The following is a 50,399-nucleotide window of genomic DNA, read 5'->3' on the forward strand; positions in this document are numbered from 1 at the left end:
AATAAAGATTTTCCGATTGTTCGATTCTGTTTTCCTTCATAACAAGTCATTTTGATAGAATGCAGCGGGCGCTCTACTGGATGTAAAACAAAGTTTCAACTTATATAGTCAAATGGGGGGATGAATGAATGGAAACGACATGGGCAGCCGGCAAGATGGCGCCGTTTCGCCAAGGGGTGCAAGCAGGAGCAGCGATTGCCATCGGCTACATGCCGATCGCGCTGGCGTTTGGGCTGCTCGCCAAGACAACCGGACTGACGTTCGCCGAGACCGTGCTCATGAGCATCGTCGTCTTCGCCGGCGCCTCGCAATATATCTCATTAAGTCTGCTTGCCGCTGGCACCGGGGTGTTTGAAATCGTGTTGACGACATTCGTATTGAACATTCGCCATTTTTTAATGTCGGCGTCCCTTAATGAAAAGGCTGAGCCGGACGCACTTTGGAAAAAAGCGCTGTACGCCTTTGGCATTACCGATGAGACGTTTTCGGTGGCGGCGATGAAAGAAGGAACGATCAACGCCTCGTATATGTTTGGGCTCATTGCCATGGCGTATGGCAGCTGGGTCGTCAACTCGGGCATTGGTTATGCCGCTGGGTCCGGTTTGCCGGAAAGTTTGCAAGAAAGTATGTCCATTGCCTTGTATGCCATGTTTATCGGCTTGCTCGTTCCAGCGTTGAAAAAGCAGCGGAAAATCGTCTGGCTGGCGGGGCTGTCGGCTTTATTCAACTCGATCGGCACGTTTGCCCTTCACTTGTCGAAAGGCTGGTCGATCGTGTTGGCTACATTGTTGTCGGCCATCATCGTTCAATGGCTGACGAAGGAAGGGGGAAACGGCGGTGAATAGCGCGATCGTATGGATGATCATCGGCATGGGGATCGTGACGTATTTGCCGCGCCTGTTGCCGTTTGTGTTGCTCGGCGGCGTCGAGCTGCCGTCGTTTTGGCAAGGAGTGCTGAAAAATGTGCCGTATGCGGTGCTTGGGGCGCTCATTATTCCGGACGTTTTTTTCATCCAAGATGATCTTTCGTTCGGTGTCATCGGTTTTGTAGCGGCCGTCATCACAGCCTGGCTTGGGGCCAATGTCATGATCGTCGTGCTTGCGGCGGTTGCGGCGCTCAGCTGTATTCGTTATTTGTTTAAAAAGGGAAGCGGACATCGCTTCCTCTTTTCCTTTTGCGACAGGTATGCAAACTTACTGCATGGTTATGACAATTCCTCCATAATCGCCTCGTATACCTCATCGACATGAAATCGAGATGTCCCCATGCCGATTTGTTTGACGACACGCCCGTTGCGGCCAAGCAAGTAGGCGAGCGTCGTGTGTACGATCATGCCGTTGCCCGGGTCGCGGTATTGAAAGTGGAAGGCGTCCGCTACTTTTTTCGTGTCTGCTTCGCTGCCGCGCAAAAACTCCCAACCTTGTCCGTCGCTCATGACTCCAAACGCATTGGCATATGTCTGCAGCTTTTCATTCGTATCGCGCGCCGGGTCGATCGTGATCGTGATGAATTCCACCTTGCTCCCAAATACCCCGGCTTTTTTTTAGGCGATCGCGCAGTTTTGCCATTTGTGCTGTCGTATTCGGACAAAGATCCGGACAGTTTGTATAAATAAACTCGACAAGCCGCACTTTCGGCGGAAGGTCGCCAAACTCGTATGATTTTCCCCATGCTGTTTCCATCGTCACGTCATTTGGAAGCCGCATCGTCGATGGCTGGTAGACAGCAAAGTACAGGATGCCGACGCTGATGCCGATGATGACAAGAGAGGCAGCTAACGTATACCATTTTTTCACTATTCATCACTCCTCAATATGATCATATCAAAAAGATTAGCGAAAAAATCGCGATGTTTATGAACAATATGCGACTATTTTCCCAATTAAAAAAAGTTTCAAAAAAAGGCTTGCACTTTTGTTTTTCTGTTATATAATAAAATCGTAAATATAAACAATGTAATATAACAATAGAGAGATGGGGGAAGGAAAAATGGCGTCATTTGCTGAACGTGTCCGGCAATTAGAAGAAAGTTGGAAAAATGAGGAGCGCTGGAAAGGGATCGTCCGTCCGTACAGCGCGGAGGATGTCATTAAACTGCGCGGCTCGCTTGACATCGAGTATACGCTCGCTCGACGCGGGGCGGAAAAATTATGGAAGCTGCTTCATACAGAGGATTACGTCGCGGCCCTTGGCGCGCTGACCGGAAATCAGGCGGTGCAGCAAGTGAAAGCAGGCTTGAAGGCGATTTATTTAAGCGGCTGGCAAGTGGCGGCCGACGCCAACCTCGCTGGACAGATGTATCCGGACCAAAGCCTGTATCCGTCCAACAGCGTTCCGCATGTCGTCAAGCGAATCAATCAAGCGTTGCAGCGCGCGGATCAAATTCAATACTTAGAAGGCAGCGGGGACGTGGACTACTTTGTGCCGATCGTCGCTGACGCTGAGGCGGGGTTCGGCGGCCAACTGAACGTCTTTGAGCTCATGAAGGCAATGATTGAAGCCGGAGCGGCTGGCGTCCATTTTGAAGACCAGCTGTCATCGGAGAAAAAATGCGGCCATTTAGGCGGCAAAGTGCTTTTGCCGACGCAAACGGCGATTCGCAACTTGATTGCGGCGCGGTTGGCCGCCGATGTCATGGGGGTTCCGACGGTGCTCATCGCACGCACCGACGCGAACGCTGCTGACTTGATCACAAGCGACATCGACCCGCGCGATCAAGCGTTTATCACTGGAGAACGGACACCGGAAGGATTCTATCGCACAAGAGCCGGTTTGGATCAAGCGATCGCCCGCGGGCTTGCCTATGCGCCGTATGCCGACCTCATTTGGTGTGAGACGAGCGAGCCGAATTTGGATGAGGCGCGCCGGTTTGCCGAAGCGATTCATGAAAAATTCCCAGGCAAGCTGCTGGCGTACAACTGCTCGCCGTCGTTCAACTGGAAGAAAAAATTGGACGACGAAACGATCGCCAAATTCCAGCAAGAGCTCGGCAAAATGGGATACAAGTTCCAATTTGTCACTTTGGCTGGCTTCCATGCGCTCAACTACAGCATGTTCGAACTGGCGCGCGGCTACAAAGAGCGAGGCATGGCGGCGTATGCCGAGCTGCAGCAAGCGGAATTTGCCGCCGAGAAGTACGGCTACACGGCGACGCGCCATCAGCGCGAAGTCGGCACGGGCTATTTCGACGAAGTCGCCCAAGTGATCTCTGGCGGCCAATCGTCAACAGTCGCTTTGAAAGGATCGACCGAAGAAGAACAGTTTACGACAGCTTAATGCAAACCGATCACAAACGAAGACGAAAGCCCGGCGTGGCCGGGCTTTTTTCGTGTATAAAAAGGAAAAAGATGGAGCATCCTATAAGACATAGGGAGGCGATGTGATGGAAAAGAATCAAGGCGACCTGCCGGAGCTGATGCCCGCTGAGTTTCGCGTCAGCACGGATCTTCATGTTGAGCAATGGTTGATGGATGAAGAGACGTATGCTGGCGACTCGGTCGGCGAGCATACCGCGTTGGAACAGGCGAATGAATATTTAGCGTCCAAAGAAATCGGTCAAACGTTTGAAAACTCTTAGAACACCCATGACGATTGTCATGGGTTTTTTTAATAGATTTTTTGCAAAATATAGAAAAATATAACTTCTGATGGTATGATAGGAGTAGTGGGTGAGTTGATTAAGAGAGGAGACGAACGGATGAAAGTCAATGAATTCATTGTCTTGGAGCAATTCATCGTAAGCCGTTATACGATGGCGATTCTCCCATACTTTTTAAACAGCGATGTGTATGCGAAAGTCATTGAGGAGGACGGCGAATATATCATCAAACAAACGCCGATGGACATTATTAAACATAGTTGCGATTACTATGGAAGCAGCTTTCAAGGGAGAAAAGAAGGAACAAAAGCCGTCATTGGCATCACCCATAAAGCGCCGATCGCCATTGAACCAGCCAATGAAATTTACGTATTTCCAACCGCCTCTCCGCGTGACTCCCGCTGCGTTTGGCTCTCGCACATGCACGTTTATCGGTATGAGCCTGCCAAATATGAGCGGACCATCGTTTATTTCCGCAACGGAAAAAGCATATCCCTCGATGTTTCCTGCAAATCGTTCATCAACCAGTTATACCGAACGGCTCAACTGCGGACAAAATTATCCGAGCGGATGGAAGCGAGGGAGCGCAAACTCCAATACATATTTCGCATGCAGCAAGAAAAACAGAGTTAGCTGAATAAATTGATAAAAATGGTTTTTCCTAAAGATGAGTTCAAATTAGGCGCCTGGACGTGTAAAATAAAGATATAAACGGCATTTGAATGGGGAATAGACATGGATATGGAAACAATCAAACAATGGTTCACGCTCGACAGCATCCTTTCCCTGCTCGAACAATACCGCTCTTTCGGCGTGCTTCCCGGCATCGCAGCGACGTTGCTTGAGTCGTTTTTTCCCATTTTGCCCATGTTCGTCTTCGTGATGGCGAACGCAGCGGCGTTTGGACTATGGAAAGGGTTTCTGATCTCTTGGCTAGGCGCTTCACTTGGCTCGCTCATCGTGTTTTGGCTGACGCGGAAAGTGGGCAGAAGCGTTTTTTTCACTTTGTCCGCCGCCACCCGAAAGTGCGGCAGTTTATGCATTGGATTGAGCGACACGGATTTGGTCCGCTGTTTTTGTTGTATTGCTTTCCGTTCACCCCATCGGCGCTTGTCAATATTGTTGCCGGACTGTCGCGCATCAGCCGCCAGCAGTTTGTATTGGCGGTGCTGCTAGGAAAGATGATCATGGTGTTTACCATCAGTTTTATCGGCTATGACTTGAAGGCGCTCATCCGTCAGCCGCTGCGCACGGCGATGATCGCCGCAGTCGTTCTGTTGCTTTGGTACGCCGGAAAACGGGTGGAAGCGCGATTTTCGTTGACGGAAGAACAAGGCGGCGAGGAGGGCGGGGAGTGACCAAGCAAAAAGAAAAACGAGGCCGCCGATGGCCATGGTTTGTTGCCGTTTGTGTTGTCGCCACGCTTCGGTTGTTCGTGTTCAGCAATTACGTGGTGGAAGGAAAATCGATGATGCCGACGCTAGAGAGCGGCAATTTGCTGATCGTCAATAAGCTTTCCTACGACATCGGGCCTATTCGCCGGTTCGACATTATCGTTTTTCACGCCAACAAAAAGGAAGATTACGTCAAGCGGGTTATCGGCCTGCCTGGCGATCGGATCGCGTACAAAAATGACATCTTGTATGTCAACGGAAAAAAAGTTGACGAACCGTATTTGCGCCCGTATAAGCAAAAGCTGCTTGACGGCAGGCTGACCGGGGATTTTACGCTTGAGGAGGTGACCGGGAAAACACGGGTGCCTCCCGGCTGCATTTTCGTTCTTGGCGACAACCGGCTTAGCAGCTGGGACAGCCGCCATTTTGGGTTTGTCAAAATCAACCAAATTGTCGGCAAGGTGGACTTTCGCTACTGGCCGTTTAAACAGTTCGCCTTTCAATTTTAACCTTAATCTCGAAAGAAGTCTTCCGCTTCTATAACGAAGTGAAGCTTCAGAGACCAATAAATGGATCCTTCGAAGCGAGGTTGTTCAGTCGTCCGACAGTCGCTGACATGTCGGCTGGATCCACAAAAAGAAACAAACGTTAACGTTTCAGATTGCCTCTATATAACCCGCGGCCGGAAGGGCGTTTTTTTCTTCCCAAAAGCGAACATACGTGCTAAAATAAAACAAATAAAGGAAACGAATGGTGGTGGATACAATGTCGCTGCGGTTTTTGCTCGGACGGTCAGGAAGTGGGAAAACGGCTGTCTGCCTCGAAGAAATTCGCCGCCAGTTGCAAGAGGATCCAAAAGGAAGGGCGATCGTCTATCTCGTTCCGGAGCAAATGACATTTCAATGCGAATACGCGTTGATACATACCGAGGGAGTGGACGGGATGATTCGCGCCCAAGTGTTCAGCTTCACCCGTCTCGCTTGGCGCGTGCTGCAGGAAACAGGCGGCATGACCCGGTACCACATTCATGATGTTGGCGTGCAGATGATGATCCGCAAAATTATTGAGCAACGCAAACAAGAGCTGAAACTGTTTGGCCGCGCGGCGGACAAACATGGGTTTATCGAGCAGCTGAACGAAATGATCACCGAATGCAAACGGTATTGCCTGACGCCGGGCGAACTCCGCCGACATGCTGAGGCGTTCGAGGATGGGCCTGATCAACCGGGCCGCCGCTTGCTCGCTGACAAGTTGAGCGATGTCGCGCTTGTGTATGAGGAACTTGAGAAAAGTCTTTCCGGCCACTATCTTGATTCGGAAGATTATTTGCGCTTGCTCGCTGAGCATATTCCGCGCTCAAGTTATTTGCGGGATGCCGATATTTACATCGACGGCTTTCATCATTTCGCGCCGCAAGAATATATGATCATCGAACAGCTTCTTCGCCATTGCCGGCGCGTCACCGTTTGTTTGACGATCGACCGCCCGTATGACGACGGAATGCCGGACGAACTTCATCTCTTTTATTTGCCGGCGCAAACGTACCGCCAGCTGAGGGAGTTGGCGCTAAGCAATGACATTGCGATCGAAGAGCCGATCGTGCTTTCGGCCAACCGACGCATGAAGACAGGGCGCTCGTTCATCTTGAGGCGCAATTTCACCGACGCCCGTTGCTTCCATATGGTGCAAAGACCGATGCCGTCCATCTTTATGAGGCGTCCAATCGCCGAGCGGAAATCGAAGCGGTCGCACGCGAAATCATCCGCCTTGTCCGCGATGAAGGGGCGCGCTATCGCGACATTGCGCTGATCATCCGCCAGACGGAGGCGTACCGCGATCTGGTAAAAACGGTGTTTTTTGATTTTGGGATCCCGTATTTTATGGATGAAAAAGAACCGATGCACCACCACCCGCTCATTGAACTCGTGCGCGCTGCCTTAGAGACGGTCGTGACGCGTTGGCGATATGAAGCGGTGTTTCGGGCGGTGAAAACGGATTTGCTTTTTCCAACGGACGGCGATCTGCACATGTGGCGCGAGGCGGCCGACAAGCTCGAAAACTATGTGCTTGCTTACGGAATCAAAGGGGATAAGTGGACAAACAATGAGCGCTGGGCGTATCGGCGCTATCAGGCGCTTGACGGTTTGAACGTACCACAAACGGATGAAGAGCGGCAGTTTGAGGACATGCTCAATGAATGGCGCGAGGCGTTGGCCGCTCCGCTTCGCCGGTTGGAGCGCCGTCTGCGCCGGGCGGAGGACGGACGCGGGTTTTGTATGGCATTATATCTGTTTTTGGAAGAATTGCAGATTCCAAAAAAACTAGAGAAAATGAGCGCGCAAGCGGAAGCGGACGGCCGCCTCGTTGAAGCGCGCCAGCATGAACAGGCGTGGAACGCCGTCGTCGATTTGCTTGACCAATATGTAGAAATGCTCGGGACAGAATCACTGCCGCTCGCTGAGTTTGTCAAGATTATCGAGGCTGGGCTCGATCGGTTGGAGTTCTCCCTTGTGCCGCCGGCGATGGACCAGGTGATCGTCGCTCAGCTTGATCGCTCTCGTTTAATTGACATCAAGTATGCGTTCGTCATCGGCGCCAACGATGGCGTTATTCCAGCGAAAGTGAAGGAAGACGGGCTGATGGCGGAAGTGGAGCGCGAGCAGCTGCGTGAGTTGGGGGTGGCGCTCGCCCCAGGGGGACGGGAGCAGCTGTTTTATGACCCGTTTTTTGTCTACTTGGCACTTGTTTGTCCGAGCCGGCGGCTGTATGTTACATATCCGCTTGCTGATGGAGAAGGGAAAGCGTTGATGCCGTCGCCGCTCATCAAGCAGCTTACGGAACTGTTTCCGCATGCGCCGGTGCATCTGTGCGGCAACGACCCGTTCGACGCCCCGGCAGAAAAAGCAGAGGCGTTCGTGACCGCGCCGCGGGCGACGCAAACGTATTTGATCAGCCAGCTCCGAGCATGGAAGCGCAACTACGGCATCGATCCGCTTTGGTGGGATGTGTATAACACGTTCATCGGCCATCGGGACTGGAAGGAGCAGGTGCGGCATGCCGTCTCCGCGCTCTTTTATACAAACGGAGCGACGCCGCTCAAAAAACAGTGGAGCCAGCGGCTGTACGGCAAAAAAATTCAGGCGAGCGTCTCGCGCATGGAGCAGTTTCAAAAATGCCCGTACGCCCATTTCGCATCGCATGGGCTGCGGTTGAAAGAGCGCAACGTTTTCCGACTTGAGGCGCCGGATGTTGGGCAATTGTTCCATGCCGCCATCAAGCAAATCGCCGACCGGCTGCGCGAACAGCATCTTGATTGGCGCGAACTGTCAAGACCAGACTGTGAACGGCTGTCGGCCGAAGCGGTCGAGCGAATCGCCCCGCTCATCCAGCAGCAAGTGCTCTCAAGCTCTCATCGCTATGAATATATGAAACGAAAATTGAAACACGTCGTTGCCCGTACAACCCATGTGTTAAGTGAGCATGCGCGGGCGAGCGGTTTCGTTCCGATCGGACTTGAGCTGTCATTCGGCCCCAATGGCGACCTGCCGCCGCTTCGGTTTCGGCTGCCCGACGGAACAGTGATGGAGCTTGTTGGGCGGATCGACCGCGTCGATAAGGCGGAAAGCAGCCAAGGAGTGCTTCTGCGCATTATCGATTACAAATCGAGCGCGAAAACGCTCGATTTGACGGAAGTATATTACGGCCTGGCGCTGCAAATGTTCACCTACCTGGACATCGTGCTGACATATGCCGAACAGCTCGTCGGCCAGCCGGCCTTGCCAGCCGGGGTGCTTTATTTTCACATCCACAATCCGATCGTTCAAGCGAAGCAATGGGTGGATGATGAGGTGGAAATGGCGAAAAAGTTGCTTGAACCGTTTCGGATGCGCGGACTGTTGCTCGCTGACGTCGAGGCGATCCGGTTGATGGACAACCGAACGGAAGACGGACAATGGTCGCTGATTGTGCCCGCTCAGCTTACGAAAAGCGGATCGATCCATTCGCGTTCGTCGGTGGCGAGTCCATCCGACTTTGCCGCGCTCCGCCAGCATGTCCGCCGTTTGTTCATCGACATCGGCGGGCAAATCGCCGACGGCGTCGTGTCGATCGCCCCGTACAAGTTGAAAGATAAAACAGCGTGCGAGTTTTGCGTCTTCAAACCGGTCTGCCAATTTGATGAGGCACTCTCCGGCAACGAATACCGGAAGCTTGCCCCGCAAACGAAGGAAGCGGTCATCGAAAAACTAGCGGAAGGGAAGGAAGGATAAATGAACGCCACGATTCGCCCGAAGCCGGCTGGGAGCCGATGGACGGATGAACAATGGAAGGCGATCGCCGCGGGCGGCCGAGACATTCTTGTCGCCGCGGCGGCCGGATCCGGGAAAACGGCCGTTCTTGTCGAGCGGATCATTCAAAAAGTGACGGCGGAAGAAGGAGCGGTCGATATCGACCGGCTGCTTGTCGTTACCTTTACCAATGCGGCAGCCGCGGAGATGAAAGCAAGAATCGGTGAGGCGCTCGAGCGGGAATTGGCCAAGCGTCCGCATTCGCTCCATTTGCGGCGCCAGCTCAGCCTGCTTCCCCGCGCCGCGATCTCGACGCTCCATTCCTTTTGCTTGGATGTCATTCGCAAATATTACTATTTGCTCGATTTGGATCCGTCGTTTCGCATCGCGGATGAAACGGAAATCGAGCTGTTGAAAGAGGATGTCCTTGAAGAGCTGCTTGAGGAGGAATACGGAAAGCCGGACAACGAGCGGTTTTTCGCCGTCGTGGATGCCTATACGGGCGACCGGAGCGACGCCGAGCTGCAGGAGATGATTGTCGCCCTTTATGAATTTTCCCGCTCCCATCCGGAACCAGATGAATGGTTGGCCGGTTTGGCCTCGATGTATGACGTCGATGAACGGACGGATATCAAGACGCTGCCAGCAGCCCGCTATATCGCGCAACATGCCGCGATGGAGCTGGCGGCGGCCAAACGGCTGATCCGAAGGGCGCTTGAGCTCGCCGAAGAACCGAGCGGGCCGCGGCCGTATGCCGAGCGGCTGCGCGAAGATCTGGAGATGATCGTCAAGTTAGAGGCGCAACTTTCCGGGCCGTGGGCCGAGCTGCATCGCGCGCTAAAGGCGCTGTCGTTTGGGCGGCTGCCGGCCTGCCGCGGCAAGGACTATGACGAGCGGCTGATCGACGAAGCCAAATCGCTGCGCGATCAGGCGAAAAAGAAAGTGGAGGCGCTGCGCGACAATGTGTTTTCGCTCGATCCATCCGTTTGGCTCCGCCATATGAGGGAAATGAAGCCGATCGTTGAAACGATCGCTAACCTTGTCCGCCGTTTTGCCGTCATGTTCCAAGCGGCGAAACGGGAAAAAGGAATCGTTGATTTTTCTGACTTGGAACATTATTGTTTGCATATTTTGCGGCGGCGCGATCCGGAAACGGGCGAATGGCAGCCTTCCTCCGCCGCCTTGGAATACCAGGCGCAGTTTGATGAAGTGCTTGTTGACGAGTATCAAGATACGAACCTCGTTCAAGAAGCGATTTTGCGGATGGTAAAAAAAGGAAGTGAACGAACAGGCAATTTGTTTATGGTCGGCGACGTGAAACAGTCGATTTACCGATTCCGCCTTGCCGAGCCGATGCTGTTTTTGGACAAATACAAACGATTCACCGCCGACGGGGAAGAAGGGGGGATGAAAATCGACCTCGCGAGCAACTTCCGCAGCCGCCGCGAAGTGCTTGACGGGACGAATTTTCTGTTTGCGCAACTCATGGGGGAAACCGTCGGCGAAATGGTTTACGACGAAGCGGCGCAGCTGAAATACGGCGCCGATTACCCGGAAGGGGAGGATGCGGCGCCGGAAGTCATGATCATCAACCGGCAGCGTGCGGCGGAAGAGGACGAAGAGGAAGCGGCTGAATGGGAAGCGGCGGAGCTCGAGGCGCGGCTGATGGCGAAAAAAATCAAAGAGATCGTTTCCGCTCCGTTTTATGTATACGATCGTTCGAGCGGGCAGCCGCGGCGCGCCATGTACCGTGACATCGTCATCCTTGTCCGCTCGATGACGAATGCGCCGGAGATGATCGAGCAGTTGCAGGCGCAAGGCATCCCGGCGGCCGCGGATTTGTCATCCGGCTATTTTCAGGCGACGGAAATTTCGATCATGCTCTCACTGTTAAAAGTGATCGACAACCCGCACCAAGACATTCCGCTCGCCGCGGTGCTCCGGTCGCCGCTCTTTCGTTTTGACGAGAATGAGCTCGCCATGATTCGCCTCGCCGATCCAAAGGGCACGTTTTATGAAGCGCTCTGTTCGTTTCGGCAAAAGCCGGCGGAAACAAAAGAGGAGGCCAACGCCCAAAGGAAAGCGGCGGCTTTCTTAGAGCGGCTCGAGGGCTGGCGTACGATGGCGCGCCGCCGCTCATTAGCTGATCTCATTTGGCAGCTGTACCGCGATACGCAATTTTACGATTTTGTCGGCGCACTGCCGGGCGGCAGGCAACGGCAGGCGAACTTGCGCGCTTTGTACGACCGCGCGCGGCAGTACGAGTCGACGTCGTTTCGCGGCTTGTTTCGCTTTCTTCGCTTCATCGAGCGGCTGCAAGAGCGCGGCGACGATTTAGGGGCGGCCCGGCCGCTCGGCGAGCAGGAAGACGTCGTGCGCATCATGACGATTCACAGCAGCAAAGGATTGGAATTTCCGATCGTGTTTCTCGCTGGGCTGGCTCGTCCGTTTCATACACGTGATTTGCACCACCCATATTTGCTCGATAAAGAGCTGGGCTTTGCCGCCCGCTTTGTCCACCCGCGGCTGCGCATCAGTTATCCGACGCTGCCGCTGTTGGCCATCCAAACGAAAAAGCGGCTTGAACTGCTCGCGGAGGAGATGCGCATTTTGTATGTCGCGCTCACAAGGGCAAAAGAGAAGCTGTATTTGTTGGCGTCGGTCAACGATGCGGCCAAGGAGATTGAAAAATGGAAAAGCGCTGCTTCGGAACGCGGCTGGCTTCTCCCCGACGATGTGCGGGCTTCGGCCCGCTCCTACTTGGATTGGATCGGCCGGGCGCTCATCCGTCATCGGGATGGGGGGGCGCTTGCGGGAACGAAGGCGCCTGAAGAGGTCGCCTCTCACCCGTCTGTATGGCGTGTCGCCATCGTGCCGGCCGCCGATTTGCGCGGCGCAGAGGCTGCGAGGGAGGAGATGGATGGCGGCGTGCTTCTTGCCCTCGAACAAGGCCGACCCGTTCCCGTAGAAGGAGGGTGGCAGAAGGAGGTCAAACGCCGCTTGTTGTGGCGGTATTCGTATGAGAAAGAAACGGCCGTGCGCGCCAAGCAATCGGTGTCAGAACTCAAAGAACAGCGCGCGCTCTTTGGCGAGCAAGCGGACGAATGGCGGCCGCGCCAAGGGACGGCTCCGGTGTTTTCCCGGCCGCGTTTTATGCAGGAGAAAACGTTGACGCCGGCCGAAAAAGGGACGGCGCTCCATGTCGTCATGCGCCATCTCGATTTGCAAGCGCCGCTTGATGAATCGTGGATCCGCAGTCAGATCGTCCGCCTTGTCGAAAAAGAGCTGCTGTCGGCAGAACAAGCAGAGGCGGTCGATCCAGCGGCCATCGCTGCCTTTTTCACTGCAGATCTTGGCCGCCGCCTTTGCGCCGCCCGCGAAGTGCACCGTGAAGTGCCGTTCAGCTTGGGGCTTAAAGCGGCTGAACTGTACGGCGGCGAAGGGACGGAAAGCGGCCGGCGCGTCCTCGTGCAAGGGGTGATCGACTGCGTGTTTGCCGACGAATGCGGCTATGTGATGATTGACTATAAAACGGATGAAGTCGTCCACCGTTTTGCTGGGCAAAAGGAAGAAGCGGCTCGTTTTCTGCTCGGCCGCTACGGGACGCAAATGCGCTTGTACCGGCGGGCCATCGAGCAAATTTGGCGTGCGCCGGTGGCGGAATGCTATTTGTATTCGTTTGACGGCGGGTTTGTTGTGGCTGTTGAGTGATGCAAGGGGGGAAAGAGAGAATGCGGATTTTGCATACCGCGGACTGGCATTTTGGGAGAACGCTCGAGGGGCGGAGTCGGATGGCCGAGCAAGAGGCATTTGTTGATGAGCTTGTGGAGATTGTCAAGAAAGAACAAATCGACATCATCCTTGTGGCCGGCGATGTATTCGACTCCGTCAATCCGCCGGCGGCTGCGGAACAACTGTTTTATGAAAGCCTCGCCCGCCTGTCCGACAAAGGACGCCGCCCGGTGGCAGTCATCAGCGGCAACCACGACCACCCCGACCGGATCAGCGCTGCCCGGACGTTGATGTGTGCGCACAACATTTTTCTTTTCGGCCGCCCGCAAGCGGCTGTTTGCCGGATTGACGTTCCATCGTGCGGCGAAACGATGATGCTTGCTCCGTTGGCCTATCCGTCCGAATCGCGCCTCGCCGAGCTGTTGTCATCCGACTGTAAAGAGACGACGATGCGCGATCGGTACGATGACCGCATCCGCGCCCTATTAGCGGCGATGGCCGCCTCGTTCACGGCGGAGACCGTCAATATCGCGATGAGCCATCTTTACGTTGCCGGCGGACGTACGTCCGATTCCGAGCGGCCGATTGAAGTCGGCGGCGCTTATACGGTGGCGGCTGAGAGCTTGCCGAAAGCCGCGCAATATGTGGCGCTTGGCCATCTGCACCGGCCGCAGGATGTCAAGCAGGCAAAGACGGCGGCGCGCTATTCCGGCTCGCCGTTGGCGTACAGCTTTTCCGAAGCCGGTCAAGCCAAATCGGTCACGGTCGTTGACGTGCATCCAGGCAGGAAGGCCAAGGTGGCGGAGATACCGCTCGTTGCCGGCAAACCGCTCATCCGTTGGAAGGCGACAGAGGGGCTCGCTCAAGTATACCGCTGGTGTGAGGAAGGAAGAGACCGATCAAGCTGGATCGATTTGGAGATTCATGTGACCGAGTCGTTGACAATGGAAGAAATTGATCGGCTGCGTAAGCTTCATCCCGGATTTGTCCACATTCGCCCGGTGCTTCCCAATCGGGTGGAAGAGATGATGGAAATGAGCCGCGAGCCGCTTTCACTTGAAGAAATGTTTCACCGCTTTTACGAACGGCAGACTGGGGGACAAACGCCGGATGAAGAGCTCGTCCGCCTCTTTTTGGAGCTGGCGGCGGAAGAAGAGAAGGAAGGGGAGGGAGAATGAAGCCGATCTCGCTGACGATCGCCGGGCTTCATAGCTTTCGTGAAAAGCAGACGATCGATTTCACCGCACTGTGTGAGGGCGGTGTGTTCGGCATTTTCGGGCCGACTGGAAGCGGCAAATCAACGATTTTAGACGCCATGACGCTCGCCTTGTTCGGCAGCGTCGAGCGGGCGGCCAACCGCACGCAGGCGATCATCAACCACGCGGAGCAAGAGTTGTTTGTCTCGTTTACGTTTGAGCTGGAAAATGCGGCAGGAGCGAAACGGTATACAGTCGAACGAAGCTTAAAAAAAAGTGGACGAATGGCGGACGCGCAGCGCCGTTTGCCGCCTAATCGAGCATCGGTCCGAGCCGGTCGTGCTCGCCGATAAACTGTCGGAGGTGGACAAGGCGATCGAGCAATTGCTCGGCTTGACGATGGAGGATTTCACCCGGGCGGTCGTCTTGCCGCAAGGAAAATTTGCCGAATTTTTATCGCTCAAAGGGTCGGAGCGGCGGCAAATGCTGCAGCGCCTCTTCCATCTTGAGCGGTATGGCGATCAGTTGAATAAAAAGTTGAAAGACCGGCTTGCCGCCGCTCGGCAAGAATGGGAAAAAATCGAAGCGGAAAAAGCGGGGCTTGGCGATGCTTCAAAAGCAGCGCTCGAGCAGGCAGAGGCGGATGTGCGGGAGCTCGCGGGGCTGTTTGCCAAGCGAAAAAAAGAGCTTGAGGAAGTCGAAGCAGATGTGGAACGAACAAAACAACGATGGGCGTGGCAGCAAGAAAAAGAAGCGGTCGAACAAGAGCTCGCCGCGCTGCGCCAACATGAATCCGCCATCCGCGAGCTTGAGGCGAAAAAGGAGCGCGCCGAGCAAGCAGAGCGCATCTGGCCGTATTGGGAGCAGTGCGAGCAGGCATGTCGCTTGCGGGCAGAGGCGTTTCGTCGGTATGAAGGACTGGCGCGTCGGTTAGAAGAAGCCCAATTGAGCTATGAAGAAGCGGCGCGGCGTTATGAACGGGCGCGCCAAGAAAAGGCGCAGCGCGAACCGGAATTGCTCGTCCAGATGGAACGGCTGCGGCAGGCGGCGCAGCTTGAGCAGCAAATGGAAGTGCTTGGACAGGAGCTCGCAGCTCTTCGTGAAGAGAGGAAGCGACTCATTGCCCAGGAGAAGGCAGCTGCACGCCGGTTTGAAGAGGCGTCGGTCTGGTATGAGCGCGGCGCGAAGCGGCAGCGGGAGTTGAAAGAAGAACTGAAACAGCATGAAGAGGCGCTGGATGGAAAAGATGAGGCAGAGCGGGCGTACAGGCAGAAGCAGCATATTGAGCAAGCGGCGTCAGCCATCGCTCGCGTCGATGCCCAACTTCAGCAAAAGGAGGCCGTTTGGCGTCGGGCGAAAGAGGAAAAGTTGGAGCGGGAACGCCGATCAGCCGCTGTCGGCTCCCGGCTTCAAGAGCTGTTCCGGCGTGTGGAGCGGACGTATCGTTTCGTCTGCTGGCGGCAGCAGGACGCTGAAAAACAATTGTATACGTTGCAGAAAACCATGGAGGCGGAGCGACAGCGAGCCGAAGAAGCGCGGACGGCGCAACTCGCCTCCGCCTTGGCTGAGCGGCTCCGTCCCGGCGAGCCGTGTCCAGTGTGCGGATCGCGCGAGCATCCGCATCCGGCCGCCGCACCGCACGATGTCCAACTTGAGCGTCTGTCCGAGCTTGAGGCAGAGCGGCAGCGGTATGAACAAGATTGGCAAATGATCATTTCGTTCAAGGCGCAGCTCGAGCAGCTTGCCGAGCTGGCGGCAGGCCATGAAGCGCCGCCTGTGTTTGCCGAAAGCCGATCGGTGGAGGAGGTCGTCGACCTCACTGTGGAAGTGCGGGCGCTTGCGCAAGATGTCATTGAATTGAAAGAAGCGGCCTACCGGGTGCTTGCCCAATGGAATGAAGCCGAGTCAGCGCGGCGCGAAGCGGAGAAAGCGTGCCAATGGATAGCGGCGGACATCGAAGCGCTGCAAGTTGAAAAGCAGCGGCTGGAGGAAGAGCGGCGGCAACTTGAACAGCAATGGCGGCAGATGTATCCTTTCCATTCGCTTGAGACGATCGATGCGGTGTATGAACAGCTGTGTGAACTGGAAAACGTGCGGCGCGACGTGCAAAAACGGCTGGAGGACAGCGTGCTGTTTTTAGAGGAAAAACAGCGGGCGAAAGAGGAAGCGGCCAAAGAGCGGAGCCGGCTTGAGACGGAGCGGGTGCGTCTTGACTCGCTGATTAGTGCCAAACAGCAGCAATGGAACGAATATGAGCGGCAACGGGGCGAGAAGGCGGGGGAAGGTCCTGCGGCCGTGCAGCTTCAGAAGGCGGAGGACGAATGGCGCCAGCTGCAAAACGGCGAGCAACAGGCGTATGAGGCCTGGCAGCGAGCCCAGCGGGAATATCAAATGCTTGAAAGCGAAACAAAAGCAGCCAAGCAGGCGTGGGAAGAAGGCGTCCGCCGCGAAGAAGAGGCGCTCGCTCGCTGGCGCGGCGCGCTTTTGGACACCATGTTTGCCGATGCCGAACAAGTCAAGCAAGCAAAGGCGGAAAAAGCGCAGCGAGATGAATGGGATGAGGCAATCCGCCGCTATTGGCGCCAAATCGGGCAAGCCGAACATCGCCTCGCCCAGCTGGCCGCCGCCATCGGGGGGGGCGGCGGTGAGCGCTGAACAATGGGAGACGATGCAGCGTGTATACGCCGAGTTGAAGGGGCAAGTGGAGGCGATGACGCAGCAGCTTGGGGCGGCTCAAGCGAAGGTGGAAGAGTTGAGAAAAAAACATAGCCGCTTTGTTGAACTGGAGGAGAAGCAGACGGAGCTCAGCCGGCGCATCGAGCGGTATAAACAGCTGCAGGCGCTGCTTCGCGGCAACAGCTTTGTCGAATTTATGGCTGAAGAGCAGCTCGAGCAAGTCACCGCCATGGCTTCGGAACGGCTGCAGCGGCTGACACGGCACCGGTATTCGCTCGAATTGGATTCGCAAGGCGGGTTTCTGATCCGTGATGATGCCAATGGCGGCGTCAGACGGCCGGTATCGACGCTCTCGGGTGGGGAGACATTTTTGACGTCACTGTCGTTGGCGTTGGCGTTATCGGCGCAAATTCAGCTGCGCGGCGAGTATCCGCTCCGCTTTTTCTTCTTGGACGAAGGGTTTGGCACCCTCGATGCTGAGCTGCTTGAGACGGTCATTTCCGCCTTGGAAAAGCTGCATACCGAGCGGCTGGCGGTCGGCGTCATCAGTCATGTACAAGAAATTCGCCACCGTCTGCCGCGACGGCTCATCGTCGAACCGGCTGAACCGTCCGGACGCGGCACGCACGTCTGGCTGGAAATGATGTGAATGGCTCGCCCGTTGAGCTGAACGGGCTTTAGGGGAATAATGGAGAGATGCGGTCGCAAAAGGTTGGTTTCCTTTCGATCAAGCACAATGTATGGTTTTTTAGATATAGAGGTAAATAAGCAAAGGTGTCCGGATCCTTTTGGGACACCTTCTCTTTTTGGTTTCGGCAGCGTTCGGCTGATAAGGTTGATGTTGGCAAATGAAAGGTGAGGGGATTCGTTTTCTGCAACGTTCAGTTGTTGGCGGCCACGTTTTGGTCGGATACATCCGGATCAAACGCGTTTGTAAAGCTGATCGCGTTGTTCGTCATCACAAAATCGCCGGTGTTGAACCCGCCGGATCCGGCTTGCGTTTTCGTGGCGACTTTCGGCGCGATGTACAGACAGTCGCCCATTTGGACGACAGCTCCGCTGCTGACGTTGTTGATTTTAATCGGGCCGACAAACGAAGGCATTATAAATCCCTCCCTCTTGTTGGCGCGCTCGACTCAGAGCCGGCCAGCTGGCGGATATGTTTAATTCTTGCCTCTGCCTCCGCTGTCGAGGTCGAGCCGATATGGACGATGGCGGACGAAGAAATGGCGAGCACGCGCACAGACTGAACGGAAATGACCGGGGACTCATGGAGCGTTTGGCGTGCAGCTACCGGCGATGGAGAAGTCCAGCGCGGAATCGGCTTCGTCAAAACAGGGAATATTTGTTCTCCTTCTGGACCAAAAAACAGTTCATATTGCCGCTGAACGGCAAAGGCGCGCGTGCGGGCGGAAATTCGCTCTGAGTCGCCGATTTGCAGGACAGAGCTAATGATAAGCGTTTCAGCATGGAACGTTTGCACAACTGACGTTCGTTTCACGGTGCTTCCCCTCGCGTCGGTACAAGTGGGACAAACGGACCGATGATGAGCGATTCAGGCGGTGTGTCAAACGCGGATGACAAGTGAATCGCATCGGCGTCGCCGATTAAAAACAGCGAGGCACTGGCGACGGCCACGAGGCGGATGTCGCCAACATGCAGATGACGATTGATCACTGTATAATTCACGTCTATCCCTCCTTTGAAGGCAAATGTTTCAAAAACGCATCGAGCGATTGTTCGATATCGGCTTTCACTTTTTGAAAAATTTCATTTTCGACTGCTTCATCGCGGTCGCTGGACGGAACGTAGCCATGGTTGGCTTTCTCTTGCAAATAGAAGCGGATGCGTTCGTCTGTTTGCCGGGCGATGTCTTGCAAAATGAACTGGCGGTACGTATCGTCGAGGCGGCGGCCGTATTGCTGCTCAAGGCGTTTTAACGTTTCCGACGCTTCCCCGTTGAGATAGGCGGCTACTTTTTCTTGAATCGGGCGCATCAGCACCGGTTCCGGCTTTGGAATTACGGTTTTGACCGGTTCGACGGCAAAGTCTTCAATTGTACCGCCGGCTCCGGACGGAGCGATCCCGATGTTTAGCGTTCCTTCGAGCGTTTCCACTTTGAGCTGGTCAAATTTATATTCAATTCGTTCGATCGATGTGCGCGGCTGAGCCTCCATTTCCCGAAGCCGGGCTTCGAGTGCGTGGAGACGGCGTTCCAGAGCCCGTATTTTTTTTGTTTGCCATAATAAATAGCGGTGCAGCTTGACGAAATACTCGTAAATGCTCATTGTGCACCATCATCCTCTCCAAAGAGCCCTCTTACTTCAATATATGGACGGCCTTTCGCTCTCATCACTTTTTTTCGCTGAATTTAGCGGGTGGCTGAATGGAGAGGAACGAGAGGAGCGGATGCACCGGGCGGCACGGTCGCCTGTGGGGCCGAACCGGTGAATCCGCCGGTGTTGGCAAGCGTTGAGAGCGCTTGAATGCTTCCGGCGCTGCCGATTTGCAAAACGGATGAATTGGTGACCGAGCCGATCCGCAACTGGTGGATGCAGATGCTTTGGCTGATGTAAACGTGCACCCTCCTTCTCCTCCTTCAAACGTTTCCGACGACATTTTCATCGGCGACATCGGCGTCATTCGTATTGGTATTGCTGTAATAGTTATAGATATGAAGCCCGTCGCCGGTGTTAAACGAACCGGCGCCAGCGAACGTTTTCGTCACGCTTTGCGGGGAAATCGCAAACACATCGCCAATATGGAACACGCCGCTGCTTCCGATGCTGTTCAGTTTGACGACTCCGACAAAAGCCGGCATGTGGGCATGCTCCCTTCCATGTTTTCTTCGTTGATACTAGTGTATGGGCGCAAGCTGCGAAACGTTCGCTTTAATTGTTGGCGGCATTATTTGAGTCGAACACATCCGGATCGCCGTTGTTTGTAAAGCTGACGAACGTATTCGTCTGCAGGAAGTCCCCGTTGTTGCCGCCGCCTGAGCCGGTATTGGATTTCAACGTGCTCTTTGGTGTGATTTGCAAGACGTCGCCGAAATTCACCGTGCCGTCGCCGCTGACATGGGTGATTTTAATTGGACCGCTGATAAATGAAGGCATGAAGAGCCCCCTCCTTTTTCGTCGTGTCGCTATCGTTATTGTATGAAAACGGAGAAAAAACGGTTCAATGCGGGGCGAGAGTCCAATTGAGGAAAGCAGCTCCCGCGTATGATAAAGAAAGGGAACGGGCAGAAAGGAAGGGGAAAGGGGATGCCAGCAATCGTCATTGGTGGGCTCAAAGTGACGAACGTAAGCGGCAATGGCACTGTCAACATGGGCGATGTGCTGCAAATCGCTCCGAAAAGCACCACGAAGTCAAACTCAGGTGCCGGCGGCGGCAATACTGGCGATTTCTTGCAAACGAATACGTTTTGCAGCGTCACGAATACGGTCGATCCGGACGTCTCCGACGCGGGGTGAAAGGAAATAACTAGCGGTTGTCGAGACGATTCGCCTAGCATTCGTTTTTGGGAAAAAAGAAGAAACTGGGTTCTTTTTTGGCGCAATGGAGCGGACTAGCCAAGAAAGAGGGCTGGCTTCAAAAGTCATTTTACGACTTTTGGGATGGCCCTCTTTTTCTTTATGCCATCTTTGTTATATAATACAATTGTGAATTTTCTAAAACATAAAACAGGGGGATGGGAGAATGAATGCGCCGCTCGTGCTCCATCACTTTTTCGATCGCGCCGTGGCTCTCTATGGGGACAAGACAGCCATGATTTGTTCGGGGCGGACGGTGACGTATCGTGAGCTTGGCGAACGGGTGTCGAGACTCGCCAACGGGCTGCGGGGGCTTGGCGTTCGCAAAGGCGACCGTGTGGCGTACTTGGCGCCCAACACGCTCGAGATGCTCGAAGGGTTTTACGGTGTGTTTGAAGTGGGAGGGGTGATGGTGCCGCTGAATACGCGGCTGAAACCGGATGATTACGTTTTTATTTTGAATCACAGCGAAACGAAAGTGTTGTTTGTGGATCAGGAGCTGTATGGGCTGATTGCACCAGTCAAAAACAAGCTTGAAACGGTCGAGGAGATCATTGTCCACCATAAAACAGAGGCGGCGATTGATGAAACCGCTTACGATGAATGGCTCGCCGCCCAGTCGTCAGCGCCGGTTCCGCGCCCGATGATCGATGAGAATGATATATGCAGCTTGCTATATACAAGCGGGACGACAGGCAACCCAAAAGGAGTCATGCTGACGCATCGGAACAACTATTTGCATGCGCTTGTGACGATGCACCATTTGCGTGTGTCCGACCGCGATACGTATTTGCATGTGTTGCCGATGTTCCACGTCAACGGCTGGGGGGCTCCGTTTTATTACACCGCCAACGGGGCAACGCAAATCGGTTTGCGTAAAGTCGATCCGAAAGTCATTTTTGATCTTGTCAAGGAACATCAGGTGACGGTTATGCATATGGCTCCGACTGTGCTCAATATGTTGCTGCAATATTATGAGCAATATCAACCAGATGTCCCGGAAGGCGTGCGGGTCGTCATCGCCGGTTCTGCGCCGCCGCCGGCATTTGTCGCACGCGTTGAGGAAAAGCTCGGCTGGGAGTTTATCCAGGTGTACGGCATGACCGAATCATCTCCGCTCAGCACGATTTCGCTCATTCGTCCGCAGCTTGACGGACTGCCTGTGGAGCAAAAGCAGCGGATCAAGCAAAAGCCGGCTATCCGATGATCGGCTGTGAAGTGAAAGTGGTCGATGAAAACGGCGACGAAGTGCCTCATAATGGCCGGACGATCGGCGAGGTGATCGTCCGCAGCCATGGCGTCATGAAAGGATATTGGAAAAACGAAGAAGCAACCGCCGCAACGATCCGCGACGGCTGGCTGTATACCGGCGATATGGCGACCGTCGATGAATACGGGCATATTGATATCGTTGACCGGAAAAAGGATATTATTATTAGCGGAGGGGAAAATATTTCGTCGATTGAAGTCGAAGGTGCGCTTTATGAACACCCTGCTGTGCTTGAGGCAGCCGTCATTGCCGCGCCGCACGAAAAATGGGGAGAAACGCCGCATGCGTTTGTCGTCGTCCGCCCAGGGCACAATGTGACAGAGGAAGAGCTGATCGCCTTTTCTCGGGAAAAACTGGCTCATTTCAAAGCCATTACAGGCGTTACGTTTGTCGATGAGCTGCCGAAAACAGCCTCCGGAAAAATTCAGAAAGTACACTTGCGCCGCCAATATTGGGATGCAATTGGAAAATCGGGCCGCTATGTCAACTGATGATACAGGCATGCGCCTTCAGACGGACAGAGGAGAGCGCGTCGAATGAAATGGATAAGGCGGCGGGCGTGCCGGCAAGGCGGTAAAGCGTCGCCGATTGCGCAGACGGCTAGGCGGTAGAAAGAAGGGAGAAAGCGATGATCAGATCGCCCGAGCGAATCGCCGCGGCCGATGTGCTGCGTGGATTCGCTTTGCTTGGCATTTTGCTTGTCAACATGCGTTATGTTTCCTCGCCGGCGTTATACGACGACGGCGTCAAGGGCAGTGATTTTGACCGAGTTTTCGTTGCCGTCGTGGATGTGTTGTTTGAAGCGAGCGCGTATCCGCTGTTTGCCTTTTTATTCGGCTTTGGCGCCGTGATGATGTTCCGCCGGCTCCAAAGCCGCGGGGAGCGGCCGATTCCGATTCTGTTGCGCCGCTTCTTTCTTTTGCTTGGGATTGGCATTGCTCATGCGTTTGGCCTTTGGTTTGGCGATATTTTAATCCCCTACGCCCTCGCCGGGTTCATCATGCTTTTCTTTTTCGCCGCCCCGCCTCGTTGGTGGCGGACGGCGGCTGTTGCCGTCTTTTTTCTTTTTCACGGCCTCATGGCGCTGTTGTTAACTCTCAATGTGTTGACCGGAGAAATGGAGACAGCCGGCGGCCACGAGACCGCGGCGGCCGCGGCGGTTCGCCATTATCGAAACGGAACGTTTCGTGACGTGTTTTGGCAACGGTGGAACGACTGGATGTATATCAACGGCGATGGAGGGCTTTTGCTTACGGTGTTGACCGTGCTGCCGTTTTGTTTGCTTGGCGGCTATGCCGCCGACCAACGTTGGCTTGAAGCCGACCGTCACTCGCCTGCGAAGCTGCGCCGCCTGATGAGGTGGGCGCTATGTTTTGGTTTAGCACTGAAAACCATTCCGTATTGGGCTGCGGCCAACGACTTGACCATGTACATCCAAGACAGCTTCGGAGGCGCCGCTTTGGCGGTGTTTTACGCGGCGGCTGCCGTGTTTGTCTGCCGGAAACCAAGTTGGCAGCGCGCTTGGCGGTGGTGGCAAGACGTCGGGAAAATGTCGCTCACCCATTACCTCGCGCAATCGCTCGTTTGCACGTCGCTGTTTTATGGTTATGGGCTTGGGTGGTATGGACGCACAAGCGCATGGCAGGAGATGTTGATTGCGTTTGCCTTGTATGCAACTCAAGTGTGGATAAGCCGCTTTTGGTTTGCGCGTTTTCATTATGGCCCGATTGAGTGGATGTGGAGGTGGGGAACATACGGAACGCGGCCGCCGTTTCGCCGCCGGCCGGGGCAATAAAAACCCCCGCTTACTGAACGGACGGGGAAGGCGATTCCAACATCCTTGTTTGCTGCAAATATTGATTGATCAATTGGTCAAGCTCTTGGCTGCATTCGATCGTCTCTTTGGCCGTGAACCCATACGTGAGCGCCAATTCGATCATTTGTTGTCGTTTTTCTTCAATTTGCAACAGAACCATTTCCTTCACCATCAATTCGTTTGAAATGTTGGTTGAGGCATGCCGCGTCGATGCAAGACGTTTGTTGCATGACGAAAGTCGCAATCGACGCCCTAGTGGAAACTAAACATTATTATACATATCACGACGAAAAAAGGAAGCGATTCGGGAAAATAAGTGATAAATTTCCTAATTTAGACAAAATTCTACAAAAGCAGGACTTTTTCGCCTCGATGGCGAATACCATCCTCAACGCGCCAAAATGGCGAAGACGGGTGGAAGAGAAGAGTTCACGAAGCGTCCGCTGCATAACAAAGAAAGGGAGAGAGGCACGATGAAACTGATCACCGCACTTTTCGATGGAGAAACGTTTGTTGGAGCCGTGCCGCAAGGAGACGACCGGGCGGTTCATTTGCGCCGCGCCGAACGGGCGATGGATGGAACGGAGACGATGCCGACGACGATGGTTGAAGCGATTGCCCAAGGGGAGGAGTTTCTCGTACGGGCGCAAAAAGTGATTGACTGGGCGCTAGGCCATCCGACGCGGGAGTACGTTTATCGCCTCAACGATGTCCGTCTTTTGGCCCCGATCCCACGGCCGGCGAAAAACATTTTTTGCATTGGAAAAAACTATGTTGATCACGCGCTGGAGCTCGGCGGCGCCGATGTGCCGGAGCATTTGATCGTCTTCACGAAAGCGCCGACAACGGTCATCGGTCATGAGGAAACGATTTTGCGCCATGCCGATGTCACGGATGAAATGGACTATGAAGGGGAGCTGGCGGTGGTCATTGGCAAACAAGGGCGGGCGATCCGCCGCGAAGACGCGCTTGATTACGTATTTGGATACACGATCATCAACGATGTGACAGCAAGAGATTTGCAGGAGCGGCACCAACAATATTTTCTCGGCAAAAGCTTGGATACATTTTGCCCGATGGGGCCATGGATCGTGCCAAGCAAATTTGTGCCAAATCCAAACGATTTGCGCATCGAGACACGGGTCAACGGCGAAGTGCGCCAGCAAGCGAACACGAAACAATTGATTTTTTCCATTGAATCGATCATCGAGACGATCTCCAAAGGCATTACGCTTGAGCCGGGCGACATCATTGCGACAGGAACTCCGGCTGGAGTCGGCAAAGGGATGAACCCGCCGCGTTTTTTGCAGACGGGTGATGTCATTGAGGTGACGGTGGAAGGCATCGGCATGTTGCGCAACAAAGTGGGAGAGTAAACGGCGAAAGTGAGGAAGCTCCCATTGATGCTCAAAAGGCGTCCTCTTGAAAAGAAAGGGCGTCTTTCGTTTTCGTGAAGTTTGTCAACCGTAAGCCCGCCGTGCTATGATGGGAAGGAACAAGGAATGGTTGGAGGGATGGATGTTGACGCATGCCCATATTACGAGCTGGCTCATCACGATTGTTTTGTTTTTCCTTGCGGTGTCGATGGAGCGGCAAGGGGCGGGCAAAGCAAGATCGTGCAAATGGTGTTGCGGCTGTTTTACATTCTCACGATCGTGACGGGCCTGCTTTTGCTGCATAGCATTGCTTCGATATCTGCGCTTTATTGGCTAAAGGCGCTTGCCGGGCTGTGGGTGATCGGAGCGATGGAAATGGTTTTAGCAGCTGAAAAAAAAGGGAAAAGCGCGGCGGCAAGATGGACGCAATGGGTCATTGCCCTTGCGGTGACGCTGTTCCTTGGTTTGCTGCTGCCGCTTGGTTTTGACTTATTCTAAAGCGAAGCGGCAGCCTTCTATTGGTTGCCGCTTTTGTTGAAGATGAAAATATGGTATGGTAAAAGAAATGTCATTTTTTGAATTTTCTGACCCGATTGGTCAGCGGAGGGGGGCATGATCGTTTATGCGTTGGTTCTGCTGCCGCCGCGCCGAGGAGCTGGATCATTTGCTCAGGGAGCATAGTTCTTCCTTGGATGAGCCGTTGTTTGTCCAAATCGCGGGCAATGATGAGGAAGCAGTGCGCCATGCGGCCGCCGCGTTAGCCCGTCGTTGGCCGCACGCCCATATGGTTGGGATGGCAGGGCCGCTGCCAATGGCCGGGGAGGCGAATCTCGCTGTTGGCGTCGCGTCGATGACGTCTTCAACCGTTTCGTCGTTGGCGCTGCCAGCTGATGAGTTTGACCGCCCGGATGGATTGGCGGCGTTGATCGCGGAGGCGGTCGTTCGTCACGATACGACGTTGCTTTTGTTGTTTACGAATCACCGCTCGGCTTTGCCGCCTTTGCTTCGCCATTTGCCGCTTGCAAACGAACGAATGGTTATCATCGGCTGCGCGCTTCCCGAGGACAGCGTGTTATTTTCGCCCGACGGTCGGCTTGAGCGCGGAGGAATCGCCGTCTCTTTCAGTGGAACAGCGCTTCGCGGCCACTGTGCCGCACCGTTTTTATGGGAGCCGATTGGCTTGGCGTTTTCCATCACGAAAAGCCGCGATCAACAGATTGACGAGCTAAACGGACAAAAAGCGTCGAGCTATTTGGAACGGTATTTAGGAAGAGAGTTTGTCGAACGCCTTCCGTTTTCTGGGGTGGAATTTCCGTTTCTTATCGAACGGAACGGACGCGATGTCTGTCTGCCGATTGTCGCTGTCAACCAGGATGGCTCGGTTGCAGTAAGGGGACATGTCCATAACGGAGAAAAGGTGCGATTTGCTTATATTCATGCCGCGTCCCTTTACTGGAGCGCGCGTGATGTGGCGATGCAAACGGCCAAGCAACCAGCAGAAGGAATGCTGCTTTACTACAGTGCGGCGCTCGGTGGGTATACGCGCCCGCTGTTTGACGGCGTGGCTGCGGCGTTTGGACAGGCAGCGCTGTTTCCGGCCGTCGAGGTGTTGGTGAAAGATGCGTATACGGCGGTGCGGCCGGCCGCATTTGCGGCCATTTCGCTGGCGGAAACAGCGGCCTCGGCGGAGAGCGGCCTACTGTCACCGTGGTCATCGCCGCCAGAAGGGATGATGACATTGGCGCAGCTCATGTCAACATCATCCCGCGACATGGAGCGGCTGCACGTCCGCCTGCAAATGTCGGAGCAACGCTACAAATCGTTGTTTGAGCATAACACGGACATTGTCTATTCCACAGATTTGCACGGCCGTTTGACAAGCGTCAACCCCGCTTTTGAGCAAGTGCTCGGTTACAAGAAAGAAGAGATTTTGTATACGAATTCGCTCAAGTATATTCATCCGAATGATATTCCCCGCGTCACTCGCTATTTTTACCGAGCGCTGCAGGGGAATATCCAAACGTATAACTTGGAAATTCCGACGAAATCGGGAGAACGGCTTTTGTTTCAAATGAAAAACATTCCCATCATTGTGGATGGCAAAAAGGTCGGCATTTACGGAATCGGACGCAACATTACCGAGCAAAAAAAGGCGGAAGAGAAAATCTCTTATTTAGCATATTACGACATCGATACGAACTTGCCCAACCGGACAAAGTGGATGGAATTGTTTTCCGAACAGCTGGATAAAGCCAAGCAGAAGCGACGAAAGATGGCGGTTGCTTTGATCGATTTGGACCGGTTTAAATGGATTAACGACAGCGTCGGCCATTACGCCGGAGATGACATTTTGCGCCAGCTTGTCGAGCGCATTCGCCGCGCCTTGCCGCCTAGTGCGGAGCTTGGCCGATTTCATGGCGACAAGTTTTGCTTGCTTTTTCCGCTCAAAACAGAGGCCCAGGCGGCGACGGAAGCGGCGCTCCGCATCGTGCGCGAAGTGGCGCGGCCGATTGTGTACGACGGAAAGGAATTTTTCGTTACAGCAAGCGTTGGTCTAGCGATGTTTCCAGATGACGGAGAGGACGAACATGCGCTCCTTAGGCACGCCGATATGGCGGTCAATATGGCGAAAAAAGGCGGCGGCAACCGGGTGGAGCGCTACTGCGCGCAAATGAACGAAGAAGCAATGCACCGATTGGAAATGGGCGGACATTTGCGCAGGGCGATCGAAGAGAATGAATTATTTCTTTGCTACCAACCAATTGTCGACGTACATACGGGTGCGGTGAAGGCGACGGAGGCGCTGATTCGCTGGCGCCATCCGAAGCTTGGGCTTGTGCGGCCGGATGAATTCATCCCTTTGGCGGAAGAGACCGGGTTGATTCATGAGATTGGGCGCTGGGTGCTGAAAACCGCCTGCAGACAGACGAAACAATGGCAGGAAATTACAGGAAATAACCGGCTTTCCATTTTTGTTAACGTCTCCCCTGTCCAGTTTCAACACGAGCGGTTTGTAGACAATGTAAAACAAGCGCTTAAGCAGTCACGCTTGTCTCCGTCCTGTTTGCATCTCGAATTGACCGAACATTCGATGCTCCGTTATCTGTCCAGCACGATGCGGACAATGGACGAGTTGAGGAAGCTTGGCGTCGGCATCGCCGTCGATGATTTCGGCAGCGGATATTCCTCGTTCCATTATTTAAAGCGGTTGCCAGCGACAATATTGAAAATTGACCGTGCCTTTATTGAACAATTGCATGCCAACGCTTCCGATGAGGCCATTGTCAAGGCGATGATTACGATGGGACACGGGTTGGGGCTTGAGACGATCGCCGAAGGGGTGGAAACGCCGGAACAGCTCAACCGGCTTCGCGATTTGCAATGCACGTATGCGCAAGGATACGTGTTTTGTCCGCCGCTTCTCGCTGAAGAAGTGATGCGGTATGTGACGGAAAAGCAAAAGTGATCCCCCGCCCGCGTCGGTTGACAGCTGTCGTCCGTCGGCACTCCGCCTGAAGCAAAACGGCTGCTAGGCTTCGCTTCGGGCGGAAGGATGGCCGGTAAAAAAACATTGACAGATCACCGTTGGACTTCGACGACGTGAGGATCAACAGGCGATTCAGCCGATTTGGGCGCAAATGGCTCGCTCACCGCTGTTTAATGTGATTTCAAAACGGTCGCTTGACGCCCGTCCGCGCTCGTAATAATGGTGGATGCTGCCAATTTGTTCGGTGTTGTCGTAAATGATGAAATTCACGCCAGACGATTTGGCAAACAATAGGCCGTTGTAGCAATATAAGCAGTCATACAGCGAAAATCCGAGGCTGTTCAGCCATTGAACAAACTGGAAAAAGGTTGAATCCGAAAGCGCGGCGAGCCATTGTTGATAGGCATAAGTCAGCCGTTTGCGGAAACGGATGCGATCTCCGTTTTCGAGGGGAAAGACGCCAAGATCCGTGGCGACCGCGCCCTGATCCTGCCATTGCCCGGACAGCCAATGCCCGCAGTGAAACCATTCGATGCCTTGCTCGGCAATTTCTTCTACTAAAGAGGCTTCCTCTTCTTCTTCGTCGAAGAAGATCCATTCATCGTTGACGAACTCCACTGTTCCATACACATAAGCCCGCGGCTGTTCCACAATGCATTGCAGTCGTTCCTCGATGTTCAATGTCTCTCATCCTCCTTGTACTCCTCTGTTTTTCCATTTTTTTGCTGATTTATTCGTGCGGCGACCGACGTCGGACAATTCATCGAAATGACGGGGGGTGCATAAAATGGAATCATGCCGACGTGGAGAACCATCGTGAATCAAAGGAGCGATCGCTGGAAACGATCGTGAAAAAGAACGGACGAAATGATGGAAACGGGTGAGAACTTGCCATCTTTGATAAAAAGAAAGGATTGGTTTGTATGTGTGGCATTACTGGCTGGGTCCATTTCGGGCGCAATTTGCGCCGCGAGCGGACGGTCATTGACAGCATGACAGAGACGCTCGCCAAACGTGGACCGGATGATACAAATACGTGGCTGGACACTCATGTCGCCTTCGGCCATAAACGGCTTGTCGTCGTGGATCCGGCTGGCGGCAAACAACCGATGGTCCGGCAAAAAAACGGACATCGTTATACGATCGTCTATAACGGCGAGCTGTATAATACGGAAGACATTCGCAAGGAACTGTTGCGCCAAGGCTATCGATTTGATGGTCATTCCGATACAGAAGTGTTGCTTGCCGCATATATGGAATGGAAGGAGAAATGCGTCGATTGGCTCAACGGCATTTTTGCCTTCGCCGTTTGGGACGAGGAGCGCGAGCTGTTATTTATGGCGCGCGACCGGCTCGGAGTAAAACCTTTGTTTTATCGAGAAGATGGCGAGGGGCTGCTGTTCGGCTCGGAAGTGAAAGCCATTTTGGCCCATCCCGATGTAAAGGCAGAAGTCAATTATGAAGGACTCGCCGAAGTGTTCGGCCTCGGACCGTCGCGCACACCGGGGCACGGCGTGTTTTGTGGTGTTCAGGAGCTGCGTCCAGCGCACGCGTTGACTTTCTCTCGCAGCGGGCTTCGCATTTGGCGGTATTGGAATGTCGAAAGCGACGTCCATCGCGATTCATTCGAGGAAACGGTCGAAAAGCTGCGCTTTCTATTGACGGATGCGGTCACGCGCCAACTCGTTTCCGATGTACCGGTTTGCACCTTCCTTTCTGGTGGGGTCGACTCGAGCGCCATTACGGCGATTGCTGCCAATGCCTTCGCGGCAGCTGGAAAAGGGCCGCTGCACACCTACTCGATCGATTATGAAGGGAACGACCAGTATTTCAAAGCCAACGATTTTCAACCAAACACGGATGCGGCCTTTATCGAACAGGTGTCAAACCAATTTCAAACGGTTCATCATCGCTGTGTGATCACGCAAGAGGAACTGTTCCGCCATTTGCATGAAGCCGTCATCGTCCGCGACGTTCCGGGCATGGCCGATGTCGATTCTTCGCTTCTTTGGTTTTGCAAACAAATTCGCGAACGGTTTGTCGTCAGCTTATCAGGGGAGTGCGCCGATGAAATTTTCGGCGGCTATCCATGGTTTCATCGGCCGGACGATTTGGCGCGGAAAGGATTCCCATGGATGCGCTCGATTGAGGCGCGCATCGGGTTGTTAAAGGAAGAATGGCGGCAAAAGCTTCGCCTTGACGACTATGTGCAAATGCGTTATGAACAAACGCTTGCTGAAGTGCCGCGTCTCGAGGGGGAAAGCGCCGAGGAGGCGAAGCGGCGTGAGCTGTTTTACTTAAATATGATTTGGTTTATGACGACACTGCTTAACCGAAAAGACCGGATGAGCATGGGAGCAAGCTTGGAAGTGCGTGTGCCGTTCGCTGACCATCGCATTGTCGAATACGTTTGGAACATTCCGTGGGATATGAAAATGTATGGAGGACGAGAAAAAGGCCTTTTGCGAAAAGCGCTCGAGGGATTGCTTCCCGAAGAGGTGCTCTACCGGAAAAAAAGCCCCTATCCGAAAACGCACCATCCTCTATATACGAAACTTGTCAAGCAATGGCTTGAGCAGTTGCTCCATGACCGCTCTTCGGTTTTGCACGAGTTTTTCGACCGGGAAAAATTGTTGGCGCTCATTGAAACAGAAGGGAAGTCGTTCCAAGTGCCGTGGTTTGGGCAGCTCATGACCGGTCCGCAGCTGCTCGCTTACCTTGGCCAAGTGCACGTTTGGTTTGATCATTACGGCATTCGCATTAAAGAATAAGAGCTGCGCCTACGCGCAGCTCTTATTCGATTTGGCGGCGCTACGCCATTTTTGCTTGTGGCACCATCGTTTTTTTCATCCAGACGCGCGACCGCCAGCGCCAAAGCATCAACAGTCCGCGCAGCCATTCGTCGGCGATGAACGACAGCCAAATGCCGACGAGGCCAAATCCGAGGGCGATGCCAAATACGTAAGCAATGGTCACGCCGACGCCCCACATCGACAAAATGCCCATATAGACAGGGAATTGCACATCGCCAGCGGCACGAAGCGAGCTGATAATCACTAAATTAAATGAGCGCCCCGGTTCAAGGATAATCGTTAACAGCAACAGTTTGCGGCCAAGAACAATCATTGAGCGGTCATCGGTAAAGAGCGACAGCAACGGCTCGGCAAACCAATAGGCGGCTGCGGCCAGCAACACTGAGATGGCGATGGCGCTGTACAAACTTTTCAAGCAGCGGGCGTAGGCTTCCTCGTATCGCCCGGCCCCGACGAAGTGGCCGACGAGAATTTGCGTTCCTTGGCTGACGGCGATGCCGAATAAAAACACAAACATCATAATGTTTTGCGTGTATACACGGACGGTCAATGCCTCAGCGCCAAGCCATGTAATGAAATACGTAATGACCATTTGCGCCGTATTGTACGAAAGATGTTCCCCGGCTGCCGGAACACCGATTTTCAGCAGTGAGCGCAAATAGTGAAACGGAAGGCGGCGAAACGCCCTTGGTGCGAGCGGAATGTTTGTTCGTTTGCGCAACAAAGCAAGAAGTGCGAGAAAGGCCATGCCACGGCTGGCGGCGGTCGATATAGCAGCCCCTTGGATGCCGAGGGCGGGCAGGCCAAACAAGCCAAAAATGAGGACCGCGTTGCTGATGACGTGCAAAACGTTCATGCCAACCGCCACATACATCGTGTCACGGGTGAAGCCATAGCTTTTCAAAATGGCGCCGACCGTCATCATCAGCGCTTGGATGAACAAAAATCCACCGACAATCGCCAAATAATGGGTTCCTTCATCGAGCAGCTCGGCGGGCAAATCCATCATTCGCAAAATCGGCTCGCTGAATGCGGCGAGAATGGCGCTTAACAACAATCCGAACAACAAATTGGCCACGAGGGATACAAGCGATACGTCAACGGCTTCTTGCTCTCGGCGGGCGCCTAAATATTGAGCAACAAGCACTGCTGTCGCTAAAGCGACGAAGTTGAACAGCACGATCGTTAAAGCGATGATTTGGTTCGCCACCCCGACGGCAGCAACCGCGTGATCTGAATACTGGCTGAGCATCAGTGTATCGGCGTTGCCCATCACCATATAGAGCAGCGTTTCAATAAAAATTGGCCACGTCAAGGAAAACAGTGACCGCGTTTTGGCCTCATGGCGCATGTTGAGACAACTCCTTTTTCTTATTCCGACTTGAACGATATATTCAGTTTAGCTAGTTTGTTGCATAATGGAAAGAGAAAGAAGCGATTTTGCTTGCACATTTCCGACAAAAGAGGGGAGAGGCCGATGGATACGGTCACATTTTCCATGCCGCCGCTGCCGGTGTTCATCAAAGGGGCGGAAAGTGTATTTCTGGAAGGAAAGAAGCATTTCCGCCGCACATTTTCCGTCTTTGATTTGCTTTACGTGAAACGAGGCTGTTTGTATATGACAGAAAACGGGCGCGAGTTTGCGGTTGGCAGTGGACACTATTTGTTGTTGATTCCGGGAAGGGAACATTACGGACACCGCCCATGCGAAGAACGGACGGAGCTGGTTTGGCTTCATTTTTTGCTGCCAGACTTTGCGGTCGTTTCCGATTGCGGTGTCAGCCGGCAGATCGTGATCGAAAAGGAGGCGACATACACCGAGCCGATCCAATACCGGCTCTCCATCCGTCAATATGGCGAAGTCAAGCAGCGCGAGCGGGTGGAACAGCTGCTAAGTCAAATCGTGGAACAAAACATTCGGCGGGATATCGATCAGCCACTCCGGCAGCTGCTGTTGTTCATCGAATTCCTTTGGCACTTGCAAAAACAAGAGCTTTCCGTCCCGAGTGCGTCTGAACAGATCAGCGCCGCGGTGGTTGCGTATATCGAGAAACATTTCAGCGAGCCGATTACACTGGACATGCTCGCGCAGGAGCTCCGATTCCACCCGGACTACATCACCCGCTGCATGCAAAAAACGATGGGCATGGGATTTAGCCGCTACTTGGCGCATTATCGGTTGTCAAAGGCAAAGCAATGGTTGGCGGAGACGAACGAGACGATTGAGGCGATCGCCAAGCGGGTTGGCATTGACGATGGCGCCTACTTTTCGCGCCTGTTTAAAAAGGTGGAAGGAATCACGCCGACCGAATATCGGCGCATGGCGCGGCGTAATTGACCTTCTTCTATGCCGGTGGTATAGATGGGGACGGTCAGCAAAAGATCAAACCGGTGCAGCTTGTCCTCTGCACCGGCAACCGATATGTTTGTCCGTAACCGCCCGCTCAGTCGCCTTACCAGCTTTCGACCGCGTAAAGCACAAACCCGTACGGCGGCAAGGACACGCAAAGTGTTTCCGCCTCTGCAGCGAATCGCTCCCCTGTCAGAAGGTTGACCAGCCATTTTCCACGCGCATCGATCGGCATGGGAATTTCTGCTGCTTCGTTGCTCCGGTTGATGATGATCATGACCGTTTCATTGCCATCCGTTTTTTCATAAACAAGATGGTTCGCTTCATCATCGGCGGCGAGAAAAGCGACATCGCCGCGTCGAAGCGCCCGATATTGCTTGCGAAGAGCGATCAGTTGCTTGACATGTTCATACAGTTCTTTGTTTTGCTTCTCTGGATCCCACACCATACATTTCCGGCATTCCGGATCGTTTCCCCCCGTCATTCCGATCTCATCGCCATAGTAAATACACGGCGAACCAGTGAACGTGAGCTGGAACAAAAACAACAACTTCGCTTTGCGGACGTCGCCGCCGCAAACCGTAAGCAGCCTTGGTGTATCATGGCTGCCAAGCAAGTTAAACGCCGCTTCGTTCACATGTTTCGGATACGAATGAAGTAACCGGACCATGATATCGGCAAACTGGCGGGCGCTGATTTCCTCTTTCGCGAAAAAGCGAAGCGCTCCGTCCGTGAACGGGTAGTTCATGACGGCGTCAAATTGGTCGCCGCGCAGCCACGGCATGGCGTCATGCCAAATCTCGCCGAGAATGTACACATCGGGCTTTAGCGCCTTCACCGCCTGACGGAATTCGCGCCAAAATTGGTGATCGATTTCGTTTGCCACATCGAGCCGCCAGCCGTCAATATCAAACTCGCGAATCCAGTACGTCGCGACATCAAGCAAGTAGCGCTTCACTTCCGGATGGGCGGTATTGAGTTTGGGCATTTGCGGCACGAACGCAAATGTGTCGTAATTCGGGCGCGGCTCCGTTTGGAGCGGAAACTCGCGAATATGGAACCAATCTTTATACCTAGACGCTGCACCGTTTTTTAACACATCTTGAAACGGGGCAAACTCATAGCCGCAATGATTGAAGACTGCATCGAGCATGACGCGGATCCCTTTTTCATGGCAGCGCTTGACAAGTGTTTTCAACGTCTCTTTGTCCCCAAAGTGCGGGTCGATTTCAAAATAATCAGCGGTGTCGTATTTATGATTCGACGGCGCGCGGAAAATCGGCGTCAAGTAAATGCCGGTGATGCCGAGATCAGCCAAATAGTCAAGGTGATCGATGATTCCTTGCAAGTCGCCGCCGAAAAAGCTCGTCGGCGTCGGGTCCTCGCTTCCCCACGGCCGCGCCCCTTTCGGACTGATGGCCGGGTTGCCGTTGGCGAACCGCTCGGGGAAAATTTGATACCATACGGTGTCTTTTACCCAGTCCGGCGCTTGGAATAGGTCGACCCGATGAAGAAAGGGGAAGCAAAAGTAGTAAGCGGTGTCGTCGCTCGGAGCTTCATGGTAAAATCCTTTTTCCGTATAGACCAGTTGTTCGCCCCCAGCTCGAAGCACAAACCCATAGCGCAGCCGTCGATATGGCGGTTTGACTTCGGCGAGCCAATAGTCAAACAACCCGTCGCTTCCCGTTTTCCGCATCGGCATCGTTTGAAACTGCCAGGCGCCATCGTGCCATTCGTACGGGTCGCCAAAAAGCAGCTCGACGTGGTCGACATCATGTTTCTTTGTTTGAAGCCGGAGATGGAGCGTCTCGCTGTCATAAGCATAAGCGAAATGGTCGGTTGAGCGGTGGTGGATGGCTTCTTTCCTCATTTTCTTTTTCCTCCTTTGTTATCTGAAGCAACCGTTTGCATTAATGCTCAGCTATAATAAAAAGTACGTTAAGAGAAAAGAAAAGTCAAATTTTATAGAAAAAAGGCTTGTAAAATGAAAAATAAGCGTTATAATGGAGATGAGTGGTGCAATCGTTTTCATAGAAAGGATTAAAACTTATTTGCGCAAACGTTTTCCTTATGATTGTACCGCTAAGATTCCGTCATGATGACAGGAGGGGGATTATGAGAAAAGCGTTATCTTTCTTTCTCATGGCCGTGTTGTTGATTGGCGTGCTGGGTGCCTGCGGTCCCAAGCGCGATGTCCAGCAGCCGAAAGGAAACGACCAAAAGACGGCAGAACAGGACAAAAAGCCAGAGAAACTCGTCGTGTGGGTGAACGATGATGAAAAACAAAAACAAGCGTTAAAGGATATTTTTCAAAAGTACACAGAAAAAACCGGAATCAAAATCGAGATGGTTGGGGTCAACATGCTCGATCAAACGAAAAAACTAGCGCTCGACGGACCGGCTGGCAAAGGGCCGGATGTGTTCTACCAGCCGCATGACCGCATCGGCGACATTGTGCTGCAAGGATTGGCCGATCCAGTCGACCTTGGCGATGCGAAAGGCGAGTACAGTCCGACAGCCATCAACGCGGTCACCTATGACGGGAAAACGTACGGCGTGCCGATGGTCGTCGAAACGTACGGCGTGTTCTACAATAAAAACTTAGTTTCAGAAGCGCCGAAAACGATGGAAGACTTGATGAAGATCGCCAAGGAAAAAAACGAATGCAGCGAAAGACCAATATGGCTTTTTAATGGAAGCAGCCAACTTCTATTTTGTCTATCCGTTCTTCGCCGGATACGGCGGCTATGTGTTTAAAAATGAAAACGGCAAATACGACATAAGCGACATTGGGCTCGCGAATGATGGAGCCGTCAAAGGAGCCGAGCTCGTCCAATCGTGGTTTAAAAACGGCTACATTCCGAAAGAAATCACCGGCGATATTATGAACGGGCTGTTTACGAAAGGAAATGTGGCGGTTGCCATCACCGGACCATGGAACATCGCGTCGTATAAAGAAGCGTTGGGCGACAAATTAGCGACCGCACCGTTGCCGGTCTTAGACAACGGCGAGCATCCGAAATCGTTCGTCGGCGTGAAAACATGGATGTTATCAGCCTATTCACAAAACAAAGAATGGGCGGTCGATTTCATGAAATTTGTGACGAACGAAGAAAATTCGCTCCATTACTATGAAGTGGCAGGTGAAATGCCGGCGAATGAAAAAGCGTTGACAAATGAGAAAATTACGAACGACCCGCTGATCGCCGGCTTTGCGGAGCAAATCCAATACGGCGAGCCGATGCCGAACGTGCCGGAAATGTCGCAAGTGTGGGAGCCGATGGGCAATGCCTTGCAATTTATCGCGAAAGGCGACAACCCGAAAGCGGTGCTGAGTGAGGCGGTCAAAACGATTCAAGATAAAATCGCCGCCAGCGGCGCTGGAAAATAACGCGTGATATCGTGGTGGATAGGATCAGCCCTATCCACCATTCTTATCCATACGATAGGGGGGATTGGAATGCCGGAAGCAAACGTCCGCCATCGGCCGGCGGTGGCGATGGCGCTGTCGCTGTTGTTTGCCGGCCTTGGGCAATTGTACAACCGCCGGTATGTCAAAGGCATCTTGTTCATCATCATTGAGGCTTCGTTTTTGCTGACGTTTTATAACTTTTTGAACATCGGGCTGTGGGGACTCGTCACGCTTGGCGAAATCCCGATGCTTGATCATTCGATTTTTCTCTTGATTCAAGGATTGGTTTCGGTCATCATCATCGCTTTTGCCGCCGCCCTGCATATTGCGAACATCATTGATGCGCGCAACGATGCCCGCCGCCGGCAACGCGGCGAGCCGTTCCCATCGCTGATCGAATCGTGCCGTCATGCGTGGGATCGGGGGTTTCCGTACATCTTTGTGACGCCCGGGCTTGTGATGCTGTTGTTTATCGTGGTGCTGCCGCTGTTGTTTATGGTGTCGCTCGCGTTTACCGACTACAACTTGTACCACTCGCCGCCGCGCCATTTGTTGAATTGGGTTGGGTTGGAAAACTTCAAAAACTTAGTGTCGATTCCGATTTGGAAAAGCACGTTTTTTAGCGTTCTCGCCTGGACGATCGTTTGGACCGTGGTGGCGACAACGGCGCAAATCGCCCTTGGCCTGTTTTTGGCGCTCCTTGTCAACGACCCGCGCATCAAGTTCAAGCGGTTCATCCGCACGGTGTTGATTTTGCCGTGGGCCGTGCCAGCGTTTGTCACGATTTTGGTGTTTGCGGCGATGTTCAACGACAAATTCGGAGCCATCAACCGCGAAGTGTTGAGTTTGTTTGGGGTGTCGATCCCGTGGATGACCGATCCGTTTTGGACGAAAGTGGCGCTTATTTTGATTCAAACGTGGCTTGGCTTCCCGTTCGTCTTTGCGTTGTTTACCGGCGTTTTGCAAAGCATTTCCCGCGACTGGTACGAAGCGGCCGACATCGACGGAGCGACGCGCTGGCAAAAGTTCAAATCGATCACGCTGCCGCACGTCTTGTATGCGACGGCGCCGCTGTTGATTATGCAATATGCCGGCAACTTCAACAACTTTAACATCATCTATTTGTTCAACGACGGGGGACCCGCCGTGCGCGGACAAAACGCCGGGGGGACGGACATTCTCATTTCATGGGTGTACGATTTGACGTTCACGACGAACAACTACAATATGGCGGCGGCGATCTCGCTCATCATCGGCTTGATCGTCAGCGGGTTTGCCATTTACCAGTTCCGGCGCACCCGTTCCTTTAAAGAGGAGGGGAACATTTGATGAACCGCAAATGGAAATCGCGCGTGGAAGTAGCGCTTATTTATTTGTTTATCGCCTTCATGTTTGTCGTCATCGCCTATCCGCTCCTTTGGACGATCAGCATGTCGCTCAATCCAGGAACGAGCCTGTATTCGGCATCGCTCATCCCGGAGAAGTGGTCGTTTGAACACTACAAGTGGCTGTTTACAAGCCCAGAGAGCGACTATTTGCTTTGGTATAAAAACAGCTTGTTTGTCGCGGCGGCCAATGCGGCGTTGTCCGTCTTGTTTACGGCGCTCATCGCCTATGCGTTTTCGCGCTACAAATTCGTCGGGCGGAAAACGGGGCTGTATTTGTTTTTAGTGTTGCAAATGTTTCCGTCGCTCATGGCGATGGTCGCGATCTATATTTTGCTCAATATGCTCCATTTGCTCGATTCGCTGTGGGGGCTCATTCTCATTTATGTAGGCGGACAAATTCCGTTTAACGCCTGGCTGGTCAAAGGCTACTTTGATACGATTCCGCGCGAGCTGGATGAGGCGGCGCGCATCGACGGCGCCGGGCATTTCGGCGTCTTTTTCCGCATTATGCTGCCTTTGGCCAAGCCGATTTTGGCCGTTGTCGCGTTGTTCAACTTTATGGCGCCGTTCACCGACTTTTTGCTGCCGTCGATCGTCTTGCGCGACCCGGATAAATTTACATTGGCGGTCGGGCTGTTTAACTTCATCAGCGACCGGTTTGCGAACAACTTCACCCGCTTTGCCGCCGGCTCGATTTTGATTGCCGCGCCGATCGCCGTCGTCTTTTTGTTCCTGCAACGGTATTTGATTTCCGGCTTAACGGCCGGTGGCACAAAAGGGTAAGAACCGCTATCATAAATAGTGGGCTTACCCGTTTCCGAATGAGCAAATGAATCGGGAAGGGAGGAATGGAAATGGGGAACCGGCTCTTTATGCTGCTCGTCCTTCCGTTCCTTCTTTTTTATGCCATGCCGGCTGCGGCGGCGGAGAAAGAAGAACGGACGTGGCAAGATGAAGCCATTTATTTCATTATGGTCGACCGGTTTAACAATATGGATCCGACAAACGACCAGAACGTGAATGTGAACGATCCGAAAGGGTATTTCGGCGGCGACTTGAAAGGGGTGACGGCGAAACTCGATTACATCAAGGAGATGGGATTTACCGCCATTTGGCTGACGCCGATTTTTAAAAACATGCCGGGCGGTTATCATGGCTATTGGATTGAAGATTTTTATCAAGTCGATCCGCACTTTGGCACGCTGGGCGATTTGAAAACACTCGTCAAAGAAGCGCACAAGCGCGACATGAAAGTCATTTTGGATTTTGTCGCCAACCATGTCGGTTACAATCACCCATGGTTACATGACCCAACGAAAAAAGATTGGTTTCACCCGAAAAAAGAGATTTTCGACTGGAACGACCAAACACAGCTTGAAAACGGCTGGGTGTATGGGTTGCCTGATTTGGCGCAGGAAAATCCAGAGGTCAAAACGTATTTAATTGACGCTGCCAAATGGTGGATTAAAGAGACCGACATTGACGGCTACCGGCTCGATACAGTGCGCCACGTGCCGAAATCGTTTTGGCAGGAGTTTGCGAAAGAAGTCAAATCGGTGAAACAAGACTTTTTCCTTCTTGGCGAAGTGTGGAGCGACGATCCGCGCTATATTGCGGAATACGGCAAATACGGCATCGACGGATTTGTCGATTACCCGCTGTATGGCGCGGTGAAGCAGTCGCTTGCTAGGCGCGATGCGTCACTGCGCCCGCTGTATGATGTCTGGGAATACAACAAAACGTTTTACGACCGACCGTATTTGCTCGGGTCGTTTTTGGACAACCATGATACCGTGCGGTTTACGAAGCTCGCGATTGACAACCGCAACAACCCGATTTCACGCATTAAACTGGCCATGACGTATTTGTTCACCGCCCCTGGCATTCCGATCATGTATTACGGGACCGAAATCGCCATGAACGGCGGCGAAGACCCGGACAACCGCCGCTTGATGGATTTCCGCGCCGATCCGGAGATCATCGATTACTTGAAAAAAATCGGCCCGCTCCGCCAACAGCTGCCGTCTTTGCGGCGCGGCGATTTTACGCTCCTGTATGAAAAAGACGGCATGGCGGTGTGGAAACGGCAATATGAAGATGAAACAACGGTTATCGCCATCAACAACACGGGCGAAACGCAGCACGTTCACCTAACGAACGACCAGTTGCCAAAAAACAAAGAGCTGCGCGGCTTTTTATTGGACGATCTCGTCCGCGGCGATGATGACGGCTACGACCTTGTGCTCGATCGCGAAACGGCGGAAGTATACAAGCTGCGGGAAAAAACGGGGATCAACATCCCGTTTATCGCCGCCATCGTATCGGTTTACGTGCTGTTTCTTTTGTTTTTATATTTGGTGAAAAAACGGGCAAAACGGATCAATGAATAAATGGAAAGGAGGGGGCTTATGACCGTTACGATTAAAGATGTGGCGAAACGAGCGAACGTTGCGCCGTCAACCGTCTCGCGCGTCATCGCCGACAGCCCGCGCATCAGCGAGAAGACGAAACAGCGGGTGCGCGAAGCGATGAAAGAGCTCGGCTATCACCCGAACTTTATTGCTCGCAGCCTCGCGAGCCAGGCGACGCAAGTGATCGGCATCGTCATGCCGAGCTCGGCCGACCAAGCGCTGCAAAACCCGTTTTTCCCGGAAGTCATCCGCGGCATCAGCAAAGCCGCCCATGAAAAGCGGTACGCCTTGCAAATGTCGACCGGGGAAAAAAAAGGTGAGATTTACGAACGGGTGGTGGAGATGCTGCAAGGACGGCGCGTCGACGGCGTTATTTTGCTTTACTCACGGCAAAACGATAAGCTCATGAAGTACTTGTTAAAGCATGGCTTTCCGTTCGTCGTCATCGGCAAACCGCACCAAAAAGCGGAACAAGTGACCCATGTCGACAACGACAACGTCCAGGCGGGGAAAGATGCGGCAAACTGGTTGATCGCTCGCGGGCACGAACGCATCGCGTTTGTCGGCGGCAATCCGCAATATTTGGTGACCGTCGACCGCCAAACCGGCTACGCCGCGGCCTTGCAGGAGGCGGGGCTTCCGTACCGGCCGGAATACGTCGTCCATGCAGAATTTTTGCAGGAAGGCGGCCAAGAGGCGATGAAGGAGCTTCTTTCGTTGCCTGAGCCGCCGACCGGGCTTGTCGTCGCTGATGATCTCATGGCGCTCGGCATCTTGAAAACGCTTGATGAAATGGGGCTTGGCGTCCCGGAAGATGTTTCGATCGTCAGCTTCAACAACACGCTGCTCGCCGAAATGTCGCGTCCGCCGCTCACGTCGGTTGACATCGGCATTTTTCAGCTCGGCTATGAAGCGGCGAAAAGTTTAATTGAGAAAATCACCAACCCGAATGAACCGATCAAGCGCATCATCATTCCCCACCGGCTTGTGGAGCGGGGGTCGTGTGCACAGCGTTAGAAAGAAGCGGTGTTGGCAAAGAGACGTCCGTCGTATTGGCGGGCGTTTTTTTGTTTTCGAGCATGATCATATTTTCATTTTGGTCACCATGCAAAAGTATTGTGGACAGCGTATGTTCAGGTTTGGAAGGAAGAAACGAAAAAATTAAGGGAAAATTAAGCAACCCTTTGGATAATCGGAGTGTCGATGCTTATTTGAAATGGAGAAAGGGGAATGCGAAGTGAAAAAATGGATCATCGCGTTGGTCGCGATTGTGGCTGCAGCCGGCGCCGGCGGTGCATGGTACTTCACGCAGGCCAAAAGCGAGCCCGCCATGGCTCAGACGGCGACCGCTTCAGTGCAAAAAGGAACGTTGGAAGTGAAAGTGAGTGGATCGGGAACGGTTGAGTCCGTAACGAGCACGGACATTCAAGCTGACGGCAGCAAAGAAGTGGATGAAGTGCTCGTTTCCGAAGGGGAAACCGTGACGAAGGGGGAAGACCTCATTACATTTACTGATGGCAGCGATCCGATTGAAGCGCCAGCAGCTGGAACGATCACCTCGCTCGACGTGGAAGAAGGAGACCGCGTCAATGACGGACAAGTCGTCGCCCATCTCACCAATTACAGCGATTTGCAAGTAAAAGTGCAAGTGGATGAGCTCGATATTCCAAAAGTGAAGGTCGGACAAACCGCTGCGATTAAGATCAACGCTTTTCCTGAGGCGACATATACCGGAAAGGTCACCTCCATCGCCAAAGAAGGGACGGTTTCGAACGGTGTGTCGACTTTCGATGTGACGGTGCACATCGATAAACCGACGAATGTGAAAATCGGCATGACAGCGGAAGTAAGCATTTTAGTCGAAAAGAAAGATAATGCGTTGTATGTTCCGATCGAAGCGGTTCACACGATGAATGATGAAAAGTTTGTGCTTGTCGTCCAACAGTCAGCGGACGGGAGCAGCACGGCTGTGCGCCAAACGGTGAAAACCGGCATTAGCAATGAAGACAACATTGAAATTACCGATGGATTGAGCGAAGGGCAAATCGTGCAGCTGCCGAGCGTTTCTACTTCCTCCAGTACGAATAATCCAGGGCGGCAAGAAAGAATGATGGGCGGGATGCCAGGGATGGGCGGCATGCCAGGAGGCGGAATGAACCGTCGGACAGGTGGCCAGCCATGAGAGGAAGGAGGAGAATCGTATGTTGATGATTGATATTCAAGGGATGACGAAAGCGTACCGTTTAGGAGGAGAAACGGTGCATGCGCTGCGCGGGGTTTCATTGCAAGTCAAACGAGGGGATTTTGTTGCGATTGTCGGTCCCTCTGGTTCGGGCAAGTCGACGTTGATGAATATGATCGGCTGCCTTGATCGCCCGGATTCCGGCAGCTACCGGCTCGACGGGAAGGAAGTCAGAACGATGAAAGAGGATGAACTCGCCGTCATTCGCAATCAAAAAATCGGATTTGTATTTCAAAATTTCAATCTTCTATCCAAACTGACGGCGCTGGAAAACGTTGAGCTTCCCCTCATTTATCGGGGAGTGAAGGTGAAAGAAAGGCGAGCCATTGCCTATGAATGCCTTGAAAAAGTGGGGCTGCAGGAGCGAGTCCACCATTTGCCCAACCAGCTGTCAGGCGGCCAGCAACAGCGCGTCGCCATTGCCCGCGCTCTTGTCGGCCATCCGCCGATTTTGCTCGCTGACGAGCCGACCGGCGCGCTTGACAGCAAAACAAGCAAAGAGATTATGCACATCATGAAGCAGCTCAATGAGCAAGGGCATACGATCGTACTCATCACCCATGATTGGGAAGTCGCCAGAGAAGCGAAGCGGATCGTCCGCATTCAAGATGGCGAGTTGTTGGAAGAAAGAGGTGAGTTCGTTGGGGCTTCTTCCATCCATTAAAATGGCGTGGCGCAGCATTCGCGGCAACAAGTTGCGCTCCTTTTTGACGATGTTGGGCATGATCATCGGCGTATCGTCCGTCATCGTGCTCGTCTCCATCGGTCGAGGCTCAAGTGAGCAAGTGACAAGCCAAATCAATCAGCTCGGAACGAATTTATTGACGGTCAACGTCATGAACAGCGATGAAGTAAAGCTGACGGTTGAAGACATGAACAAGTTTCGCGAACTTTCCGGTGTAAAGGACATCGCTCCTATCGTGTCTGGGAGAGTGAATGTCAAACAAGGGACTGCTTCAGCGCAAGTATCGTTAATCGGCACGACAGCTTCGTATGAAGCGGTTCGCGATGTCAATGTGAGCAGCGGCCGATTTTTATCAGACATCGATATCGAGTACAGGCAAAAAATCGTCGTGCTCGGCGCGACGATAGCGCAAACGTTGTTTGGATTCGGGGATCCGGTTGGCCAGTACGTGCAAATCGATGGGACATCGTTTAAAGTTGTCGGCGTTTTGGCGTCCAAAGGCGGTTCTCTTGGACAAAGCGGGGACGATGTCATTTTGATGCCGCTGTCGACCGCCCAGCGCCTGACAAAGACGATGAACATCCAAACCGTGTATATCCAGGCAGACAAGGCTTCAGACGTCAACTTCGTGATGGTGGAAGCAAAACGGCTTCTTGCCCATTTGTTCCCAAACAATGAAGACAGCTACAGCGTCTTTAATCAGCAGGATTTGATGGAAACGGTCAGTTCCGTAGCCGATACGATGACGCTGATGCTTGGCGGCATCGCTGGCATCTCGTTGCTTGTCGGCGGCATCGGGATTATGAACATCATGCTCGTCTCGGTGTCCGAGCGGACGAAAGAAATTGGCATCCGCAAAGCGGTCGGCGCCAAACGCCGCCACATTTTGCTTCAATTTCTTGTTGAGGCGGTGGTGCTCAGCTCATGCGGTGGAGCCATTGGCGTCGTTCTTGGATTTGGTGTTGGCCAAGTGCTGAAGTCGGTGATGGGGATGACAATCTCCTATTCCCCTTCCGTGTCATTGCTCGCCTTTTTGTTCTCTTTGTTGGTCGGAGTGGTGTTTGGCGTATTTCCAGCGAACAAAGCGGCCAAGCTTGACCCGATTCAAGCGTTGCGCTACGAATAAAAGAAAGAAAAACAAAGCGTTCGCATCATGCGGCGCTTTGTTTTTCCTTTCCCGATACGGCATGTATGGTGCTTAGCTGTTGCCTTTCACTGCGAAGGGAAGTTCCTTACAGCCATAGGTTAAAAAAGAGGAGGGAAGATAGTTGAAGCTGCTTGTTGTCGAGGATCACCACGACTTGCGGGAGGCTATGATCGAGATGCTGGCGGATGAGTTTGAGGTTGATGGGGCATGTGACGGCGATGAAGGGTTGTTTTTAGCGCAGCAAAACATTTACGACGCCATCATCTTGGACGTTATGCTTCCCGGCATCGATGGTTTTTCCATCGTCCGTCGTCTTCGTGAAGACGGAATCGAAACGCCGGTGTTGTTTCTGACGGCGAGAGACTCGCTTGAAGATCGGGTGAAGGGACTTGATTTTGGCGGAGACGATTACTTGGTGAAGCCGTTTCAGTCTCCGGAACTGAAGGCGCGTCTGCGGGCTCTTTTGCGGCGCAGCGGCGCCCTGACGACGAAACAGACGATCCGCTACCGCGGCATCGAATTGTTTGGCAAAGAAAAAGGAGTCGTGGTTGACGGTCAACCGCTGAAATTGACCAGCAAACAGTACGAGCTTTTGGAATATCTCGTTCATAACCAAGGCGTCATTTTAACGAAGGAACAAATTTTTGACCGTATTTGGGGATTTGACTCTGATACGACGATCGCCATTGTCGAAGTGTTCGTTCATCAGCTGCGGAAAAAGCTTGAGCCGTTTGGCTATCATGCAGATATTCAAACTGTCCGCGGCATCGGCTACATGCTGGTGCGGGAGCAGGAGTGAAAATGTGCCATGTTTCACAAAACCCTTTGGCGTTTGACATTCGTCAACTCGCTCGTCGTGTTTTTCGTGATTAGCGCGCTTGGCGTCGTGCTGTACGTGTATATGCAGGAGCGTCTGTACCATGCGGCCGATGTTCCGCTTGAACGATTGGCGGAGCGGATTAGGCAGGGCGGGCCATGGCGTAAGGATGATGCGCTGTTAGGAGATCCGCTCTTTCATGATCCGCTGTTGCGCGACCCGCGGCTGTTGGTGGTCATCTGGAACGAGAAAGGAGAAATGGTCGGCATGACCCGCGACGCTTCTTTTTTCACCGGGCTGCCGCTCACTCCCCCAGAAAGGCTTGATGAACTGTATGAGGTGAACGTAGGCCATCTCTATTTTCGGACGTTGGCTGTTGAAGTGAATACGGCGTTTGGCCCGATAACGGTGCAAATGCTGCGTAATACGAACTCTGAACGCGAGCTGCTTGGCGAATTGATGTTCATGATTGCAGTAGGATGCATGCTGAGCGCTCTGTTTGCCATCGCGGCAGGCTATTTTCTGGCTGGCCGGGCGCTCGTTCCCATTCAAGCGGCGTGGAAAAAACAGCAGCAATTTGTCTCCGACGCCTCCCATGAATTGCGCACGCCTCTTTCTGTCATTCAGGCAAAAACGGATGCGCTTTTTCGTTCTCCGAAAGCAACCATTGAAGAGAAAAGCGTCGATATTTCTGTGATCGCCAAAGAATGCCGCCGCTTGTCGCGGCTCGTTTCCCAACTGCTCACCTTGGCGCGTTCAGACTCGAATCAGTTGGAAATGCAAAAAGAAGCGTTTCGGCTGGATGAATTGGTCCGCGACATTGGCGAACAGTACAGCGAGATCGCTTCGTACCAACAGAAAACGATGAGCGTCGAAGCGCAAATCCCTATTGAGTGGGTGGGCGACCGTGAACGCATCCATCAATTGATCGTCATTTTGCTTGACAATGCCTTGAAATATACGACGGAAGGCGGACACATTCGCCTTGCATGCCATCGTTTTTCCTCATCGGTCGTGGTGGAAGTTGAAGATGACGGCATCGGCATTCCAACTGAAGATCTCCCTCGCATTTTCGACCGCTTTTACCAAAGCGACAAGGCGCGCTCGCAATCGGATGGAGCCGGTCTTGGATTGGCGATCGCCAAATGGATTATTGATCAACACCATGGCAAGGTGAAGGTGGAAAGCAAACTCGGCGAAGGAACGCGGTTTCAAGTGATGTTCCCGGCGGCGAGATGGAAATATAAGCGGTCGGGGGATTAAACATTGACGTTCTGTTTATGTTTGTATACAATTGTATACGAATAGGATCAGAAGGAGGGAAAGCATGGAACCGAAGCATCCGCACGATCGCCATGAAGGATGGGAGTTGTTTCGGCAATTAAACCGTTACATGAATGAACAGTTTGCTCCGCAAGATGAAGTGCTTGCCAGCATCCGACGCTCAATGGAGGAAAACGGCCTTCCGCCGATTTCTGTTTCGCCGGCGACAGGAAAGCTGTTGACGATGCTTGTCGCCATCTCCGGCACCAAAAACGTGTTGGAAATCGGAGCGCTTGGAGGCTACAGCGGTGTTTGTCTCGCGCGCGGGCTTGGGCGGGGCGGGTTGTTGACGTCGCTTGAGCTTGTGGAGGACTATGCCCGCTTGGCAAAACAGAACCTAGAAAAAGCCGGTTTCGGCAGCCAAGTCGTGTATATGGTTGGACCAGCCTTGGAAAGCCTTGAAGCGCTTGTTGCCCAAGGCTCGCGCTTCGACTTCTTCTTCATTGATGCGGACAAAGAAAACTATGTTCATTATCTCGATTATTGCCTCCGCCTCGCCAATCCGGGCGCGATCATCGCAGCGGACAACACCATGGCAGGAAGCGGCATTGGCACTCCGCGCGCCTTGGGACGGCGCGGGGAAATCATGAGGCAGTTCAATGAGACCGTTGCTCGGCATCCAGCGCTTGATGCCTTGTTTCTCCCCATTGGGGACGGTGTGACGGTGGCGAGAGTGAAAGCGGCGAAGGAGGAAAGATGACGGCATGCATGGACATTTTTTTCATGGACATGGACATCCATTCGAAGGCCATCCCGCATGGAAAGGCGCGCATATGCACAAAGGGCCGCATCGCGGCGCCAAAACGTTCCGTCGCGGGCGGGCGCTCGAATTTTTAGCACGGCTTTATGTCAAACGGGAGACATTGAAACAGCAACTGCAATCGCCGGAGCTTCAATCGATTCATCCCGTGCTGACAGGAGAGTTGAAAGCAATCGAGATGGTGATCAATGAATTCATCCAATCGTTTGATATTCATGACGAAGAGCTGAGCAGTATATGGGGAGTTCAAAACCGCGACGGAGATGCCCCTATCGATGAACAGCGCAACGATGAGGACAGCAGCGAACAATAATCGCATCATCATCAACAGAGAAAGGGAGAGGATTTATGTTCGTGCAAATGCGTAAAATCACAGTGCTGAAGGATTCGCCGACCAAGTGGCTGAGCGGTTTCGAAAGCCTGGAATCATCGAACAGCAAGAGGGGTTTGTTGATTTGAAAATTTTGGTTAAGAAAGCGCGCCGCGGCGATGAGGAAGTCGTCATTTTGATTACATGGGAATCGGAGGAGCATTGGAAAAAATGGGAGAAAAGCGACGCTCATATCGCCGGACATAAACAGAGACGAAATGAAGCGAAGCCGGAGTACATCCTCAATGTCGAAGTCGGACATTATGAGGTGAAGGCGGTGAAACAGGCGGCACAGTCAGCGTCGGCTGAAGATTGAAAAAGGGAAATGAAAAAGAGCTCCTCTTTTCGCTCATGGCATTGGCGTTGAGAGGAGCTGAATGCGGTTATGGTTTTATGTTGCTTGGAATGCTGGGTGTTCCGTACGTATGGAATGTTTCCACTGTTTTGTTTCCCCAAGCCTGCCCTCGTTTCCTCTCTTCTTCGGTCCATGTAATTGGTTTCCAATCCGGAGCCAAGACAAGATAGCCTCCGGAACATACTTCAATTCGATTGCCGCCGGGCTCGTACACATATGTCGTATACGTTTGATTGATGGCATGCTTGCTTGGGGAAAGCTCGATGTAAACGCCGTGATCTACAAATACATTGGCCGCTCTCACGATATCGGCCATGCTTTCCACAGCAAAAGCGATATGATGAAGCCGTCCTCTTGATCCGGTCGCATCTTTTGTATAAACAATATCATACGACTTGTTCGTGGCTCGATACCAAATTCCTGTTTTTCGGCCGTCATTCATCACGATTTGTTCCGTCAGACGAAGACCAAGGATCGTTTCCGCAAACTCCCCGTCTTTTTCGGGATTGGAAGATAAAAAGTTAATATGGTCTAATGTCTTGACAGCGGCTCCATGTCCAGTGAATTTTTGCGGCTGATTTTTCCAATAAGGCTTGAGATGATCGGGCGCCTCATAAAAATTAGTCTCATAGTACAATTCCATCACATGGCCGTCCGGGCTGTAAAAACGATATGCTTTGCCGTGTCCTTCATCGCCGTCAATCCATCCGATTCCTTGTCCTGTTTCTTCAATGGCATGCACTTTTCTTTCCAAGGCTTCAAGGCTTATCGTTCTCAATGCCGTATGGCCGATTCCAGCATGTTCAGCTTTTGTCAACTTTAAGGAATACTCTTCGTAATCCCCCCAGCAACGCAAATATGCAGACTGGCTGTTTCGATACACTTCTTGCATTCCGAGAATATCAGTAAAAAAATGAACACTTTCTTCGAATTTTGGCGTCAACAGTTCTACATGACCAAGATGGGCGATATCGAAGTCGAGCTTTTTTGTTGTTGTCATGGTCTCCCCTCCGCATTAATTAAACATTATTGTTTAACAATTTAACTATACAAAATGCAAAAAGTTATGTCAATAAGCGCTTTCATATTCAGTTGTCATCCGCTTCAAAATGCTGCGCAAAGAAAAACGTTTTGCGAAACATTGACGAATTCAATTTCATCATTGAAAATAAATGTATAATCATATTGTTAAACAAAATGGAGATGGAGCGATGACAATGGCCAAAAGACCGATGGATGTAGCTTATGAATATATTAAAGAACGAATTATGAACGGCACGTTTTTGCCTTCGCAAAAGTTAAATGAAAGCGAGCTGTCTGCGCAAATCGGCGTCAGCGAAATACGGTCAAAAAAGCGTTATTTAAATTGGAGCAGGAACATTTAGTAGATATGGAAGAAAACAAAGGGGCAACGGTGAAATCATTTACTGTCAAAGAAGTTTCCAACTATTTTGAGATCCGTGAAGCATTGGAAGGACTGATCATCCGCAGTGCGGTGGAACGGTTGACGGAGGAAGACCTTCGACAAATGGAAGAAATTTGTGAGAAGATGGAGACATATTTAGATATGGGGGATTTTGAAGAATATTCACAGCTTAACAAACGGTTTCATGATATGATTTATCGCGCGAGCGACAATCAACAGGCGGTGGAAATGGTCAACTTGATCAAAGGCCAACTTCTTCGCTACCATTTGCGGACGATTTTGATTCCAGGACGAAAGGAAAATTCAGCGAAAGAACATCAGCAAATTTATCGCGCGTTAAAAGAGCGAAATGCTGAGGAAGCGGAAAACGCTGTTCGCCGTCATATTGCCAATATCCGAAAAACGATCGAAGAGCACTTTGCCTTTTTAGTTTAGCATCTTTCCGAAAGAAGTCTCCCACTTCGAAACGAAGGGAAAGAAGGAGAAATTCGATTGGCTTAGCCAACCAATACGATAGAATATGGTTAGAACG

General features: G+C 52.9%; 39 protein-coding genes and 8 pseudogenes. 34 read left to right on the forward strand and 13 right to left on the reverse strand.

Features of this window, described 5'->3' with window-relative positions:
- The first annotated feature begins 128 nt into the window (after positions 1-128).
- Positions 129-845: an AzlC family ABC transporter permease gene (locus I656_RS08190; RefSeq protein ID WP_020755018.1), complete on the forward strand. Its 717-nt coding sequence runs from the start codon at positions 129-131 to the stop codon at positions 843-845.
- On the forward strand, positions 838-1,251 hold the full coding sequence (locus I656_RS0115530) for an AzlD domain-containing protein (protein ID WP_020755019.1): 414 nt from the start codon (positions 838-840) through the stop codon (positions 1,249-1,251). The genes I656_RS08190 and I656_RS0115530 overlap by 8 nt, the downstream gene beginning before the upstream one ends.
- Here I656_RS0115530 and I656_RS0115535 read toward each other — a convergent pair.
- Positions 1,206-1,797, reverse strand: a pseudogene (locus I656_RS0115535) (SCO family protein). The gene I656_RS0115530 and the pseudogene I656_RS0115535 sit on opposite strands and share 46 nt — an antisense overlap.
- Before the next feature lie 193 nt (positions 1,798-1,990).
- On the opposite strand from I656_RS0115535, the gene aceA reads away from it, so the two are divergent.
- The 9 genes and pseudogenes from aceA to I656_RS0115550 all read left to right on the forward strand — a co-directional run bounded on the left by aceA (position 1,991) and on the right by I656_RS0115550 (position 17,532).
- Positions 1,991-3,277 carry an isocitrate lyase gene (gene aceA / locus I656_RS08185; RefSeq protein ID WP_033005585.1) on the forward strand — a complete coding sequence of 429 codons (1,287 nt, stop codon included), beginning with the start codon at positions 1,991-1,993 and terminating at the stop codon, positions 3,275-3,277.
- 106 nt (positions 3,278-3,383) lie between these two features.
- Positions 3,384-3,578 carry a hypothetical protein gene (locus I656_RS08180; RefSeq protein ID WP_013146212.1) on the forward strand — a complete coding sequence of 65 codons (195 nt, stop codon included), beginning with the start codon at positions 3,384-3,386 and terminating at the stop codon, positions 3,576-3,578.
- Positions 3,579-3,698: 120 nt separating this feature from the next.
- A complete protein-coding gene (locus I656_RS08175; protein WP_013146211.1) occupies positions 3,699-4,232 on the forward strand; it encodes a competence protein ComK in 534 nt (177 codons plus the stop codon).
- A 249-nt stretch (positions 4,233-4,481) separates the two neighbouring features.
- Positions 4,482-4,957 (forward strand): annotated as a pseudogene (locus I656_RS0115540) (TVP38/TMEM64 family protein).
- On the forward strand, positions 4,954-5,502 hold the full coding sequence (gene lepB / locus I656_RS08170) for a signal peptidase I (RefSeq protein ID WP_011230183.1): 549 nt from the start codon (positions 4,954-4,956) through the stop codon (positions 5,500-5,502). Before I656_RS0115540 ends, lepB begins: the two are co-directional and overlap by 4 nt.
- A 256-nt stretch (positions 5,503-5,758) precedes the next feature.
- Positions 5,759-9,261: pseudogene (gene addB, locus I656_RS0115545) on the forward strand (helicase-exonuclease AddAB subunit AddB).
- Complete coding sequence (gene addA, locus I656_RS08165) at positions 9,262-12,990, forward strand: helicase-exonuclease AddAB subunit AddA (protein ID WP_020755029.1); 3,729 nt, start codon at positions 9,262-9,264, stop codon at positions 12,988-12,990.
- A gap of 20 nt (positions 12,991-13,010) precedes the next feature.
- Positions 13,011-14,189 carry an exonuclease SbcCD subunit D gene (locus I656_RS08160; RefSeq protein ID WP_033005587.1) on the forward strand — a complete coding sequence of 393 codons (1,179 nt, stop codon included), beginning with the start codon at positions 13,011-13,013 and terminating at the stop codon, positions 14,187-14,189.
- Positions 14,186-17,532: pseudogene (locus I656_RS0115550) on the forward strand (SbcC/MukB-like Walker B domain-containing protein). Before I656_RS08160 ends, I656_RS0115550 begins: the two are co-directional and overlap by 4 nt.
- Positions 17,533-17,764: 232 nt before the next feature.
- On the opposite strand, the gene I656_RS08155 reads toward I656_RS0115550, so the two are convergent.
- The 7 genes from I656_RS08155 to I656_RS08130 all read right to left on the reverse strand — a co-directional run bounded on the left by I656_RS08155 (position 17,765) and on the right by I656_RS08130 (position 19,999).
- Positions 17,765-17,986 carry a spore germination protein gene (locus I656_RS08155; protein WP_011230188.1) on the reverse strand — a complete coding sequence of 74 codons (222 nt, stop codon included), beginning with the start codon at positions 17,984-17,986 and terminating at the stop codon, positions 17,765-17,767.
- A complete protein-coding gene (locus tag I656_RS08150) occupies positions 17,986-18,384 on the reverse strand; it encodes a spore germination protein GerPE (RefSeq protein ID WP_020755033.1) in 399 nt (132 codons plus the stop codon). Before I656_RS08150 ends, I656_RS08155 begins: the two co-directional genes overlap by 1 nt.
- The gene (locus I656_RS08145) at positions 18,381-18,572 is read right to left on the reverse strand and encodes a hypothetical protein (protein ID WP_020755034.1); all 192 of its coding nucleotides are present in this window, start codon (positions 18,570-18,572) and stop codon (positions 18,381-18,383) included. The genes I656_RS08150 and I656_RS08145 overlap by 4 nt, the downstream gene beginning before the upstream one ends.
- A gap of 2 nt (positions 18,573-18,574) precedes the next feature.
- Entirely contained in the window at positions 18,575-19,171 is a 597-nt protein-coding gene (locus tag I656_RS08140; protein WP_020755035.1) for a spore germination protein GerPC, read from the reverse strand.
- Positions 19,172-19,254: 83 nt separating this feature from the next.
- Positions 19,255-19,467, reverse strand: coding sequence for a spore germination protein GerPB (locus I656_RS17920; protein ID WP_011230192.1), 213 nt, complete (start codon positions 19,465-19,467; stop codon positions 19,255-19,257).
- Between the two features lie 15 nt (positions 19,468-19,482).
- Positions 19,483-19,704 (reverse strand): spore germination protein, encoded by a 222-nt coding sequence (locus I656_RS08135; RefSeq protein ID WP_011230193.1) that lies wholly within the window; start codon positions 19,702-19,704, stop codon positions 19,483-19,485.
- A gap of 70 nt (positions 19,705-19,774) precedes the next feature.
- A complete protein-coding gene (locus I656_RS08130) occupies positions 19,775-19,999 on the reverse strand; it encodes a spore germination protein (protein WP_013523084.1) in 225 nt (74 codons plus the stop codon).
- Positions 20,000-20,149: 150 nt separating this feature from the next.
- On the opposite strand from I656_RS08130, the gene I656_RS08125 reads away from it, so the two are divergent.
- The 3 genes and pseudogenes from I656_RS08125 (at position 20,150) to I656_RS08120 (ending at position 23,484) form a co-directional block, all read left to right on the forward strand.
- Positions 20,150-20,359 (forward strand): spore germination protein, encoded by a 210-nt coding sequence (locus tag I656_RS08125; protein WP_033005591.1) that lies wholly within the window; start codon positions 20,150-20,152, stop codon positions 20,357-20,359.
- 226 nt (positions 20,360-20,585) lie between these two features.
- Positions 20,586-22,180: pseudogene (locus I656_RS0115555) on the forward strand (fatty acid--CoA ligase).
- 137 nt (positions 22,181-22,317) lie between these two features.
- Positions 22,318-23,484, forward strand: a complete 1,167-nt coding sequence (locus I656_RS08120; RefSeq protein ID WP_020755039.1) for a DUF418 domain-containing protein — start codon at positions 22,318-22,320, stop codon at positions 23,482-23,484.
- Positions 23,485-23,494: 10 nt separating this feature from the next.
- On the opposite strand, the gene I656_RS0115560 is transcribed toward I656_RS08120, so the two are convergent.
- The gene (locus I656_RS0115560; protein WP_025038859.1) at positions 23,495-23,665 is read right to left on the reverse strand and encodes an aspartyl-phosphate phosphatase Spo0E family protein; all 171 of its coding nucleotides are present in this window, start codon (positions 23,663-23,665) and stop codon (positions 23,495-23,497) included.
- Positions 23,666-23,978: 313 nt separating this feature from the next.
- Between I656_RS0115560 and I656_RS08110 the strand changes: the two genes are divergently transcribed.
- From I656_RS08110 to I656_RS08100, 3 genes and pseudogenes are all read left to right on the forward strand, one after another.
- On the forward strand, positions 23,979-24,881 hold the full coding sequence (locus I656_RS08110) for a fumarylacetoacetate hydrolase family protein (RefSeq protein WP_033005596.1): 903 nt from the start codon (positions 23,979-23,981) through the stop codon (positions 24,879-24,881).
- A gap of 145 nt (positions 24,882-25,026) precedes the next feature.
- A pseudogene (locus I656_RS08105) lies at positions 25,027-25,379 on the forward strand (YisL family protein).
- A 124-nt stretch (positions 25,380-25,503) separates the two neighbouring features.
- Positions 25,504-28,347 carry an EAL domain-containing protein gene (locus I656_RS08100; RefSeq protein WP_020755044.1) on the forward strand — a complete coding sequence of 948 codons (2,844 nt, stop codon included), beginning with the start codon at positions 25,504-25,506 and terminating at the stop codon, positions 28,345-28,347.
- A 153-nt stretch (positions 28,348-28,500) separates the two neighbouring features.
- Here I656_RS08100 and I656_RS08095 read toward each other — a convergent pair whose 3' ends face one another.
- Complete coding sequence (locus tag I656_RS08095) at positions 28,501-29,049, reverse strand: DUF2777 domain-containing protein (RefSeq protein WP_013146192.1); 549 nt, start codon at positions 29,047-29,049, stop codon at positions 28,501-28,503.
- A gap of 242 nt (positions 29,050-29,291) precedes the next feature.
- Here I656_RS08095 and asnB point away from each other — a divergent pair, with 242 nt between their 5' ends.
- Positions 29,292-31,139 (forward strand): asparagine synthase (glutamine-hydrolyzing), encoded by a 1,848-nt coding sequence (gene asnB, locus I656_RS08090; protein WP_033005601.1) that lies wholly within the window; start codon positions 29,292-29,294, stop codon positions 31,137-31,139.
- A gap of 40 nt (positions 31,140-31,179) precedes the next feature.
- On the opposite strand, the gene I656_RS08085 is transcribed toward asnB, so the two are convergent.
- On the reverse strand, positions 31,180-32,532 hold the full coding sequence (locus tag I656_RS08085) for an MATE family efflux transporter (protein ID WP_015374065.1): 1,353 nt from the start codon (positions 32,530-32,532) through the stop codon (positions 31,180-31,182).
- 126 nt (positions 32,533-32,658) lie between these two features.
- On the opposite strand from I656_RS08085, the gene I656_RS08080 reads away from it, so the two are divergent.
- Positions 32,659-33,519 carry an AraC family transcriptional regulator gene (locus tag I656_RS08080; protein ID WP_015374066.1) on the forward strand — a complete coding sequence of 287 codons (861 nt, stop codon included), beginning with the start codon at positions 32,659-32,661 and terminating at the stop codon, positions 33,517-33,519.
- Positions 33,520-33,634: 115 nt separating this feature from the next.
- Here the strand turns inward: I656_RS08080 and I656_RS08075 are convergent, their stop codons facing one another.
- The gene (locus I656_RS08075) at positions 33,635-35,401 is read right to left on the reverse strand and encodes an alpha-glycosidase (RefSeq protein WP_015374067.1); all 1,767 of its coding nucleotides are present in this window, start codon (positions 35,399-35,401) and stop codon (positions 33,635-33,637) included.
- Positions 35,402-35,646: 245 nt separating this feature from the next.
- Between I656_RS08075 and I656_RS0115565 the strand changes: the two are divergent.
- The 13 genes and pseudogenes from I656_RS0115565 to I656_RS08015 all read left to right on the forward strand — a co-directional run bounded on the left by I656_RS0115565 (position 35,647) and on the right by I656_RS08015 (position 48,402).
- A pseudogene (locus I656_RS0115565) lies at positions 35,647-36,922 on the forward strand (extracellular solute-binding protein).
- A 69-nt stretch (positions 36,923-36,991) separates the two neighbouring features.
- Entirely contained in the window at positions 36,992-38,272 is a 1,281-nt protein-coding gene (locus I656_RS08070) for a carbohydrate ABC transporter permease (protein ID WP_033005602.1), read from the forward strand.
- On the forward strand, positions 38,272-39,114 hold the full coding sequence (locus I656_RS08065; RefSeq protein WP_033005605.1) for a sugar ABC transporter permease: 843 nt from the start codon (positions 38,272-38,274) through the stop codon (positions 39,112-39,114). The genes I656_RS08070 and I656_RS08065 overlap by 1 nt, the downstream gene beginning before the upstream one ends.
- Before the next feature lie 71 nt (positions 39,115-39,185).
- Positions 39,186-40,721, forward strand: coding sequence for an alpha-amylase family glycosyl hydrolase (locus I656_RS08060; RefSeq protein WP_033005608.1), 1,536 nt, complete (start codon positions 39,186-39,188; stop codon positions 40,719-40,721).
- 18 nt (positions 40,722-40,739) lie between these two features.
- Positions 40,740-41,759 carry a LacI family DNA-binding transcriptional regulator gene (locus I656_RS08055; RefSeq protein ID WP_033005609.1) on the forward strand — a complete coding sequence of 340 codons (1,020 nt, stop codon included), beginning with the start codon at positions 40,740-40,742 and terminating at the stop codon, positions 41,757-41,759.
- A 199-nt stretch (positions 41,760-41,958) separates the two neighbouring features.
- A complete protein-coding gene (locus tag I656_RS08050) occupies positions 41,959-42,924 on the forward strand; it encodes an efflux RND transporter periplasmic adaptor subunit (RefSeq protein WP_020755055.1) in 966 nt (321 codons plus the stop codon).
- Between the two features lie 19 nt (positions 42,925-42,943).
- Positions 42,944-43,648, forward strand: coding sequence for an ABC transporter ATP-binding protein (locus I656_RS08045; protein WP_013146181.1), 705 nt, complete (start codon positions 42,944-42,946; stop codon positions 43,646-43,648).
- The gene (locus I656_RS08040; protein WP_013146180.1) at positions 43,626-44,795 is read left to right on the forward strand and encodes an ABC transporter permease; all 1,170 of its coding nucleotides are present in this window, start codon (positions 43,626-43,628) and stop codon (positions 44,793-44,795) included. The genes I656_RS08045 and I656_RS08040 overlap by 23 nt, the downstream gene beginning before the upstream one ends.
- A gap of 142 nt (positions 44,796-44,937) precedes the next feature.
- Positions 44,938-45,615 (forward strand): response regulator transcription factor, encoded by a 678-nt coding sequence (locus I656_RS08035; protein WP_020755058.1) that lies wholly within the window; start codon positions 44,938-44,940, stop codon positions 45,613-45,615.
- Between the two features lie 9 nt (positions 45,616-45,624).
- A complete protein-coding gene (locus tag I656_RS08030; RefSeq protein WP_013146178.1) occupies positions 45,625-46,896 on the forward strand; it encodes a cell wall metabolism sensor histidine kinase WalK in 1,272 nt (423 codons plus the stop codon).
- Between the two features lie 64 nt (positions 46,897-46,960).
- Positions 46,961-47,656 carry an O-methyltransferase gene (locus tag I656_RS08025; protein WP_050572307.1) on the forward strand — a complete coding sequence of 232 codons (696 nt, stop codon included), beginning with the start codon at positions 46,961-46,963 and terminating at the stop codon, positions 47,654-47,656.
- Between the two features lie 4 nt (positions 47,657-47,660).
- Positions 47,661-48,029, forward strand: a complete 369-nt coding sequence (locus I656_RS08020) for a hypothetical protein (RefSeq protein WP_013146176.1) — start codon at positions 47,661-47,663, stop codon at positions 48,027-48,029.
- 35 nt (positions 48,030-48,064) lie between these two features.
- Positions 48,065-48,402 (forward strand): annotated as a pseudogene (locus tag I656_RS08015) (antibiotic biosynthesis monooxygenase).
- A gap of 67 nt (positions 48,403-48,469) precedes the next feature.
- Here the strand turns inward: I656_RS08015 and I656_RS08010 are convergent.
- Positions 48,470-49,441: a catechol 2,3-dioxygenase gene (locus I656_RS08010; protein WP_020755061.1), complete on the reverse strand. Its 972-nt coding sequence runs from the start codon at positions 49,439-49,441 to the stop codon at positions 48,470-48,472.
- A 211-nt stretch (positions 49,442-49,652) separates the two neighbouring features.
- Here I656_RS08010 and I656_RS19180 point away from each other — a divergent pair, with 211 nt between their 5' ends.
- Together I656_RS19180 and I656_RS0115570 are read left to right on the forward strand one after the other, a co-directional pair.
- Complete coding sequence (locus tag I656_RS19180; RefSeq protein ID WP_235048619.1) at positions 49,653-49,826, forward strand: GntR family transcriptional regulator; 174 nt, start codon at positions 49,653-49,655, stop codon at positions 49,824-49,826.
- 5 nt (positions 49,827-49,831) lie between these two features.
- Entirely contained in the window at positions 49,832-50,302 is a 471-nt protein-coding gene (locus I656_RS0115570; protein ID WP_235048620.1) for a GntR family transcriptional regulator, read from the forward strand.
- Positions 50,303-50,399: the final 97 nt, after the last annotated feature.

This window comes from Geobacillus sp. WSUCF1 (assembly GCF_000422025.1).
In the GTDB taxonomy this organism is placed as follows: domain Bacteria; phylum Bacillota; class Bacilli; order Bacillales; family Anoxybacillaceae; genus Geobacillus; species Geobacillus zalihae.

Bases quoted from the DNA above. Each gene is read 5' to 3' on its own strand.
- I656_RS08190 (WP_020755018.1), top strand. From the start codon at position 129: ATGGAAACGACATGGGCAGCCGGCAAGATGGCGCCGTTTCGCCAAGGG.
- aceA (WP_033005585.1), top strand. From the start codon at position 1,991: ATGGCGTCATTTGCTGAACGTGTCCGGCAATTAGAAGAAAGTTGGAAA.
- I656_RS08180 (WP_013146212.1), top strand. From the start codon at position 3,384: ATGGAAAAGAATCAAGGCGACCTGCCGGAGCTGATGCCCGCTGAGTTT.
- I656_RS08175 (WP_013146211.1), top strand. From the start codon at position 3,699: ATGAAAGTCAATGAATTCATTGTCTTGGAGCAATTCATCGTAAGCCGT.
- addA (WP_020755029.1), top strand. From the start codon at position 9,262: ATGAACGCCACGATTCGCCCGAAGCCGGCTGGGAGCCGATGGACGGAT.
- I656_RS08160 (WP_033005587.1), top strand. From the start codon at position 13,011: ATGCGGATTTTGCATACCGCGGACTGGCATTTTGGGAGAACGCTCGAG.
- I656_RS08155 (WP_011230188.1), bottom strand. From the start codon at position 17,986: ATGCCTTCGTTTGTCGGCCCGATTAAAATCAACAACGTCAGCAGCGGA.
- I656_RS08140 (WP_020755035.1), bottom strand. From the start codon at position 19,171: ATGAGCATTTACGAGTATTTCGTCAAGCTGCACCGCTATTTATTATGG.
- I656_RS08135 (WP_011230193.1), bottom strand. From the start codon at position 19,704: ATGCCGGCTTTTGTCGGAGTCGTCAAACTGAACAGCATCGGAAGCAGC.
- I656_RS08130 (WP_013523084.1), bottom strand. From the start codon at position 19,999: ATGCCTTCATTTATCAGCGGTCCAATTAAAATCACCCATGTCAGCGGC.
- I656_RS08125 (WP_033005591.1), top strand. From the start codon at position 20,150: ATGCCAGCAATCGTCATTGGTGGGCTCAAAGTGACGAACGTAAGCGGC.
- I656_RS08120 (WP_020755039.1), top strand. From the start codon at position 22,318: ATGATCAGATCGCCCGAGCGAATCGCCGCGGCCGATGTGCTGCGTGGA.
- I656_RS0115560 (WP_025038859.1), bottom strand. From the start codon at position 23,665: ATGGTTCTGTTGCAAATTGAAGAAAAACGACAACAAATGATCGAATTG.
- I656_RS08110 (WP_033005596.1), top strand. From the start codon at position 23,979: ATGAAACTGATCACCGCACTTTTCGATGGAGAAACGTTTGTTGGAGCC.
- I656_RS08100 (WP_020755044.1), top strand. From the start codon at position 25,504: ATGCGTTGGTTCTGCTGCCGCCGCGCCGAGGAGCTGGATCATTTGCTC.
- asnB (WP_033005601.1), top strand. From the start codon at position 29,292: ATGTGTGGCATTACTGGCTGGGTCCATTTCGGGCGCAATTTGCGCCGC.
- I656_RS08085 (WP_015374065.1), bottom strand. From the start codon at position 32,532: ATGCGCCATGAGGCCAAAACGCGGTCACTGTTTTCCTTGACGTGGCCA.
- I656_RS08080 (WP_015374066.1), top strand. From the start codon at position 32,659: ATGGATACGGTCACATTTTCCATGCCGCCGCTGCCGGTGTTCATCAAA.
- I656_RS08075 (WP_015374067.1), bottom strand. From the start codon at position 35,401: ATGAGGAAAGAAGCCATCCACCACCGCTCAACCGACCATTTCGCTTAT.
- I656_RS08070 (WP_033005602.1), top strand. From the start codon at position 36,992: ATGCCGGAAGCAAACGTCCGCCATCGGCCGGCGGTGGCGATGGCGCTG.
- I656_RS08065 (WP_033005605.1), top strand. From the start codon at position 38,272: ATGAACCGCAAATGGAAATCGCGCGTGGAAGTAGCGCTTATTTATTTG.
- I656_RS08060 (WP_033005608.1), top strand. From the start codon at position 39,186: ATGGGGAACCGGCTCTTTATGCTGCTCGTCCTTCCGTTCCTTCTTTTT.
- I656_RS08055 (WP_033005609.1), top strand. From the start codon at position 40,740: ATGACCGTTACGATTAAAGATGTGGCGAAACGAGCGAACGTTGCGCCG.
- I656_RS08050 (WP_020755055.1), top strand. From the start codon at position 41,959: ATGGAGAAAGGGGAATGCGAAGTGAAAAAATGGATCATCGCGTTGGTC.
- I656_RS08045 (WP_013146181.1), top strand. From the start codon at position 42,944: ATGTTGATGATTGATATTCAAGGGATGACGAAAGCGTACCGTTTAGGA.
- I656_RS08030 (WP_013146178.1), top strand. From the start codon at position 45,625: ATGTTTCACAAAACCCTTTGGCGTTTGACATTCGTCAACTCGCTCGTC.
- I656_RS08025 (WP_050572307.1), top strand. From the start codon at position 46,961: ATGGAACCGAAGCATCCGCACGATCGCCATGAAGGATGGGAGTTGTTT.
- I656_RS08020 (WP_013146176.1), top strand. From the start codon at position 47,661: ATGCATGGACATTTTTTTCATGGACATGGACATCCATTCGAAGGCCAT.
- I656_RS08010 (WP_020755061.1), bottom strand. From the start codon at position 49,441: ATGACAACAACAAAAAAGCTCGACTTCGATATCGCCCATCTTGGTCAT.
- I656_RS19180 (WP_235048619.1), top strand. From the start codon at position 49,653: ATGACAATGGCCAAAAGACCGATGGATGTAGCTTATGAATATATTAAA.
- I656_RS0115570 (WP_235048620.1), top strand. From the start codon at position 49,832: ATGGAAGAAAACAAAGGGGCAACGGTGAAATCATTTACTGTCAAAGAA.